Here is a 57,326-nt window from a genome sequence, read left to right on the forward strand (position 1 = left end):
TGCGCGTTCCACAGCCACACGCGTTGTCCGATCCTGGAGCGATCGACGCCAGGGCCGGCGTCGACGATCTCGCCGGCACCATCCGTGTGGGGGATGACGAGGGAGTGGCCCATCGTGAGGCCACGCCAGCCGGCACGCCGCTTTACATCGGCCGGGTTGATGCCGGAGGCGCGCACGCGCACGAGCACCTCGCCTGCGGCGGGCTGGGGCGTTGGCTGCTCGCCGACCTCCAGAACATCCCTTGCCGGCCCGGTACATGAATAGAAAGCGGCGCGCATCGGTGGGTTCCTGGTCCTGTCAGCGGGGGACTTCAAAAGAGGTGGCAGGCGACTTTGCGCGTGCCGGCCTGGCGCAACTGAGGCACCTCGACGGCACAGCGGTCGAACGCATAAGGGCAGCGGTCGCGGAAAACGCAGCCCGAGGGCGGATTGCGCGGGTCCGGCGCGCCACGGCCGATGGGCAACGGATCGTGGCTCTGGTCCGGATGCGGAACCGGCACGGCAGCGACCAACGCTCTCGTATAGGGATGCAACGGCTCATGGACGATGTCCTCGGTCGGACCATCCTCCATGATGCGACCGAGATACATGACGATCGTGCGCTCGCAGACATAGCGAACGAGCGTAAGATCATGGCTGATGTAGATGGCGGTGAGCCCCAGCCGATCACGCACGTCGCGAAACACGTTCAGCACGCCGGCACGCACAGAAACGTCCAGCATGGAGACCGGCTCGTCCGCCACGACGAATTCCGGCTGGAGAATGAGCGCACGCGCCATGACGACGCGCTGCAGCTGCCCGCCCGAGAGCTGGTGCGGATTGCGGTCGAGAAATTGCCGCGGCTGCGGGAGGCGCACGAGTTCGAGGGCATCGATGATCCGCCCCTCACGTTCCTGCACGGGAACCCTTGCGTTCTCCAGCGGCTCCGACAGCGTGGCGCGTATCGTGAAGCGTGGGTTGACCGCATCGAAGGGATTCTGGAAGATAAGCTGCGCCTTCGCACGGTAATGCCGCAGCGCAGCACCCCTGAGGCCGGCAATCGGCTGGCCCGCAAAGTCGATCTCACCCCCCGTCGCCTCCTCGAGCTTGAGCAGAAGACGCCCCATGGAGGTCTTGCCGCAGCCCGACTCGCCGAGCAGGCCGACGCTTTCGCCACGCTTGATTTCGAAGGACACCCCGTCGACGGCCTTCACGACGGACGAGCGCCCACGCAAGGCCTGGAGCGCGCCGCCGACGCCGTAGTGAAGCTGCGCATTCCTCACCGAGACAAGTGGTTCGTTTGCGTTCACCGTATCCGCCCTCATGCGTGCGCCAGCCACGTTTCGGTATTTGCCGCCAGCTCGCGCAGAACCGATGCCTCGTCCGCGCGATGGCAGGCAACGCGATGTTCGGGCTCGATTTCACGCAGCGGCGGCGATGCCTTGGTGCAGATGTCCAGGGCGAAGGGGCAGCGCGGCGCGAACCGGCAGCCGGGAGGAGGCGCGAGCAGGTTGGGCGGCGCACCCTCGATCGGTGTGAGTGTCCCACTCGCCGCTCCCGCCAGGTCCGGAAAGGCATTCCGCAGACCCATGGTATAAGGATGGCTCGGCCGGGTGAGAACCACATCCATCGGACCGGCCTCGGCGATGCGGCCGGCATACATCACCACAGTCCTGTCGCAGATGTAGGCAACGACCGAAATGTCATGGGTGACCAAAATCACCGAGATGCCGAGAATGGTCTGGAGTTCGCGCAACTGGTCTAGAATCTGACGCTGGACGATCACGTCGAGCGCGGTCACCGGTTCGTCTGCGATCACAAGCTTGGGGTTAAGCGCAAGGGCAAGGGCAATGGCCACGCGCTGGCGCATGCCGCCGGAAAACTGGTGCGGATAGTCGCGCAGGCGGCTCTTCTCGATGCCCACCATGTCGAACAGTTCTACCGCGCGCAAGCGGGCCTGCCGCGCGTTCATGCCGCCTCGCCGGCGCAGCACCTCGTTGAGCTGATATTCCACGGTGTAGACCGGATCGAGTGAGTTCATCGCGCTCTGCGGAATAAACGCGATGTCACGCCAACGCAGCGCGTTCATCTGCCGTTCGGGAATGGCTGCGATGTCCGTGCCCTCAAGAAGAATTTGGCCGTCGGTGATGCGGGCGTTGTCGGCCATCACACGAGTCAGTGCCCGCGCCACAGTGGTCTTACCGCAGCCGGACTCGCCCACGAGGCCGACGATCGAGCCGCGTGGCACATCGAACGTTGCTCCGTCGACGGCATCGATAATGGCGCCGCCGACGCTGTAGCTGACCTTGAGATCGCGGACGGAGAGAAGGGTCTCGGTCATCGGCCCAACTTTGGAAACAGAATGTTTTCATAGCCCCGCGTGATGAAGAATCCGGCGGAGACCACCAGGATGATGCAGATGCCCGGCGGAACGAACCAGTAGTACGCCTGCTTCGCGAGCGCCTGGCTCGCGAATGCATCCTGTAGCATGTAGCCCCAGCTGATCGATTCCGGATCGCCAAATCCGAGGAACGAGATCGATGCTTCGGTGAGGATTGCCCAGCCGATCGCGATCGATCCGTACAGGAACGAGAGCGGCAGGATGTTGGGAGCAATGTGGCGCAGGATGATCTTCAAGTCTGAGGAACCGGCCACACGGGCCGCATCCACATAACCGCGCGATCGCAGGGTCAATACCTGACTGCGGATGACGCGCGCGGTGTCACGCCACAAGACCAGAGCCATGGCGATCACGACGTTCCAGATGGACGGCTTGAGAAAGGCTGCCAGCACGATCACGAAGGGCAGAAACGGTATCCCGAAGGCAATGTCGGCAAGCCGCATCAGGAGAGCATCGATCCAGCCTCCAAAATAGCCGGAGACGAGCCCGACGATGGAGCCGATCAGAGCCACCATGAAGGCGGCGGTGAGACCGATCAACAACGCCGAGCGGGTCCCGTACACAATCTGGGAGAAGACGTCTCTGCCAAGGCTCGTCGTCCCCAGGATGAATCCGTCCTGGCCCGGGCGCAGATCCGCCGCAAGATCGTAGCTCGGCGTATAGAGGATTTCCGTTGGGTCGTAAGGCGCCAGATAATTGGCGAAGATCGCCGTCAGCACGAAAATGATGTAGACGGCGAGGCCGAAGAGCGCAAAAGGCTCATTGAGCGGAAGCTGGAGACTGCGAAGCAGCCGTGCAATAGGGTTCGAATTTCGAAACGCAACGTCAAGCATGGCTGACCCTTGGATCGAGAAGGCCATAGAGAAGATCAGCGATCAGGTTCATCAGGATCACGACGATCGCGATCAGCAGGAATGCGCCCTGAACCAGCGGATAGTCGGATGCAGAAACCGCGTTGACGAGCTCGCGTCCAAGCCCCGGCCATGAGAACACCGATTCCACGACCACATTGCCTTGAAGCTGATAGCCCACGGCGATGGCGAAGGACGTCATGACGGGGAGCAGGGCGTTGCGCGCTGCGTGGCGAACGACCACCGTCCAGGTGGAAAGACCCTTGATGCGCGCCATGGTCACGAAGTCCTCCTTCATGACATCGAGCATGTTCGAGCGCATCAGCAGGAGCGGCAGGCCCTGGCTGTAGATTGCCAGCGTCAAGGCGGGCAACGTCAGGTATCTCAGGAACTCACCGGAGGTGTAGAGCGCCCAAAGGCTGTCATAGCTGGCGCCGGCCGACCTCGTGCCGCCGGCCGGAAACCATCCGAGCCAGAAGGAGAAGATGGCGAGCAGCACCATGCCCAGCCAGAACTCCGGCATGGCGCGCGTCGTCAGCACCAAGGGTATGGCGACGTTCTCGACGGCGCTCCCCCGGCGCCACGCGAGGTAGGCGCCGGCCAGAATGCCGAAGGCGTAGGCGACGATGAGCGATGAAAAGGTGAGGATCAGCGTGTTGGGCAGGAGCGCCATGATCCGCTCTGCAACCGGCTCCCGATACCGGAAGCTCTGCCCCAGCTCTCCCTGGAGAAGATTGCCAAGGTAGATGATGTATTGCTTCCACAAAGGCTTATCGAGGCCGAACTGCGCCATCAACGCCTGCTGCTGTTCGACCGTGAAAGTGGGATCGATATAGGCGGCCATCGGATTGCCGGGCATCAGGCGGAACATCAGGAACAGGATCGTTACGACCGCCCACAGGACCAGGGCAAACTGAAGCGCCCGGTTGGCCACCGCCTTCAGATGGGACATAGAACAAAAGTCCTTCTCTCGACGCGAAGGGGGGTCACATCAATTCCTTGAGCATCAGACGAGAACAGTGGAGGCTACTTTTCCGCCCGATGCGCCAGTCAAAACCAGACCAGAACCGGGGCAAGGGCGGTGCGTCCTGCAAGGATGCACCGCCACCCAGACTACTTGGCGAGCGTCTCCTTCTGGTCGCCCGGATAGTGCAGGCGTCCGCCCTCGAGCGTGTAGCCGGCGTCCTCCAGCAACTTGGCTGCGATTTTGTTGCCGGCCTTGAAGTTCTTCACGACGGCCTCGTTGTGCCAGAAGCCGAGCGCCGGGGAGACGATCGAGTTCGACGGCTCCGCGAAGCCGCGGAACGCCGCCTTCACGATGAGCTGGCGGTCGACCGCCGCGGAGAGCGCGCGGCGGAAAGCCGGATCGTTGAACGGCGGGCGGCGGTTGTTGAACGCCACATAGCGGAAGCCCATTTCCACCGAGGAAACGACCTCGAGATCCCCGTCCTGCTCTGCTGCCTTGAGAAGCACCTGTGGATCGCCCGCAAAGTCGGCCAGGAAGTTGATCTCACCGGAGCGCAGCATGCCTACGGCAGCTTCCACGTTCGGCACGATGCGGAGGATCCAGCGGTCGGCCTTCGGCGCATTGAAATGCTCCTTGTTGGCCGTCAACACGATCTCCTCGTTGGTGAGCCAGCGCTCGAACTTGAATGGACCTGAGCCGATCGGATTCTTCTCCTGATGACTCTCGGCGTTCTGCTCCTTGGTCTTCAGATCATTGATAGTGGGTTCCCAGACATGTTTGGGAATGAGGTTGATCTTGCCAAGGGTTGACGTAACGAAGGCGGCCGAGGGCTGCTTCAGGGTGAAGGTCAGGGTCGAGCCGTCGCCGATATCGATCTTCTCGATGTTGCTAGCGAATGGTGCGTACATGGGCGCTTCGCCACTGACCGCGGCCTCGAACGAGAACTTGACATCTTCCGGCGTCACCGGTCGGCCATCATGCCACTTCATTCCCTGGCGCAGCTTCACGACGATCGTCTTGTCGCCCTTCCACTCGTAGCTTTCCGCCGCCCAGGCTTTCGGCAGGCCGTCAGGGCCGACGCGAACCAGGCGGTCGTAGACGAGCTCGAACACCCAGCTGTCGACGCCGCCGGAGATGTAGAGCGGATTGATCGCAATCACATTGTCGCCGGAGTTGAGGACAATGTCCTTCTTCTCGCCCAGCGGCTTGAGCGACATGAAGGTCCAGGTGTTGCGAATACCGATGCCGCTCTGGTTGACCACCGAAGCCGGATCCCAGACCTTCTTGTCGAAGGCGAAGGTCTGCTTCGGATGCACCAGCATCATGTTCGGCTGGTCTTGCGCCAGGATTTCCTGCGCCTTGTAGGCTAGCTCCTTGCGCTTGGCCTGGTCGATCTCATTGCGTTGCGCCTGGGCGACCGCATCGTATTCCGGGTTGATGTACCCGATGAAGTTGTAACCCTTCTCAGCCGTCGAGGAATGGAAGAGATTGTAGATGATCTCGTCCGGGTCGGAGCGCTCCGGGCGGCCGACCATCTGCCAGGCCGTCGCGTCCCAATTTTTACGCTGGTACCAGACCACATCCGACATCTGCTCCCACGGCAGGACGCGAACGTTCACGTTAAGGCCGAGCTTGCGCCATTCCTGGGCGATGAGTTGGACCGATTGAAACTCCTGCGGCTGGGAGGCCTGCGGTCGGGTGAAGACTTCGATCGGGCGGATCGCGTCGCCCGCGAGCACTGGCGATGCAGCGAGTATTCCCAGGGATGCGGCCGACAGGACCGCTTTGTACATGAACCTCATATAGCTTCTCCTCTGAAAGACGGTCTGCGCATCATTCTTGTTGGCGGGCGGCTCAGGCCACGCGCAGTGCCTCGAAAGGCTGTCCTGCCTGCATCTTCATCGGCATAGGGAAGGCTGTCTTGGAGTGGGAAAGTCCCATGGAAACCAGTGTTTCGGCGTGCTTCAGCGCTGCCTTGCCGGCGTTCACGGCGGGAGCCCCGACAGCCGCGGATATCTCCTCAGCAAGATCGAGGAAGGACATGGTCATGCACCCGAACAGGAAGGCGTCCGCCCGATCCTGCTTCACGCACAGTGCCGCGGTCTCGACGAGCCGCGCCTTGGTCTGTTCGGGACGTTTCATTAGGTCGAGCACCGGAATGCCTGTCGCGCGCACGGAGGCGAGCTTGTCCCGAACGCCCGCTTTGTAGGCAAGGAATTCCTGACCGGCGACCATGCTGTCAAAGATCGTCAGGATCGAGAATTTATGGCCAAGGCCGGCCGCTAAGAGGAGCGAGCTTTCGCAGGGACCGACCACCGGCATCGTCGTAAGCTCCCGCGCCGCTTCCAGGCCAGGATCGCCGAAGCAGCCGATGATAGCAGCATCGAAGCCGTCGCGCTCGCATTTCATGATGAGATTGATGGTTGCGGGAACGCAGAGGGCTTCCTCATAAGCCGACTCGATCGATGCGGGCCCGTCCGGCACGTCGACGACCGTCACTTCGGTTCCGGGAAAAGCCCAGGAATTCAAAAGCGTCTCACGCCGCCGCATCTCGGCAAGACCCATTGGCCCCTTCGACATCGGGCCCGGGACGACATAGGCAATCCGCATCACTGTATTCCCTCTTTGTTTCATTAGGTAAAACAGCGTTTCTTATTTATTGAGTAGATCACAATTTACCAATATTGCAACTGCCTATGAGACAACAATATTTCCTTCAGAGGAGCGTAGCCGATGAGCAAGACCGACCCGAAGGACTATACGATCGCTGCCGTTCACAGGGCTCTGCTCGTGCTGGAGGCGCTGGCCGAGAAACCTGGGCAGGGAGTGACCACGCTTTCCAAGTCTCTTGGGCTGACGAAGTCGATCGTCTTCCGGCTGTTGCAGACGCTGGAGGATCGCGGCTTCGTCTATCGCGATCCTGAACTGGCTGTTTATTCCCTCGGCTATCGCGTTGGCGTGCTGGGCGAACGGATCGGGCGAGACGGGAGCCTCCTCTTCGCCGCGCCCCCGGTCATGGACGCCTTGCGGGATCGGACCTCAGAGAATGTCAACTTGATCGTCCGCGAAGGCCTTCGGTCGCTGGTGCTGGCGACCCGCTCTGGCCGGCATTCGATCCGGCTGTTCGCTCAGGCTGGGCGCTACGGGCCCTTGCATGCCGGCGGTGGATCCCTCTGCCTGCTTGCCTACTCGGACGATAGTGTCGTGGATGCGGTGCTCGCGAGCCCCTTGGAAGCCTTTACACCTTATACGATCACGGATCAGGAAAAACTCAGCCAGACCCTGGCACGCATCCGCATCAATGGGTATAACATTGCACTTAACGATCTCGATGAGGGCGCGTTCTCCGTATCGGCTCCGATCCTGGGTCCGAATGGAGATGTCATCGCGGCGATATCGGTGGCGGGCGCGATGGTCCGCTTCGACGAAGAAAGGCGCCAGACCTACATTCAGGCGGCACTTGAAGCCGCCGGCGAGATATCGTCCAAACTGTCCGTTCGTCGAACCGAGGCGGGAGATGCACGGGCAGCCGCGAAATTCATCGCCTGAACTCCCTCTGCCAAGTGCCCTCTGCCCTGAAAGTCTGTGCGAAGGGTGAGAGGTTTCTCCGGCGGATAGCCCACCGCCCCCTCACCCGCGCTGCGTTCGGCCTCTCCGCACCGGAGAGTAGGAAGGGCGCGAAACAGGAGCGGCGGACGGGTCTACGTTCACGTTCGTTGCATTTCTTTAAGCAGCGGGTTGTCCTTTACGAAACGAATGTGTGCTGTGGACCCAGCTCTCTGGGACGGGTGCTTGCGCGCCCCTGTTGCCTCTGTTAGCGTTTATACGGTTGGTGAAACGCCGTTTTAATCACTGAAACACAGGGAGAGCGCACCAATGGAAAAGCTGGAAAACGACATTCTTGAAGCAGTCTCGCTCGACGAACCGTGGGCTCTGATCGAGAGCTTCTCCACCTTCAAGCGTGAGCATCCCACTGACGTGAACCGGGGCATGGACGAGGTGGTTTCCCGTCTGCGCAAGCACGGCGTCGAAGTGACCGTCCATGAGCCGAGCCTGTACCTAAGCCTACCGGGCCTCGCGCGCGTCGAAGCGGACGGAAAGACTTTTCGTGCAAAGCCGCCGGCCTATAGCACCGATGCGCAGGGCGGCCTCGAGGGACAACTTGTTTATATCGGCGCGCGACACAATGCGATGATCACTGACATGTTCGAGCAGAAGGTTGAGGCCACTAAGGAGTTGGCCGATCGCGTTCGCGGCAAGATCGTCATCTCTGAAGGCTTCGCGAGTCCAGGCCTCGTCTCTCAGTTCGAGGAGATAGGCGCGATCGGCGTGATCGGGATCAATCCCGGCGTGGACATCCACTGGGGCATCTGCACGACCATCTGGGGTACGCCGGATCTTGACGACCTGCCGCGCAAGCCGAAGATTCCAGCTGTTGCCGTCAACAAGACGGACGGTGAAGAACTTGCAGCAATTGCCGACCGGGGCGGCCGCGTCACCATCTTCACGGAGATGGAGGAAGGCTGGTTCACATCCAAGCTGCCGGAAGTCTTCATCAGAGGGAGCCAGGAGCCAGGAAAATATGTTTTCCTGCACGGGCACCTAGACAGCTGGGATGTCGGCGTCGGAGACAACGCCACCGGTGATGCGACGCTGCTGGAGATCGCCCGCGTTCTTTGGCAGCACAGGGATAAGCTGAAGCGATCCGTGCGAATCTGCTGGTGGCCAGGTCATTCGACCGGCCGCTATGCCGGTTCGACTTGGTTCTCGGACAACTTCGCGCTCGACCTTGAGGAAAATGCCGTGGCGCAGGTGAACTGTGACAGCCCTGGCTGCCGCTGGGCGACCGAGTTCATCAACCTGTCCCGCATGAGCGAAACCGAGGCGTTCATCGCCAGCGTCATTCAAGAGGTTGCGGGCAAACCGATCGAGGGCGAGCGTCCGCACCGCGCGGGTGACTACTCCTTCAACAACATCGGCATCTCAAGCTATTTCATGCTGTCGTCAACCATGCCGGACGTCCTGCGCGAGGAGAAGGGTTACTACACGGTCGGCGGCTGCGGCGGCAACATCGCATGGCATACGGAGAACGACACTCTCGAAATCGCAGATAGAGACATCCTCCTGCGCGATATCAAAGTGTACCTGCTCGCCGTTCTGCGCAACGCCAATGCTGAAGTCCTCCCCTTCGATTGGCGCGCCACCGCACGCGAATTCGCCGAGACGGTTGCAGATTACCAGGAAAAAGCCGGCAACCGATGTGACCTCACGCCGTCTGAGGAGGCTGTTGCAGAGCTTTCAACCGCTTTGGACACATTCTACTCGCGTGTCGAGAGCGGCAGCATCAACCCGAAGGTGGCCAACAGGATCATACAAGACCTTGCGCGCATCCTCGTGCCGATCAACTTCACCCGCGTGAACCGCTTCCGCCACGACCCAGCGCTGACCATCCCGCCACTGCCCTCGATCGCGGTAGCAGCTGAACTCGGCCACCACGGAGAGGCGACGCTCGGCTTTGCCAAGACACAACTCGTTCGCGGACAGAATCGGCTGATCTCGGCATTGCGACAGGCCCGCCGCCATATCGAGCTTGTAATGGGCTGATCTTTACGTTCCGACTCCATCAGGTGGAACGGTGGCTCCGCTCCCCACCTTTCGCCTCTAGCGCGTCATGCGGAAAAGTGAACCCGGTTGTCCGCGTGACGCGTCAGCTGAGGAGCTAAGCATCGATTGGATCCCAAAAGCCGGCTCCACTTTTGGGTCCGATCCTTCAGAATGGTGGGCTTTCCGCGGGAGGCTTCGAGCAGCGCTTTAAGTTCAGCAATTTTCTTCTGACGTCTCATGGGGGATCTGTTGCAAACCGTTCAGTAACTTGGTTCGGCTTACGCCTCCGACACATTCCGGAGGTGCACAATGTTCAAAGGCCGTCATTTTGATCGCTCGGTGATCCTGCTGTGTGTCCGGTGGTATCTGGCATACAGCCTGAGCCTGCGCGATCTCAAGGAGATGATGGCGGAACACTGTGTCTCCGTTGATCACACGACCATTTATCGCTGGACAGTTCACTATGCTCCGCTCCTGCTCGAGCAATTCAATCGGCGGAAGCGCGCGGTCACTGGCAGATGGCATGTGGATGGTGTGTCACGAACACATTTCTGAGGGAGGAGATGTGGAGCTGTACAAGAGATGAGGGTTGGCCCCTCGAGGTCCGCAGTCAGGTGCCGGCCTCAAACGGCTCCGTTGCATTAACCTCGGCCGTATAACGAGGAGCGGTTCATCAAGGATCCGCTTCTGTGTCTCTGTTCAAACGCCGTCGCTTTCCGGTTGAGATCATCCTGCTGTGTGTCCGCTGGTACTGCAAGTACGGGATCAGCTACCGAGATCTCGCCGAGATGATGCAAGAACGTGGCGTCGAGGTCGATCCATCCACGATCTTCCGGTGGGTCCAGCGTTACGCGCCCGAGATCGAGAAACGGGTGCGCCACTACCAGGGTTCCCGTTCCGGATCCTGGCGCGTGGACGAGACCTATGTGCGGGTCGGCGGAAGATGGAAGTACCTATTCCGTGCCATCGACAAGCACGGGCAACTGATCGACTTCATGCTGGCAGACCGGCGAAACACTAGAGCAGCCTACCGCTTCTTGCGTAAGGCCATCAAGGCGATGAGTCACTATCCACCATCCTCCATCACGACGGATAAGCTGGCGTCGTATCCCAAGGCAATCCTGCGCCTGCAGAACGAAGGGCTGCTGTCGAAGGATGTCAAACACTGCACCTCGAAATATCTGAATAACATCCTTGAAGCGGATCCCGGCGCGCTCAAGCGCATGATCCGGCTGACACGCGGCTTCCAGACGATGAAAACCGTCGCCGCGACCCTGACGGGGTTTTGAAATCATGCGCATGATCCGCCGCGGTCATTGCATCGGGCGGGAGCGTCGAGCGACAGGCGAAATCCGTCTTGTCAATCAGCTCCTCGGTCTTGCTGCCTGAGTGGCCCGTTAAACTAGGTCCGTTATGCCGTTTTCAAGTTACTGCAACAGTGCCCAGGCCGCCCCGTCAGATCAGCTGCCCAGGGTTATTGAGATATTTCGACTTCATGGCTTCCAAGGACCGGTAACTCAGCGCCGCGACCGTGTTGGTCGGGTTGTAGCCCGCGTTCTGCGGGAAGGCTGACGCTCCATGAATGAAGACGTTCGGCACATCCCAGCTCTGAAGGTAAGTGTTGGCAGCCGAGGCCGCACGATCGGTGCCGATGATGGCCCCGCCCGTTGTGTGCGTCGTCTGATAAGGCACGATGCTGAACGGCACTGGCGGCAGCGAGATCTTCACGTGCATCGGGTTGGTGGCACGTGCTATTTCCGTTATTCTGTCGGTCAGGAATTGCCGCATCTTCAGGTCGTTCTGGGGGAAATCGAAAGTCACGCGCAGAAGCGGCATGCCATAGGCATCGCGATAAGTAGGATCGAGATCGATATAGTTCGTCCGCCGTGCCGTGCTGCCGCCATGCGCCTGGATGGTGTAGGAACGATCGTACCAATCATGCAGGGCCCTTTTCCAGCCTGAGCCCCAGGATGGCGTCCCGTCGGGCAGCACTGTCTGCTGGATCGGGCGCGCGCCCGTGGTCTGTCCCAAGATGTATCCACCGCCGATGAAACCATGTGGGCCATGGTCGAAATTGTCAGCGTTAAACTCGTCGATCGTCATCCCCATCGCGCCGGCGCCCGCATAGGCGTTCATGCGTTTGTCCGCGTAGAACGGGTAGATGAAGGACATGGTCTGATAGGCAAAATTCTTGCCAACTACACCCTGTCCCGTTGCCGGATCGTAGGGCTGCCCGATGCCCGAGGTGAGCATCAGGCGCACGTTGTGCATCTGGAAGGCGCAGAGCAGCACAAGGTCTGCGGGCTGGAAGGTCTCGCGGCCTGCGATGTCGAAATAGGTGACCCCGCGCGCGGCCTTGCTGTCAGGCGTGAGTTCAATACGCGTCACATGGCTGTCGCAGCGCAATTCGAAATTCGGGCTCTTGAGAGCGACCGGCAGGACAGTGTTGAATGGAGTTGCTTTCGACCAGTTGTAGCAGCCATAGCGCTCGCAGAAGCCACAATAGGTGCAGGGGCCCATCTGAACGCCATCGGGGGTCGTATAGGAGTCCTGGCTCATGTTCGAGGCGGGTTGCGGAAACGGCTTGTAGCCAAGCCGCCTGGCTCCCTCGGCGAAGAGACGCGGACCGAGGCCCTGCTTCAGAGGGGGCGTCGGGTACTCGCGTGAGCGAGGAGCCTCGAAAGGATTGCCTCCCTCCTGGACGGCTCCCTTCAGGTTCCCGGCCTTGCCCGATGTCCCGCAGACATATTCGAATTTGTCGTAATAGGGCTCCAGCTCATCATATGTCACGCCCCAGTCCTGGATGGTCAGCTCAGGATCGATGAAGTTCTTGCCGTAGCGCTGTTCGTTATGGCTCCTCATCTGGAAATCCGCAGGCTGGAAGCGCCAATGTTGGCCGTTCCAATGCAGCCCGGCGCCGCCCAATCCCTCACCGAGCAGGAAGGCTCCGAGCCGACGCATGGGAAGAGCAGCCTCGTCCGGCTTGTTGCGGAAGGTCAGCGTCTCGCGTGCAAGGTTTTGAAAGATCTCGCCGCGGGAGTTCCACTTGATCTCGTCCAGCGCCTGCGGCGCGGCAAAGTCCGGAATCGTGTCGCGATAGCCGCCGCGCTCGAAGCCCACGATCCGCAGTCCGGTGTCGGCGAGCTCGCGGGCGGCAATGCTGCCCGTCCAGCCCATTCCGATGATGACGACATCTACATGGGGCATCTCGCGTGGCATGCAGACCTCCCGATTCAAGGGCCGATAGCGATCGGCTCGATCTCGTAGAGTTCACCATTGAGGTCGACTGCTGGCGTCAGGACCGGATTAGCGCCAGGGAAGTTGATCATGCGCCAAGCACCCATGTCACGGTTTCCGCCGTAGAGCGGATCACCGAGATAGCCTTCGACAGTGTTCTGCCAGAGAATCTGAAAGAAGGTTGCCGACGAGACGCCATCGAGTTCGATCTTGCCGCTTTCCAACAGTGTCAGAACCTCGTCTTGATCAGCTGGGGCGAGTTCGACGAAGCGCTTGCTCTTGCTCCCAAGGCACCATCGGTCGAGTGCCAGAAATCCGGTGCGATAGATCTGGGCTGGGGTCAGAGCGAGTTGCCAGCCCTGGGAACGGGTGCCTTCGGCCCATGGCCCCGCCATGTACCAGCGCGTGGCCGCGCCGAATTGACCGCCAAGCTCTCGGTCGACGAAGGTCACGACTCCGGCCTCCACGCCTCCTGGGCCGAAATCGTCTGCAGGGATGAGCCGGTCGACCATGGCGGTCAACGTCTCCACCTCGGCGCTCGTCAGGAAGCGATAGCCCTGAGGACCGGGGGCGGGAATCTGGCCGGGGCGTGGTAGCTGGTTTTGAGGAGCGACCGGTGCAGGCTGCGGCGTTCCGGCCGGTGCAGGCGCCTGGGCCCTGACTGCATCGGCTACGAGCGCTGTTGCGGCTGCCCCTACTACGAGGAAGTGACGCCGCGACGGGTTTATTACAGGCCGCTCATCGGATGAGTTGGTCATGGTAGCGCTCGCTATTTGAGGCTCTCGAGATAGGCGACCACATTCTGACGGTCCTGATCGGATTTGATCCCTGGGAAGGTCATGTAGGTTCCTGGGGCGTAGCCGCGCGGGTTCCTGAGAAAGGCATCGAGATTGGCCTGGTTCCAATTTCCCTGATGGGCCTTCAATGCATTTGAATACCGGTAGTCGGATATACCAGCGATCGGCCGTGCCGTGGTTCCGAACAGGTTGGGACCAACCCGTGTGGCTCCACCCTTCTCAAATGTATGACAGGCTGCGCAGGCACGCTGAGCCACAGCTTTTCCATGCACCGGATCGGGACCGCCGGCTCCGGCGGGAGGTGGTATCGCGGCGGCGGTTAGGGTCGCTGCCGAATCGCCTGATGCGGCTGTGGGGCCGGTCGCGCCCTCCCCAGGAGCAGCCTTCGGATCTGAGGACCATCCTGTCGGGTTGGATGGAGCGGTGGGAGGACTTGAGGTCGACGGCCTCGGACCAGGCGGTTCTGCACTGGCCTGAAGGTTTGCATTCCCGCCCGCGTTGGGAGAATTCTCGGCCATTTCCGTTCCAAAATACTGGGCAATCGCGCGACGCCAATCTGGGTCCTGCAAGAGTGTATTGATATCTTGGTCGCGGATCTGTGGTGCGTTCTCGACCTTGCTCGCCGGGACCCGGAGCGAAGGACGGTCCCATTCTCCGCTGAACGTTAGGATGCTGTAGGGGATGATCACCCGGTCTCGATCCCAGCCGAGGAAGCCTCCTGATTCAAGCATCACGTATTGTGTCTGTCCCGTGACTTTGTCGATGATCAGATTGGCAACCCGGCCCAAGGTGCGGCCCGTATTGTCAGGATCCACCACCTCAGAGCCGATCAGATCGCGCGAGGAAAGGAAGAAAGGCATGTTTGGCGCACCTATAGTCGCAGATTGCCGTGTCTGCGGAACCGATGCGGCCTGAGGCTGGGCGCTAGCCTGAGCCTGCCCGGCACGCGTTTGAGGCTGGTTGGACACTGTGGACTGAGCGGGATTCTGAGGCGTCGCTGGGGCCTGAGATTGAGATTGCGCCTCGGCAGCTTGACCTGCGGTATCGGGCGGACTGCCCTGACGACCTGCTTGGCCGGGTTCTGCACTTTGCCGAGCCGCCTCAACCGCTCCGGGAGATGTAGCTCCCGGAGACACAGCTCCGGAAGGCGGCGACGGAGCTGCGTTCGCATTGGCGTTCGCTCCGGACCTCGGATCGGTCGATGCTCTCTGTGCGGGTGCGGCAGGCTCGGACGGCTTATTGGCGCGAGCAGGCTCCTGAAGGCCGGCCATTGGGGTTGATAGCTGTATGGGCGGGAGGACAGGCAATTGCAGGAATTGGAGAGCTTGTGACGTTGCCGCTTCGCATCCCGCTGCATCCCGCGCCTTGAGCCTCGCTTCTGCCTCGGTCACGAGCGGTGCTGCGCGAGTTTGCACATCCGGCGCGGCTCTTGGAAGGGCGGTCTGAATGCGGGTCAAATTCTCGGCACAGCTCGCCCAGACAACCGTGGGGCCAAGGGCGGAAAGTGCTGCACACGAGAGCAGGCGTGTGAGTCGACGACGCATGTTTAAGCGTCCTCTCTCTGGTCTGGCCGGGCAGCGACGCCACTGTTCACGATCGACCTGGACCAATATCGAGCACCCTCATAGGCACGTTTTGGCCAACAGGCACACGCAACTTGAAGTCCTGCTTCTGATCGTCATGATGATACTCCTGAGAAACCTACCCTGCAATGAGAGAACCGCCCAAGCGAGACCGGCCGCGAGATGGGGGCAGACCAGACACTGTCTGACTGATGTTTATCCTTCGTCCAAGTTGCCGAGGTTTACTGAGCAAACCTGGCGTGCTCCCTTCGACGGTTGGTTTCAGAGCGGGAGTTCTACTCCACCTTCCCTCTTACAGGCGACACTCGCTTCCTCCAGGTCGAGCTCACGTTCGATGCGTCGGCGCCCTTCATCAGTGATCCGTCCCTCCTGCAACAGCCGGTAAATGAATTCTCGCTCGGCAGTAATCAGCTCCATCCTGAGTTCCGCCGCTACAAAGTCGGTATCGGGCCGGTCGGCCATATTGCCCGGCAACCGCCCAACACGATATTCGTGACGGGCCCGCAGCGTTGCCAGCGCCTCAGGTGGAATCTGGCCATCGGCCGCCCGCTGATCGAGCCGGCATTGTACCAGGGCCAGCGCTTCTGCCCGTGCGGCCAGCTCGGCTTCGTGCTCACGCTGGCGCTCGTCGATAGTGTCGTTCGACAAACCCAGCCAGCGGACGACGCTCGGCAACAATAGTCCCTGTCCAACGAGAGTGATGATGATAACGCCGAAGGTAATGGAGAGAATGAGATCGCGGAGGGGAAACGGGGTGCCGGTTGCGGTGGTCAGTGGAATGGCCAGTGCCGCCGCGAGCGAGACGACGCCACGTATACCCACAAACGCAAGGACGAAGGCATACTGCCAATGCGGAGACGGGTCTCGGCGCGCCAGCGATGAGCTTAGCCAGCGCGGCAAATAGACCGCCGGGAACACCCATAGGAATCGCGCAATGATCACCACCGCAGTGGTGATCAGCACTGCCAGCACAAGGTCGCGCAGCAGGAACGTGTCCCCTTGCTCGAGGAGCGTTCGGGCCTGCAGGCCGGTCACCAAAAAGACAAAGCCTTCGAGCCAATAGACAATCAAATCCCAGAAAAAGATCCCTTGCAGCCGCGTCGCCGCCGGAATGAGCAGCGGCCCGTTCCAGCTCACAAACAGCCCGGCGGCCACTGTCGCCAACACGCCCGATCCGCCCAAATGCTCAGGAGCCCAGAACGCGACATAGGGCGTCATCAACGACAGCGTAATTTCGACGCGAGCGTCCCGTGCCCAGCGCCGCAAGCGGAGGCTCAGCCAACCAACGGCAATGCCGTAGCCGATCTCGCCAACCACGATCACGGCGAACGTCCCGGCGGCCTGGCCGAGGGAGAAGAGACCAGTGCTCACCGCGGCAATCGCGAAGCGGTACAGGATCAGAGCCGTGGCATCATTGGCGAGGCCCTCACCTTCGAGCACGACCAAGAGCCGGCGCGGCAGGCCCAACCGCTTAGCGATGGCCAGGGGTGCGACCACATCGGGTGGCGCCACAATGGCGCCGAGCACGAAGGCGACCGCGAGCGGGATGCCGAGCAGCCAATGGACGGTGACCGCCACCGCACAGGTGGTGAAGATGACGCAGCCGAACGCCAGGAGCGTGATCGGGCGCAGGTTGAACCGGAATTCACGCCAGCTCATGGCGACGCCAGCCGAATAGATCAGCGGTGGCAGGATGCCGAGCAGGACCAGTTCAGGCGCTAGCTCGATCTGGGGCAGGCCTGGCACGAGAGCAAATCCGATGCCGGCGATGACGAGAAGGATCGACGGAGCGGTGTTGAGCCGCCGGGCGAGGATGGCGACGACGACCAGCACCACGAGAAGCAGCAACAGCGTTTGGATCGTTGCCGTCATGCCTCACATCATGTTTAATATCATCGACCGAAGCAATATCGCGCCGCTCATGATCGAACCTATGGTGGGGGTACCTGACGGGTCGATAATTTCGTCCAAGACACCGTCATCATTCAAGTTCATAATGCGACTTCAAAGTGAGGTGCTCGCAGGTGGCGCGAGTGAACCGCCTAGCTAGACTGCCAATGGGCGTTGCCCCCTGATATGGGCCATCATGCGGACCCCTTCGCCTACAAAAGGACAGCCTCATGCCGAGCCATCCTGCCGCCGCTCAATCGACAAACGTTGATTGGAGCCAACTGACCGAACTCGCAAGGTGTTTGCCGACGCAACTCGCGGCTGCTTACGCTCATGAGCACAAACAGGTTCACACCCTGCATGCTGGTCAACAGGAAGAAGCTGTCGACCGGCTGATCGGCGTTCTTGTGACCATGTGGACGAGTTTAGCAAGATATTACCCAGCTGGCCATTTTAAGGAAAAGGACTTGGAGGCCTTCTTCCGAGGTTATCTCGCCAACAGGCAAGCTTGGCGGTCTCTGCTGGTGCATGGGGAATCTCCCAATCCGATTAAAGCACTCGAGGTCAAGCGGGCGGTCCTGGCGGATGCGGAGGATGCCGTGGCTGACACAGTTGCAGCAATTTTTCGTGGAAATGATCGCGTGATGCTGAACCTGTGGACCGACTGGTGGAGTGAAGCAAAAGCGGTGCGTGACAGACCACCTCAATGAGAGTGCGTCGCAAGTTTAAGGCGATGGCGGAAAATGACTGAGGCTTGGCATTGTTACTGGAACCTGAGCGGCGCCTGATCCGAGCAGCTGACTTTCCTGGTTAAGCCGCTGCTGGCGTCGCAAGCTGTCGTTGGCTCTCCACCTTGGTCAGCCGAAAAGAACGTAATTCGTACGGGAGCCCTTAAGGCTGTATTCACGATGAAAGCAGGAGAAGACACATGGCAGCTATTCCCACAATCAGAGAGCACATGGAGGTGATCGGTGCTGACGGTGTTCACATCGGCACCGTCGACCGGCTGGAGGGAAACCGCATCAAGCTGACGAAGAAGGACAGTGGCCAAGGCTCTCACGAGGGCCACCATCACTACATTGCGACGGCTCTTGTCGCGGAAGTCGACGGGGACAAGGTGCGTCTGTCCGCGAACGCCGATGTGGCCATCACCTTCGAGGAGGAGGCGGACGGGAGTGCCTAGGCACTATCGGCCTTAGAGGGGAGGAACGGCCTTAGGCTTCCTCCCCTTCGAAGGCTGGCATCAAGCTGGAAGGCCTAGGTTGGCGGCGGAGGCCAGTCGGAGACATTGAAGGAGGCAAAGCATGGCGACATCAACCGAACGTGCAGTCCTTGCCGGGGGCTGCTTTTGGGGCATGCAGGATTTGATCCGCCGCTATCCGGGCGTGGTCTCAACGCGTGTCGGCTATACGGGTGGCAACGTTCCTAATGCCACCTACCGCAACCATGGAACCCACGCGGAATCCATCGAGATCATCTTTGATCCCGCTACGATCAGTTACCGGAAGATTCTCGAATTCTTCTTTCAGATCCACGATCCGACCACACAGAACCGCCAAGGCAACGATGTTGGGGAGAGCTATCGTTCAGCAATCTTTTACACGAGCGATGAGCAGAAACGGGTTGCAGAAGACACGATCGCCGATGTCAATGCGTCGGGGCTCTGGCCGGGCAAGGTAGTCACAAAAGTCGCTCCAGCCGGCGATTTCTGGCAGGCCGAGCCCGAACATCAGGACTACCTTGAACGGCTTCCGAATGGCTACACCTGTCATTTCGTCCGACCCGGCTGGAAGCTCCCGGCCCGAGAAAGCACTGCTCCGGAGCAAGTAAATGTGGCGTTGGTGCCTAGAGACCTTGCAGTGCCAATCAAGGCCTCATGACATTGGGAGAAAGCAGGTCGTTAGCAACAACCAATTCAGTGGGGACGGGCCAACTTCACTCAAAATGAGGGCTGATGTATTGGGCAACACCTCAATCGTGCTCTAGAGAGGCTGTCGGGGGACGACCCACCGAGTCCGGAGCAATTGGTAGTCTCCAAGCATCCGCTGGTCACTGCGCCGACGTCACCTGCCAAACCGTGCCGCCGGTATCGTCGGCAATCGGCAGGGCGCCGGACCTGTCAATGGCGACGCCGACAGGCCGTCCCCGCGCCTCCTGATCGTTCAGGAAGCCGGTCACCATCTCCTGCGCCTTGTCACCCGGTCAGGGTAGCAAGCGAAGTCCGCGACGGAAGGGCTGCCAGTTCATTGGTCTCTCCTACGTCGTGCAAAGCAGCAATCTCAGGATGGGCTCTGGTCCTGATATGCGTGCCCACGGGCCAGCACCGCCCAGGCACAGTCAGACCATCCCATTAGCCGACCAATGCCAAACGCGCGCGAACATTACAGTCAGCTTGGTGAACTAGGTTGAGGCTCCCAAGGCTGATGGCGCATCGCTGAAGGATGTCGCTCCCTCCTCCCAAAGCCTTGCAGCAAGACCTACAGCCTATCCTGTGCCCGATCTAAGTCCCTGGCAATGGTGCCCGGACCATCCAAATGCCGACGGTGAGGATCACGCCCACCGCGACAATGAAGCCGATAAAGCCCACCGAAACGCCGTCCCACCTGTGATGAGCCGCATCGGGTTTCCAGTTGCCTCCAGTCCAGCGCTCCACGGTCTCATAATAGCGGGCCACCGCGACACTGAAGGGAGTTGGTGGCGTGCCGGCAGCCTCATCATCGGTGCCGAGAGGGGCTCCACTGGGATCTAACATCGGATTCTTGTCCCCAGTCCGACCACTATCAATGTCGCCCTGGAGCATCGCCACAGTCGGGCGGTCGGAGGACGGGGGTGGATCCATCGGCGTGATGGTGTGGGTTGGGGAGATATCAGAATGATCCGTCAAGCGACCCTCCTGGATCATGGGCCAGTCGCGCTGGATAATACGGCACTCACTCAGACTCAGACACGAACATGCCGCATCGTGCCACCTGCTCAACTGCCTTTCCTGACCGGGCTGTGCAGAACCGCTGAAGGAGACCATGGTAGGCCCTCAGGCTTGAGACCCGAACACCTTTGTCCAATCATGCTTCATGGCGACGGCGAGACATCTGTTTTCGCAGCCAGGATGGAAATGGACACGCGCAAGCTGTCTTACCTTGGTGAATTTGTTACGATGCTCCCGTCGTCGCGACCGGGCCCGAATCGTTCGACGGACGCGTATCTTGCCCGCCATCGCCCAATCACGAGACAGCGGCGCCGGTCCTGCCGGGCGGCTACGTGGCAAGGGATCGCATCCCCATGACTTACATCACCACCAAAGACGGCACCCAGATCTTCTACAAGGACTGGGGCTCCAGAGACGCTCAGCCGATCGTGTTCCACCATGGCTGGCCATTGAGTTCCGATGACTGGAACAACCAGATGATGTTTTTCCTGGCGGAAGGATATCGCGTGATCGCCCACGACCGCAGGGGCCACGGGCGGTCGGACCAAACCGACGGCGGCAACGAGATGGATACCTATGCAGCCGATGTCGCCGAGTTGGTCACGACGCTCGACCTCAAGAACGCGATCCATATCGGCCACTCGACCGGTGGCGGCGAGGTCACACGTTATGTGGCGCGCGCGGAACCGGGACGCGTGGCCAAGGCCGTGTTGATCGACGCGGTCCCTCCGGTGATGGTCAAGAAGGATTCCAATCCGGGCGGGACGCCGATCGAGGTGTTCGACGGATATCGTGCCGCACTTGCCGCCAATCGCGCCCAACTTTACCTCGATATTCCGAGTGGCCCCTTCTACGGCTTCAACCGGCCAGGCGCGAACGTGTCAGAGGCTCTGATCCGCAACTGGTGGCGGCAGGGCATGATGGGGAGCGTCAAGGCTGGATATGAGTGCATCAAGGCTTTCTCCGAGACCGACTTCACCGAGGCCTTGAAGGCGATCGACGTGCCAGTGCTGGTGATCCACAGCGAGGACGACCAGATCGTGCCTTATGCCGATTCAGCGCCACTGACGGTCAAGCTCCTGAAGCATGGCATGCTCAAGACCTACAAGGACCTGCCACACGGCCTGTGTCAGACCCATCCGGAGATCGTGAATCCGGAGATCCTGGCCTTCGTTCGCGGGGAGGAAGTGAAGGCAGACCAGCAAGCGGCCGCTGCCGCGTCTGTCATGGCGTGAACTTAGGTTGCAGGCCCGGCCACGCGGCCGGGCCTGCACGAAGTGTCCATACGTGGCGTCAGCGCAAGATCAGTTCCTGATCTGGGTCGCGCCGTTCTCGTAAACATGCCCATGATCCTCGTCTCTTGTTCGGGTGGAACAAGTTAGCAGGCTGCTGGACACCGGCATGCTCCCACACAGCGCTTGTCACAGCAGGTGTTCGATGCGGATCGGCAGGTCGCGGAGGCGTCGCCCTGTGGCGTGAAACACCGCATTGGCGATCGCTGCCGCGACCCCAACCATGGAAACCTCACCGAGGCCCTTGGCGCCGGCGCTGTTGAATGTGGTGTCAGGTTCGTCGATAAACTCCACCTCGATCGAGCCAATATCAGCGTTCACCGGCACCACGTACTCTGCGAGGTCGGCATTTAGGAAGCCGCCATACCGCGGATCGACCTCACTCGCCTCACGCAGGGCAGCACCTATCCCCCACACAACACCACCACGAACTTGACTGGTAGCTGTGCGTGGGCTCATGACCCGACCGCAATCGGCTACGCTCACCACGCGCGGCACCCTAATACGCCGTGTGTTAGGCTCGATCCGCACCTCCACGAAATGAGCGATATAGCTGCAGGTGACGTAGCTCCCGAAGACCGGGCCTCCTATGGAGGGCAACCCCGCGCGGAGCCGCCCGAAGATGGCATCCGGCTGGCCAGGGGCCTTTCGCTGGACCTCCAGCTCCAGCGATTGGCGGCCCGCAGCTTTCAGGATTTCCGCGGGCGTGCGACCGGCTAGGGGACCGTGCGACACCTCGACAAGGGCTGTCAGCATCGCATCGCCTGCGTCCTCGGCGGCCGGGATGGCGGAGGCCGTGCCCCAGGAGCCGGCGGTGAGGTGCTGTGGAGCGGCACGGGTATCCCCAATCACGACACTCACTTTTGCGGCAGGAACACCGAGCTTACGGCTGATGGCGTTGGCGAGCGCAGTACGGATCCCCTGTCCCATTTCATGGCCACCCACGCTAATGACGGCATCGCCCTCGTCGGTGACCCTCAGATGCGCGACAGCGGGCACGATGAGGCCAGGGTAGGCTCCGATCGCTACTCCCCAGCCGATTTCAGTGCGGTCCGAAGACCGCATGGAACGGGGCGCCATGGAGCGGTTCGTCCACCCGAAGCGCTCTGCGCCGCGGCGCAGGCACTCGGCGACGTGGCGTGATGAGAAGGGTAGCCCAGTGGCCGTATCAATAGTCGTGTCATTTGCCAGCCTCAGCTCCACCGGATCCCGGCCCAATGCATAGGCCAGCTCATCCACGCAGGTTTCCATGGCGAAGCAGGCTGGATGCTCAAAGGGCGCACGCATGTAGCCTGGCGTCTGGACGTCGGTGCGGATAAGCCTCTCTACGCCGCGAAAGTTCGAGAACCCATAAAGGCGGGCGCTGGTCGCGGTGTATTCTCCGGGGAACAGGTCATGGCGCGACGTCTGAGCGTCAACCTCGTGAATGGCTGCGATCATCTTGCCGGACTTATCGGCCCCGAGTCGGATATGGTGTCGGCTTGCCGGGCGGAAGCTCGCGTCATGGAAGACGCCTGCACGTGGAACGACAAGCTTCACCGGCTGTCCCGTCTCACGCGAGGCAACAGCGGCGAGGATAGTCTGCATCTGCAGGGAGTTTTTCTGGCCAAACCCCCCTCCGGCAAAGGGCGAGATCACCGCGACGTTCTCCGGACTGATCCCTAGCCCCAACGCAACACCGTGGCGTATGGCTTCGGCGTTCTGGGTTCCTTCGTGGATGGTGAGCTTGTCGCCGTTCCATTCGGCGACCGTGGCGATCAGCTCAATCGGGTTCTGGTGCTGTGGTGGACAATTGTATGTCGCGTCGATCCTGACTGGCGCTTGCGCGAAGACCTTGTCGGCATCGCCCGCGATGATCTCGGGGATGAAATTCTTCAGCGGCGTATCCGCCTGATTGATGATCTCCGTGCCCTTCGCGCCGAGCGTGACGCTAAAGGGCTCTTCGATGTACTCGGCTGTGACGAGGTGCGCCGCCTCCACCGCCGCTTCGAGTGTATCGGCTGCGACGAGCGCGATCGGCTGGCCGCGGTAAGCGATGGCCCGCGACAACATGGGTTGGAAGCTCTGGAAGCCGTAGCCGCCGCCCATGATGAAGCCGCTCGACTTTACAGCGCCCATGGTCTCGTGGGTGAGCACCAGCCGGACGCCTGGTACGCCACTCGCCGCCTTTGAATCCAGAGCGACAATGTGCCCCTTGGGAATGGTTGAGACGGCCAAGGCCGCGTGCAGTAGTCCGGGCCGGACGTCGTCGGCCCCAAAGAGCGGTTTGCCGCAGACCTTGTCATAGGCATCAACGCGCGGAGTGTCAGGGAAGGACAGGTCACTCATGGCTCATGCTCTTTGCTTGGCGATCATCAGGGCGTCAGCAATAGTGCGTGCCCCGAGCTCAATGCGGAACGCGTTCTCGTGCCCCGGTTTTGCACCCTGCAGCGCAGCCTCGCCAGCTTCACGGGCGGCCTGCGGTGTGAGCACCCTTCCGAGGAGTGCCTGCTCGGCGGCGCGAGCACGCCAGGGCCGTGTAGCGAGGCCCCCTATTGCGATGCGTGCAGCACGCACGGTGTCACCCTCCATATCCAGTGCGACAGCCGCCGATGCGAGCGCAAAGGCATAAGATTCCCGGTCACGGATTTTGTGATACGTGGAGGCGCGGCCGGCTGCGGTTTTGGGTACACGAATACGCAAGATCAGCTCGCCGGGCCCGAGTGTGGTCTCAATGTCGGGCGAAATTCCCGGCTCGCGGTGGAGTTCCTCTACCCGGATTGTGCGTTGCCCCTCCGGCCCGAGTACATCGATCCTGGCGTCGAAGGCAACAAGAGCGATCCCCAGATCGCCCGGATAAACAGCGATGCAGGCATCGCTGCCCCCGAGCAGCGCATGGCCGCGGTCAATTCCTTGTTGAGCCGCGCAACCGCTACCGGGCTTACGTTTGTTGCAGGGGAACGGCTCGCCGCCGCGAAAGTAGGCACAGCGTGTGCGCTGCAGGAGGTTGCCGCCGAGCGTCGCCATGTTGCGGATCTGCTGTGAGGCTGCTCGCCAGAGCGACTCAGAGATCGCCGGATACTCAGCCACGATCTGCGAATGGGCCGCCACATCGCTCATTCGCGCGAGAGCGCCGAAGACCAGCTCAGCTCCGTCGGTATCGATGCCGTTCAGGTCCTCAAGGCGAGTCACATCGACGAGGTGTGTAGGCCTCTCAATATTTAGTTTCATAAGATCGTAGATGGTGGTCCCGCCGGCCAGAAATTGCGCGCGAGGTCCGCTGGCAATCACGCCACTCACGGCCTCGGCCGCTGTCGCTGCTCTGATATAGGTGAAGGGGTGCATGGTTATGTCCTCTTCATCTTCGGCGCAGCATCCTCGATAGCCGCGACGATGCCGACATATGCGCCGCAGCGGCAGATATTTCCGCTCATGTATTCGCGGATCTGTTCCGGCGAGTGAGCGTGCCCTTCGAGCACACAGGCAACCGCAGCCATGATCTGACCCGGTGTACAGTAGCCGCACTGCAATGCATCATGATCGATGAAGGCTTGCTGCATTGGATGGAGACCACCGTCACTTAAAGCCAAACCCTCAATTGTCGTGACCTCCCGACCGTCAACCTGGACAGCGGGCGTCAGGCACGAGACGACGCGGCGCCCGTCCAGGTGAATCGTGCAGGCACCGCATTGTCCATGATCACATCCCTTCTTCGCGCCGGTGTATGCAAGATGCTCGCGAAGAAGATCGAGCAGCGAGGTGCGTGGATCTATGGAGAGGGAGTGCGATTGTCCATTCACGCGCACGTGTATCGCAAGGGCGCGGTTCCCCTCGCCTGCCGCAGAAGTTCGGGCGCCTACAGCGTCGGCCAAGGCCTCTCCGAGCGCAGGGACGACGGTGCCGTTAGCGATGGTTGCGAAGCTGGCAGGAACGGCGCGTGGATCCATCTCATTTGAACGATTACGCTGACCCCGATTATCTGAGCCTTGCATCGCCTATCCTCCTAAATCTGACTTAGAGCTACTCAGCCGACGAGATCCGTTCGTTTCAATCGCTGTCTCGGATGGCCGACTTACGGGTAGGAAGTGCTGAACCACGGGATCGCCCTCGTGGCTGGGCTTTCAGCATCGTTTGTCTTGAAGGTCCCGACCTTCCTGCTTGCCGCTTTGCCCGACAGCAGAAAGAACGCAGGTAAGCAGGAGGCCGGCGTCAGCTTTGTGCCACCAACCAAGGTTGCTGTAAAAGCTCTTAGCGCGATCGACGTCCGAAACAGGGATGACGACGACCTTGAGCTTCATGTCGACCGTCCGGGCTCTAGGGGACTCAATGGCAGTTTCGCTGTGCACGTGGGCACTGCTCATGTCCGGCTCCTTGCGTTTGAGGTGCCTCCGGAGTGGCAGCACACGTCTAGGCGCGTGAATCACCGCAGAGGCACGCAGTCGAACCGATTACTATTGGGTTACGCAATCACTCGGTGCAGGAGCGACGTCGACAAAGTGGCGATCGAAAGCGGCTCGTCGGGAGCCTAGGACCAACGCAGGACTTTGACTTCTGTGAATAGGATACGCCTTCCTTGTCCGGCAGGGAAGCGATGCTGTGTCAGCCGCTGCCAGTACCGAGAGGAACTCCCGTTCAGGGGTCAAACACGGCCTTTAAGCGTGGCCGTGTAGAGGTCGGCTTACAGCCCCAACACGGAACTCCCGACAAGGTCCGCCTCATGCCAATGAACGAACCCGCTCGCGCGGGAGGGTGCTGCGCATGGGCCTGTGCCATGGCTTGGGGGCGGTAGCCCGCCGAAGGGCTCACGATGACAAGGCCGGGTCCTGTCTTGAGAATCGAGGGGTTCGCGACCTCCACCTCACGACAGGAGCCCTCGATGACCGAGACAGCCATCAGCCCTCTGCGCCGGCGCATGATCGAAGACATGGCGGTACGCCATTTCGTCGAGAAGACCCGCACCGACTACATCCGTCACGTCAGGAGCTTCGCGGCCTTCCTCGGCCGCTCGCCGGAGACGGCCTCGCCCGAGGATGTGCGGCATTTCCAGTTGCACCTGACCGAGAGCGGCGTGACCCCGCCGAGCTGCACGCGGCGGTTGCGGCCCTGCGCTTCTTCTTCACCGTCACCCTCGATCGGGCGGATCTGGCTCGGCGTCTCACCTTGGTCCATGAGCCGCGCAAAGTACCCCTCGTCCCGAGCCCGGCGGAAGTGGGGGAGCGCGCAAGGTTTGTGCAATAAACCTCGGCACCTTGGACGAAGGGAGAACATCAGTCTGGCAGTGTCTGGTTTGACGCTATTTCACGGCCAATCTTGCTTGGGATTGCCCCTCAATGCTGTTCATAGTCGGCCTTCAGAATGACGTCCACCACCCGACAACACGGATGGCTGACTGAATGACGGGCAAGGTGGTTACGGCTTTGAGATCGCTTGCGGTTTCGGTTGCCTCAGGCTTTGCCATTACGAATAAGTCAGCAGCGCTTGACCGATATCGTTCCCGCTATGTCCGGTTTGGCGCGGTTTATTGCACAAACCTTGCGCGCTCCCCATCCTCTTCAGGGCTTTCTGCGTTTAGGATCTCGAGCCGGATCTCGAAATCAGGGTCACAAATGAGAATGGCCGGATCCTGTTCGTCACCGTCTCCCGAGCTGTCCAGGAACCAGCCTTCAGCCGGATTGGGGTCTTCTACATCGAGCCTCGCATTGAGGCTCTCGACAAGATACCTGGCGAGACGATCGTTGATCCGCGTGCCATCGTCTTCGCCAAAGATGATCCGGGGCTCGCCTCGGGGATCTCGAATGACGTGCTGCCGATCCCGTCCAGGGCGGGCGATGAAGAGGGTCCAGTGTGACGATGAGCTCATGGGCTACTCTTCTCGCGAACTTCGTTGAAGACCTCAGCAAAGCTATGTTTCTGCGTCAAGGATCGCCCCTACACAGTTGCTTTAGTCACTGATCGAATCCCGCTCACATGCCCTTCGTTGGGTACGGCAGCGCAGCAGTGCCGTTCTCACACGACCAAGCTCCAGAACGAGCTTTTGCGGCCATGTTGGGTTTTGAGGCGTCTCACGTAGACATTATGGGCCTCGAACCTGTCGAAATCCTCGATCTGGTCAGCAAGGTTCTCGCATTCCTCGAGGTGGCGGGCGGCATGCTGATACCGTTGGGTCCGATTCCGCTCCAGAGCAAAGTCGATCAAAGCCCGGCGAAGAACGGTGGCCGCAAGGGGGTATTTTGCCTCCAGCGCAGCCGCGGCTGGTGCCAGGATCTCGTAGAAATCACCATTGAGTTCGTCGACACGGGTGAGTGCCAAGTGCGCGGCTTGATCCAGCGCCGGCCAGGTCATCAGGAAACTCAATGCCTGGTGCACGCTCGGATGGCTCCGCGCGTGGGCGATGGCCCGTTCCTCAGCCTCGAGATCGTCAAAATCGGGCAGGCGCTTGAGATAGGAGCGCAGGTGTTCCGGGTTGAGCGAGCGCTCGAAGCAGGCCCAGCGAAACGCCTGCACCTCATCCGCTCGCCCGAGGGCCTCGAGAACCTTAATCCGGGTCTGCTCCCATTCGACGGGGATCCAGCCAGGCCGGTCCTGATCGACTGCATTGATGGCAGACCAAGCTTCCTCCGTGCGGCCTGCAGCAAGGAGCCGTTGTGCGATCTCCACGGCAACACTTGGAACGCGTCTTGGCTTCTCACCTTGCTGTGCAATGAAGGCGTCCACATCCCCCTGCGCATCCGCAATCGCCTCCAGCGCCATTCGAACCATGCTGCTGCGATGGCGCTCAGCCAGCTCATCGGCGTACAAGGGACCAACCATCCCCCAGCCGACGACCTTCCGCTCTTCAGCACGAGGCTTCTGCCGCGACTCCTGTGACAACTTGAGGATGAGTTGCTTGAGGTGGTCAAGGCCTGTCGGGCCGAGGGCCGGAGCCAGAACCTCGATCAAGCCGTCATACTGACCATATTCGTTCTCGATCAGAGCACGGTACGCCTGCTCGGCCAGCACGTTGGGGGCGGCATTGGCTAAGTTGGCAGTGTCACCAAGATCACGGCAGGCGGCCTGAAAGACGGCAATCACGTTTCCACTGCTGTCGTCGCATCGACCGAAGATCGGATGAGCAAGCGCCCTAAAGCGCCAGAGGGGATCAAGAGCCTCGGCGGCGTCGACTGTTGCCACCTGGGCAATGGCCTGTTTCTGGGTCTCGAGATCCACAACAAGAGCCTTGCGCTGCTGCCAATTGACGAAGGAGCGGGATCGGGCAAAGGCTGTCAGGCGCTTACGGATCTCCTGCACCATGTCGGCAGGGCTAGCGGCGCCGGCCAGCTCCAGCCGCAGTCGGCGCTGGGCCACCGCGTTGCCCCGGCTGATCTCGATCAACAGCTCAGCCAAGCGTTCGGCCCCAAGCGCCTCAAGGTTTTTCGCGTTCAGAGTCTTCTTTGAGGCCATGTCGCATCCCGAGTGCATCTAGGACTCATTTATGAAACAGACGGATTACGATCAATCCGTGCTGGTTTGACCGCGGGAGGGGGTCCTGAATGGGGTTAATTAACCTATTATAACATTCTGCATAATAAGAATTTTGACAAGAAGTCGGTAACCGGTGCCGTGGCAGGATCCTCTCGCGGGAGGATCTCATGCGCGCGAACCGACGGCTGGCCCAGCTCTGGCTCGATGCTATGAGAACAGAGTTCAGGGCCCCGGCTGATACGATTAATACTCTACCGACAACGTGAACTGCGATCTTGTCTGGCTGGATGAGACCAAACGCAGCCCGGACGGTGTCAGCTTGGAGCACATCTGAGATTACACTTCCAAACTGGACCATGTTGGCAAGGGAGACTAGGGCTCAGAAATTCCAAACACCCTGAGCATCGATTCACCCGCTGACAGCCGCCTATCCCATTCCTGCTCAAGTGCTACCTTCTCACGAGCCTTGGCCAGCCATTGCTCTGCCTCGTCGCGCGGAATGACGATCAGGCCGTCATCATCCCCGAGCACAAGATCACGCGGCCTGACCGAAACCCCGCTACAGACGATACTGTCGTTGACGGTGCCCCGTTCAAACGAAACCGGACCTCGGGCAGTATGCCCGAGGGCAAAGACCGGAAAATCCGACCAGGCTGCCAGGGCCGCGATATCCCGAACTGCGCCATTTGCAATGAGACCGGCAACCCCTCTGCGGCGCGCAGCCCCGCACAGGTGCTCGCCAACAACAGCTGTCTGGACATTTGCACCGGCGTCGATGACGACAATCTCTCCCGCTTTGGCGGTTTCGATGGCATGGATAGCGGCACCAATATCGCCAGGCTCGCACCAGGCGGTCACGGCCGGGCCTAGCAACCGAGCACTGCCGAGGGGCCGCAGCGGCCGGATCTGAGCATCCATCAGGAGACGACCGCCCGAGACGTCGGAGGCGATCGTCGTCGGGATTTCGGCCCAGCCGCTTAGCACTTCGTCCGGTAGCGGCAGTGCTCCAACGGGCTGGAACGTGCGTGTGGGCATTGTTTGATCCTCTCCATCAAATGATTCTCGCTGTAGAATATGCTCAGGACGGCTCGGGTAGTTCATCCAAGGGCCTGCTCCAAATCGGCGATAATGTCGTCCGGATCCTCGAGTCCGACGGAAAAACGGAACACCCCATCGACCGCCCACTCTCGGTAGGAGCGGGCCCCCTCCCCGTCCAGGTGGAAGGAGGATCGCAGGATGTCCTCTGTTGGAATGTAGAACAGCAGGCTCTTGGTCTTGCCGAGCGAGACCGCATACGAGACCACCCGCAGCCGCTCGGCGAGCTGGCGCGCCAATGCTCCGCCCTCCTCCTTGGCCGTGAAAGCCAGCAGGCCGGAGAAGTTGCGCATCTGGCGCTGAGCGAGCTCATGCTGCGGATGCCGGGGAGAGCCCGGCCAGAACACCGACCGGACCTTCGGATGATTGGCCAGGAAGGCCTCGACCCGGCGGGCGTTGGCCTCATGCATCATCATGCGGGGCGCCAGGGTTTCCATGCCGCGTAGGATGAGCCAGGCGGCGAAGGGCGAGAGCGAGCCGCCCAGATGGATGAGGCTGCCCTTGCGCAAGGCGGCAATCCGCTCCTGGCGGCCGATCACGGCTCCGCCCAATGCGTCGCCATGGCCGCCGATGTACTTGGTCAACGAATGCACCACGTAGTCGGCGCCGAGCGACAACGGCTTGGTGCCGAGTGGGGTGGAAATGGTTGCATCGACCGAGAGCTCAGCTGCTCCAGCATGGGCGATCTCGCCGATCGCGGCTATCTCCGACAGACGAAGGATTGGATTGGCTGGTGTCTCGATGTGAACGAGCTTGGTGTTCGGCCGCATTGCTGCAGCCACAGCCTCAAGGTCCGACGTGTCGACGGCGTCTACAGCGATGCCGTGCCTGGGCAGGATATCGTGGGCAAGCTCTGCGACGCCCGCATAGCAGACATTGGACAGAACCAGGTGATCGCCGCTCCCCAAGCGATCCAGGAACAGCGCGCTGACCGCCGCCATGCCGGTGGCGAAGCTCAGCGCAGCTTCACCGCCTTCGAGTGCCGCGAGGCGGATTTCCAGCAGCTCGAGGGTCGGGTTGCTCCAGCGCGAGTAGAAGTGCGGCGCGGCATCTTTCAGGTCATTGGCTGAGAAGCCGATGGCGTCCGGATGGGTGAAGAAGCTGGTCGCCATCACCGGAGGGGAGGATACCGGCAACCCGACCTCCCGGGGTGCTGCCCCAGCGTGAAGGGTCAGGGTTGCGTCACGGCTCTTGGGCTGCTGATCGCGCATTTGGCGGCTCCTCGGCGATGTCCTCAACTGGCAGGTCTCCAATCATGCCTGTTCAGTGGCAAACGGCGGCGGAGTACAGACGCCGTCTTGAACCACCGACACAGGCGAGAGCTTAGGTTGCAAATCCTGGACTTCGGTTTAGGCTCCGGCCAGTCCACCATCCTCACCGAGATTGGCTCCTTACCGGATGCTAGGTTACGCAGGAGCTTAGCAGCCTGAATCACCCATCGTCGCATGTTGAGATGCACGCCCGATGACCAGCCTTGTGGTCTGAACGAGCCCTATGCCTGCATGACGGGCAACGAAGGTCAAACATTCTGGTAGTCCCGTCCCGCGAGTTTGATAAACCAACGATGGCTGACCCCTCCGGCTGCCACTCCCGGCGGCTCGTTAGGAATTGAGGTCGCCGACGTGAGGAGCTGATGATGTTACGTCAACTTGGAGCCGGTCTCTTAGGCCTTATTGCGGGTAGCCTTCCGCTGGCACTCTCCGCACAGGAAGCCTCGCAACGCATCAGTCCCAAGGTCATGGTAATCACCATGTTTGCTGGTGAAGCCAAGCCCTGGCTGGATCATGAGCGGTTCACTCAGAAAGTAGGAGCTATGGCGGAAACTGGGTGATGACGGTGTGAGAAGGGCGGCGTATCGAGGCGGGTGTCGAGCCTGCCAGAACCTCTTCGAGAGAGCGATACGCCATGAACAGTACTACCAATGTTTTGCACCTGCGTCAGCCCGATACGATTGACGATCCCCTGACCGATATTCTGCGAGCCGGCGCCCGCAAGCTTCTGGCCCAGGCCATCGAGATCGAGGCTGAGGCTTATCTTGCCAGCATGCGCGAGCTGAAGCTGCCGGACGGGCGCGAGCGCCTGATCCAGACCGGCATCGGTCCCGTCGAAGTCAGCCGGGTCAAGATCCGCGACCGCGGCGCCACCGGCGAGGATCGGATCCGCTTTACCTCGGCGATCCTGCCGAAATGGGCCCGGCGGACGAAGAGCTTGGATGCGCTGCTGCCGATCCTGTACCTGCGCGGGCTCTCGACCGGCGCCTTCCAGGAGGTGCTCTCAGCCCTGCTCGGCAGGGATGCGCCCAACCTCTCGCCGTCCGCCATCACCCGGCTCACCGGCGAATGGCAGGCCGAGTACGAGCGCTGGCAGGCGCGCGATCTCTCAGCGCGTCACTACGTCTACGTTTGGGCCGACGGGGTCTACCTGCAGGCCCGGATGGAGGACCAGGCTGAATGCATGCTGGTGCTGATCGGCGCCACGCCGGAAGGCAAGAAGGAGCTGGTCGGCTTCCAGGCCGGCGTGCGCGAGAGCGCCCAGAGCTGGCGCGAGCTGCTCGTCGAGATCAAGCGGCGGGGCCTGTCCATCCCGCCTCGCATTGCGGTGGGAGACGGGGCGCTCGGCTTCTGGAAGGCACTCGACGAGCTCTTCCCCGGCACGCATCATCAGCGCTGCTGGCTGCACAAGACCGCCAACGTGCTCAACAAGGTGCCGAAATCCGTGCAGCCCGGCATGAAGGTGGCCCTGCGGGAGATCTATCTCGCGCCGACCCGAGCCCAGGCCGAGGTCGCCATCGATCTGTTCGCCGAAGCCTATCAGGCGCGCTATCCGAAAGCCGTGGAGTGCGTGCGCAAGGACCAGCGGGCGCTGCTGGCCTTCTATGATTGGCCAGCCGAGCATTGGATCCATCTGCGGACGACGAACCCGATCGAGAGTGTATTCGCGACAGTGCGGCACCGGACCGTGCGCACCAAGGGCGCGCTGTCGCCGACAACGGCGCGACTGATGGTGTTCAAGCTCGTGATGGCAGCCGCGAAAAGCTGGCGGCGGCTGATGGGCGAAAACCAGTTGCCGAAGGTGATCGCCGGTGTCAGGTTTAAGGACGGCAGCGAGGTCATTCCGATGCCGACAAACAGCGCCGCCTGATCGGCCCCGTCACCTAAATTCCGTCATAGCTCAGAAAGTAGCCGTTCCGGGCCTGTCCAAGACCTTCCCGGATGTCTCGTGCACGGATGCGGGTCTCTGCCTGATGACCACCAGTATGGGCTATGCTAACGCGGCCAGCTCCGTCTCAGTCCTTATCTACAGCAACCGCTTTGACCTCTCACGGACCTACTTTCTCATTGCCAGAATTGCTGGTGTCGATCCTGTGGATGGGACATTGGGATCGGCTCACTGGGCCCGCTTTGCCGTCGACGGTGGCTTGCAGAATGTGATCGATGCCCGCGAAATTCCCAGTGACTGGAGCACCGGCTATGTCGCCATCGGCGCGGGCCGGCCGGGGGAGAAGGCCGAGCTCAGGTACGGAAGCGAAGTTTACCGGTTGAACGAGGAGCTTCTACAAAAGGCTTACAGCCTGACCAAGGACGTGGAACTGGCCGACGGTGATGCCGCCAAGGCTTATCGGAGCCGGTACACGGCCGCACCGGCGAATGCGGCACCGCGTGTGAGCATCTGTGATACAATCTCCATGGATACGTGGTGGCACGGCACAAAGCTGGGCACAGCAATGGAGGCATGGGCGAGACTGATCACCAACGGCGAGGCCAACTACTGCACGACGCAACAGGAAGACAACGCAACGCTGACGGCCCTTCGGCGCGGTGCCGATGCCAACCTTCTTAACTTCGACAGGGTCGCCATCCTTAGGACTGCATCAAACTTCGATCGCGAAGGATCGGGTCAGACCCCGGTTGAGTCCCTGACGGCAAAATCGGGCGGCTATATTCCCTCCGTCACGAACGCACACCGGGTCGGTGGCAAGTTCGCTCATACGATTGTAGCAGATTGGCAGAACTGGAGTGCTGGAGTTCCGAAGTAAGAAGGCTGGCAGCGTCGCCAATCCGGCCCCTTACAGGTCTGGGTGGGCGGTCACAATCATGCAGGGATCGCTGCACTGAAACTTTGGCGTGACATTTGCTGAAAGCAGAGGCCAGAGGTGCTCGTGAGTGCAAATGGATGAAGAAGCAGGTTATTATCGACACTGATCCTGGCCCAGATGATGGGGTCGCCATCTTAACGGCTCTCGGTTCTCCCCTGATCGAAGTTCTTGGTGTCTGTGCTGTCGCCGGCAACGTCCCGCTTCATCATACCGTCCGAAATGTTCGCACGATCTTAGAACTGGCCGAGCGTCAGGACGTCAAGGCATTCGCCGGAGCCGAGGCTCCTCTGGCCCGTCCTCTGTTCACGGCTGAGTACGTGCACGGCAAGACCGGATTCGACGGATACGACATGCCGGAACCAACGATGCCTATTCAGCCTCAGCATGCGGCTGACTTTATTATTCAAGAGGTCATGAGCCGGCCACCGAAGACAATAACGATCTGTGCTCTTGGCCCCTTGACGAATATAGCAATTGCCCTGGGACGGGAAGAACGCATAGCTGAGCGGATCGAACAGGTCGTCTGGATGGGCGGTGCTTTGTCGGAAGGTGGCAATGTGACCCCGGCAGCCGAGTTCAACTGCTACGTGGATCCAGAGGCGGCTGTGCGAGTGTTGAGTTCGGGTGCCGAAGTCGTGATGATGCCATTGGATGTCACCCACAAGGCTCACGTGACGGCTGATCGGATCGAATGCTTTCGCACAATGGGGAACAAGGTCGGCCCGATCTTCGCGGAACTCCTCACCTACGCCAAGCAGTTTGATTGGCAGAAGTATGGAGCCGACCGCGCTCCGATGCACGATCCGATGACAGTTGTCTGGCTGCTACGGCCAGAGTTGTTCTCGGGTCTCCTTGTGAATGTCGAGATCGAGACGACCTCTCCTCTGACAGCGGGGATGACTGTGATTGATTGGTGGGGTGTCACCAATCGGCGAAAGAACGCTTACATCGTCCGTGATGTTGATGTCGACGGATTTTACGATGTGATTTTCGAGAGCTTCCGCCGTCTGCCCTGATGATGCAGAAGCAGGACATTCTAACTTTGCGGCTACATCAGAATTTCGTCGAGCATTTTTATGGAACCTATTGCCACCAAGTAGTGCGGGTCGAAGTTTGTAATCGGTGCTAGGGCAGCCGAAGCCGCAGCGGCCTCACGCTGGGCGCATGAAGCAGGATTTATGTTACGATCCAACAGTAACCAAGGGCTTGACCTCTCGGCCCGACACGGCAGGATGGCCTGGCGGAAGCACACCTGACGGGATTTGAGGAATATTGAATGGCGACTGGTTCTGTGAAGTGGTATAACGAGACGAAGGGCTATGGCTTCATTCAGCCGGATAGTGGCGGCAAGGATGTCTTTGTCCATGCCTCAGCGCTCGAGCGGGCTGGCATGCGTGGCCTCGTTGAGGGCCAGAAGATCTCCTATGAGGTGGAAGCTGACCGCCGTACCGGCAAAGAGTCTGCAACCAAGCTGCAAAAGGCTTGATTGAACTTGTCAAAGCGTCAGGTCAATGCTGGCTCTTCAAGCCGCTCCTGACGGAGCGGCTTACAGTGTTGGGTTGACCGTGCGATTAGGTGCTGGTCTTGGAATTTTCCTTCAAAAAAGTCCCAATGCCACCCAAGAAGGCATTTACTTGGGATCTGCCTCATGTACATGAGCCGGCACATGGGCGCATTCTTATCACCTTGTTCCGCTGAACCTTGATACCTATAGGCGGGCGAAACCGCTCATTCGCCTATAACTCGACCGCCGTGCACGGGCCGCGATATTCAATTGGCAAATTGCCGACCGAGAGGATTCTGGCTTTCGCTTACTGACTTTTGCGAGTCTTCTTAGCAGCCTTAACCAGAGCGGCGTCGATTATCTCGCCGGGGCTGATGGCCGCCTGATCGCAAAGATAGAACCCACCAAGGATTTCCAGTCGTGCCAATTCAATAAAGTCGGTATTAGCTTTGTTCCAGTTGCTTGGTACCGCTTGGAGCAGTGGCCAGTTTCCGTAGTATGTCCCCGCAGCCGGAATTGGCACTTTCGCGCGTCAGGTGCCTGTCTCGCTCATGTCTTCGTTCCGTGTGAGTTAAAGCCCCTCCTTCAGCGACTGCGGTCAGGACTTTGTGAGTCTCATCATCCGTCAAATCCGTCGCTGAATCTTCCATCGCTGCATCTGCGGCAACACTTCACCGATGAAAACGCTCAGGCTCGGACGCAAACGGGCGGGGAAACGGGTTAGGATCCAGATCTTGAACCGAAGCCGCTCCACACCCACATGTCAGCTATCGGGGGTCCGGGCCCCTCTGGCAGTTTTATACAGGCTGCGATGTCGGACTCTCTCACCTGAGGAGCGCCATGATGTGCGCTCTGCATCTGGGAGACCACTGTGACGCCCTACGCTTACGCATCCTCTCTCCACGGCGTTTCATCTCGTGCCGGCGACACGCGTTCGCGGCTCGATGCCCTGTCGCGGTTGCTAGACAGCGCGGTCCGCGTGCCAGGAACGAACATCCGCTTCGGTGCCGATGCGCTCCTGAACCTCATTCCCGGCGTCGGATTGCCGACGTCGAAAGGCCTGTCGGCCTATCTGATCTGGGAAGCGCGACGCCTCGGCGTGCCAACCGGGACCCTTATGCGCATGGTTGGCAACGTCGGTGTCGACTTCGCGATCAGCGCCGTTCCGCTCGTGGGCTGGGTTGGTGACGTGTTCTTCCGATCGAACCTGCGCAACATGGCGCTGCTGCGCGATCACCTCGACCGTGTCCATCCGGGGCAGAACACCTTCCAGAGATGACACTGCTCAGCAAGAGGGCCGGGTCTTGCTGCTGCCCTTGTATCCCAGCCAGAACTCTGCCGTTCAGAAAGCATAGCAATGAACAACCCCAACGCCGCAGCTAACTTTCGCAACTTTGCGATAGCCGCTGCGGTCATGTCCTTGCTGTCGATGTTCTACTTCCAAAACACGACGCGACCGCAACCTGATCAGCTCCCTTACTCGGCGTTCATCACGGCCGTCGAGCAAGGAGAGATCCGCTCTGCCACCATCCAAGGGCAGGAGGTGATCGCCGAGCGTTCAGCCGGCGGCGTCGTCACGACCTACGTTCCGCAAGGTGCTGGCCTCATCGCCCAACTGCAGCAGAAGGGCGTTGTGATCAAAGCAGAGCCACCGCCGCAGCCGAGCCTGCTTGGTAGTCTGCTGCTGTCGCTCCTGCCGTTCGCGCTGATGATCGGCATTGTCATTTGGCTGTCCCGCAGGGCAATGGGCCAGCAAGGCGGTGGCGGTCTGATGTCCATCGGCAAGTCCAAGGCGAAGCTCCTCACCGAAGCGCATGGCCGCGTCACCTTCGACGACGTCGCCGGCATCGACGAGGCCAAGGAGGACCTGCAGGAGGTCGTGGAGTTCCTGCGCGATCCGCAGAAATTCCAGCGCCTCGGCGGCCGCATTCCGCGCGGCGTGCTGCTCGTCGGCCCTCCCGGCACCGGCAAGACCCTGACGGCGCGAGCCGTCGCAGGCGAGGCCAACGTGCCCTTCTTCACCATCTCCGGCTCGGACTTCGTCGAGATGTTCGTCGGCGTCGGCGCCTCCCGCGTGCGCGACATGTTCGAGCAGGCGAAGAAGAACGCCCCCTGCATCATCTTCATCGACGAGATCGATGCGGTCGGCCGCCATCGCGGCGCCGGCCTCGGCGGCGGCAACGACGAGCGCGAGCAGACCCTCAACCAGCTCCTGGTCGAGATGGACGGCTTCGAGGCCAACGAGGGCGTGATCATCATCGCCGCCACCAACCGTCCCGACGTGCTCGATCCGGCGCTGCTGCGCCCGGGCCGCTTCGACCGCCAGATCGTCGTTCCGAACCCGGACGTTGTCGGCCGCGAGAAGATCCTGCGCGTCCATGTGCGCAAGGTGCCCTTGGCTCCCGACGTGGACCTGAAGATCATCGCTCGCGGCACTCCCGGCTTCTCGGGCGCGGACCTGATGAACCTCGTCAACGAGGCGGCTTTGCTCGCCGCCCGGCGCGGCAAGCGCATCGTCACGATGAAGGAGTTCGAGGACGCCAAGGACAAGGTGATGATGGGCGCCGAGCGCCGCACTCTCGTCATGACCGACGACGAGAAGCGCCTGACCGCCTATCACGAGGCCGGCCATGCGGTCGTGGCGCTCAACGTCCCGGCGACCGATCCGGTCCACAAGGCGACGATCATTCCGCGCGGCCGCGCGCTCGGCATGGTCATGCAGCTCCCTGAGCGCGACAAGCTGTCCATGTCCTACGAGCAGATGACCTCGCGGCTTGCCATCATGATGGGCGGCCGCATCGCCGAGGAAATGATCTTCGGCCACGACAAGGTGACCTCCGGCGCCCAGTCGGACATCGAGCAGGCGACGCGTCTTGCCCGCATGATGGTGACCCGCTGGGGCTTCTCGCCCGAGCTCGGCACGGTGGCCTATGGCGAGAACCAGGAAGAGGTCTTCCTCGGCATGTCCATGGGGCGCCAGCAGAATGTGTCCGAGGCGACGGCCCAGAAGATCGACTCGGAAGTCCGCCGCCTGGTCGAGGACGGGCTCAACGATGCCCGCCGCATTCTGACCGAGAAGCAGCACGAGCTCGAGGCCCTGGCCCGCGGCCTCCTGGAATACGAGACCCTGTCGGGCGAGGAGATCCGCAACCTCCTCGACGGCCAGCCCCCCGTGCGCGATACCGGCGACACGGTGACTCCGAGCCGCGGCTCCGCTGTTCCGACCACCCGCCCCGGCCGCCCGCGGGAGAGCGACGGTGGCATGGAGCCGCAGCCACAAAGCTAGACCAAAGGTGAGAAGGCAGGTGCTTCGACTGCATTCGCCTTGCTGCGGCAGCGCGTTCTCGAAGCAGTATGAAGAGCAGGGACAGCACGCGAAGTGCGGGAGAGCCATCAATGCGAGGGAGGATCAGGACATTCTAACTTTGCGGATGCGCACGAATTTCGTTAACATTTTTTGACAAGAAGTCTCTAACCAGTGCCGTGACAGGGTCCTCCTACAGGAGGATCTCATGCGTTCCAATCAACGGCTGGCCGAACTCTGGCTCGATGCCCTGGCGACGGAGCTCGGAGCCTCGGCTGGCACCATTGCGACCTATACCGACGATCTCAACTGCTACTTGGTTTGGCTCGATGAGAACAGCCTCGGCTTGGACGAGGTCGGCTTGGAGCACATCCGAGATTACGTCGCCGCTCTCGATCGGCGGGACTATGCCGGATCGACCATTGCCCGACGCATCACAGTGGCACGGGGCCTGCACAAGTTCCTCATCGCGGAGGAACTCGGCTCCCGCGATCCTACGTCCAATCTAACTGCAATGCGCCGCTCCAGGAAGCTGCCCTTCGTCCTGTCGATCGCCGAAACGGAGACGCTCCTGGAGACCGCCCACAGGCTTGCGGCCGATCCTTCGGTCGGCCTCTACCGGCAGGCCGGCTATGCCCGAAGGGCTGCCCTGTTCGAGACCCTCTATGCCTCAGGCATGCGCATCAGCGAAGCCCTGTCGTTGCCCTCCGATGCCGCACCCCACGGCACCCGCATGCTCTTGGTGCGGGGCAAGGGCGACAAGCAGCGGCTGGTGCCGCTGCATGAGCGAGCGATTGCCGCCCTTGCCCACTGGCAGAGACTGGCCGCCGGGTACTCCGGTGGCAAGCCGAGCCAGTGGCTGTTCCACTCGGTGCGCAACGGCACGAAGGCGCTGACGCGCCAAGCCGCCCTGCTTGAGATCAAAGAAGCTGCAGTTGCGGCGGGACTGGCGAGCCCGGAGCGGGTTTCTCCTCACGTGCTGCGCCATGCATTCGCTACCCATATGCATTCAGGGGGCACGGATCTGCGCGTACTGCAGGAGCTGCTCGGCCATGCCGGCATCGAGACCACGCAAATCTACACCCATCTCGATACGTCCCGCCTTAACCAGATGGTTCGCGACCTTCACCCGCTCAATGATGAGCACACAGTAGATGCCCAAGCCGCAGGGGCGTGACGACGGCACTTCATGTGGCAGCGACAGACTATCACACGAACGATACTGACGCTCCCGTGCATTGCGATCGTGCGGCTTCCAGACGCTTGCGATCGCGTGCGGTTCACAGGGTGTCCCCAAAGGGTCAAAGTTCGGGCCGTCTCTAATGATTGGCCTAGCACCTGGGGGCGGTCATCCTCTCGTGCGCATCCATCTCGGTCGACGGTAGATCCTTCGAGAGGCAGGAAATTTCAAACGAGCGTCGACCATGGTGAATGGTGAGATCAAAGGTCCGTATAGCCCTTTTGCCGCTGGGCTGTGGCCCGCGTCTCCAATGCCTGAGCTGCCTCGGCCTCATCGGAGAAGATCTCCACCTGCTCTCGGCCCTTGGAGCCAACAAAGCCCCAGTTGCGAACCAGCCGGATTGTGCCGAACAGGTCGCGTTCGATCATCTGGCTGAAGAAGCGCGCTCTACCCTGCTCCGGATCACGCCGGTAGAGCACCAGGTGATACCGTATGGGCGAGCGGGCGTCGGGCATCGGGCTGGCTATCCCTTACTCGGGCTTGCCCTTCTGGAGTGTCTTCTCCATCTCGCGCATCATGGCCTGCTCGATCTCATCGAGGTTGACTTTGACGGTGCCGCCGCTGGCCTGGGCCTTGGCTCGGGTCACCGGTACCTGTTTGGTCTTGGGCCGGTTGACGGCCACCTGCGCCTGAGCGGGAAAGCGGCCTTCCAGCGTATCGATCAGGCTGTTGAGCGCCTCATCGGACAGCGGGATCTCCGGAGCCTCGTCGAGGCCTCTCAGAGCGATGGCTTGGTTGGTATAGCGGGGATCCGCCGTCACCTCAGGCCCGAACCACTCCAACGGGCGAAAGCCCCTCGCCTTCCCGTCAGAGGCGAATTCAACAGTGACGAGGTGCAGGACACGGGGCCGGGTGATCTCGTCGACCAGGGCGTGACCCTCACCGATCGGCAGGGCTGTCCGGGAGTAGTCGACCTTGGCGGCGCAGACATCAAGTAGCGCGTGAGCATGGCCCAGCGGGATCTCCGCCTGATCCTCAACCTCGCCGTGAGCGCCGACCGTTTTGAGGAACAGCAAGCTCCTCTCCTCTTCCAGACGAACCCAGGAAGAGCGATTTTCCTGCTCAGGGAAGAAGCCCTCGACGAGGCGCAGCCCGCCCCTCTCACGCCGGATTAGGCGGGCGAAGGACGGGGTGAGGAGAAAACGGCGGTGAACGGTCATGAAACCCAAAGCCGGTAAGGGATCGAGAAGCCTTTTATTCGTATATGGCAGAGGAAGAGGCAAGCAACCCTGAACCCCGCACTATGGTTTCCGATCGGCCGCCAGCCTTGAGCCTGCCACCTTCGGTTCTCGCTGATCTGCTGGGATCAGGTAAGTTCGATTTCGGAGAAACAGTTGATCAGCGCAGGTTCGCCGAGCTCTACAATCTTCTACGCCGAACCACGCAGTGAGATGTCATCGACCAGCTATAGCCTGAGAGGGAGATACGCAGGCGTTGGTCGTCCAACAGGGAGACTATGCCCTGAGGATAGGCTCTTCACCAACGAGCGAAGATCCTTCACACATGAAAACGACCTGACAGAGTTAGCCGTGCGGATCTCACTGTCAGGGCGTTTGTGTGATGCCGGTTGCAACACCACGCCGCCACAATGCCTCAGGAACGCTAATCGTGCAACTGAACGCTGTGTACAAGTGCAAACGCCCTAGCGAACGGATGAGCATCAGACCCTCGCGAGAGGGCGCGATGTGTTCCGGCATCGCCCGATCCATGTAAGATGCGCCCTTGATAAACCGATGTGTAGCTACGCACGCCATTTGGTACCGGCGTCGTGAGAATAGATCATTCTTGTGGCAACGCGCACGTCGGTGAAAAGGGATTGCCAATGGATACACGATTAGACTTCAGCCGGAATCGCAACTTTTTTGCTTGTCGGTTTCTGCGGTGCCGCTGAGAGTATGAGCTTGGTGAGGACCTCATAGACGGATTGTGCTCCGCACTCATTCCTTCGAATAGCGCAGTGCTCGAAGAAGCTGACATACTCGTCGCACTGCGCCGAGCGCTGCTGCTTCGGAGCCTCAGCGCACCGCGTATATGCCTGTCGCACGATCGGTGGCGGATCAAACGATTCAAAGACCCCCTGCGCAGGTGTACGAGTGATCTTCTCATGGGCAAGAATGAGAGTGGCCGAGCCTAAGAGGATGGCGATAGCTAGCTATGAAGCCGGGGTGGATTTTCCGCATCAGCATAGCTCGGACCTTTATGGTTAAGACGACGTTAAGCGATACCGCCCGAAATAGATGCACGAAACAGCCTATCGCAATTCGCGATGCTGATCTGAAGGACGTACAGCGATGGCAAAGCGCTCCGAGCAAGAGGACGAACAACCTGAAACTAATGCAAGAGCCAGCACCCCCGAACTGGATCGCCTGGAGAAACTGGCCAACGCGGCTGCCACCGCTGCGCAGGCGAGGCAGTGGCGGGCTCGCAAGAATGGCATTGATCAACAAGAGGAGCCGTCGGAAGTCCGCAACCTCAGCAGCGATGCAGAAGCCAGAGCTCGGGCAGAGGAAGCGATGCGGCAGATGATGTCAAAGCCCCAAAGCAAACGGCGCGGACGATAAAGACCCGGTGCTTTCATTTGTGACAATCATTCCCACATACGCACCGTCAGAGCGGGATTAAGGAAGTGTTCAGCTCTTGCTCGCCATGGTCCCGCCCCTTTGCCCCTGCCGATGGCAGCGAGGCGTAGTTTAGGAGTATGACAATGACTGAAGCCAAAGCCGCCAAGAAGCCGAATCCTGCTCTAGCGAAGCCGCTGCAACCTTCGAACGAACTGGCGGCCGTTGTCGGATCGACCCCGCTGCCGCGGACTGCGGTGGTGAGCAAGGTCTGGGAGTACATCAAGGCCAACAACCTCCAGAACCCCGAGAACAAGCGATAGATTCTGTCTGGATAAAAGTGATTATCCGCGGATTTAAAGCGATTAGGCAGGTCGCTGAAAGCAAATACCGCGGGATTGCATCTGAAACGAGACTGCCCAGGAGCAAGACGATCATATCGGGGCCATTGTCCGATACAATATAAGTTCGGCTTAAACCCTGTTTTGGAACAAAATAGCGCTTCGCATTGCTATTTAATCCACCATTGGTGATCTGCTGCCCGACCGAGACGGCGAGTTAAACGCGAACAGGGAATTGCCTCCATGCACTTCCCTGTTTTTGGCCGAGATTGATCTTAGCATCATACGGAAAAGCGGAACTGGCTTTCCTCACGTCTCCAAAAGTGCGTTCGCCTTTGGGTCCGATGCTCTAAATGAATGCTTTTGCCCTTGCTGATTTGCCTGACGCTGCGCCTGGACGGACTCCAACCACAATCCCAGTGTCCGATAAATAAAATCGTGCACCGGCTGTCTCGAGGGCACGCCTAATCTGATTGCGCTTTTCCTGACCGGGAACACGAATATCATTCTCAAAATCGTTTAGAAGTTTCCGAGCACAACCTGCGGCTTCACATAGCTCATTTTGCGACAGACCGAGCATAGACCTCGCGCCACGACACGCGACTCCATCAATCATTTCGACAGGAGGCAGGTCGTAAATCACTGTACCGCTTATTTAGCCGAGCGAATTCGCAGACGAGAGCAACAAACGTAAATTTATCTCTCTCCGGCCGCAATCTCTAGAATTTTTGATTCCGTTGCACTCGCATTAATTTTTGCCCGGCGACTTTCGGCGAACGGATTCACGTCCGCCTCAGGAAAGGCCCTGCTTCTTCGGTCTCTCCCGCAAAGGGCAACCCATTGATCTATGGAATTAGAGCACTCCCTTGGTAAGGGAGAGGTCGAGAGTTCGATCCTCTCTGGCAGCACCAGCCAATCTCTTGAGAAACCAAGAGCTTGTTGTAGAACAAGACTTTGAGACCGCCTCACTTGTACACACAGGCGGTACACATGGTTCTCAAGATGGCTTCCCCCTGGAAAGACCCAAAGTCAGGCGTTTTCTACCTTCGCGTTCGTGTTCCGACCGATCTTAGAGCGAAGGTGAAGGGTCAAACCATCGGCCTCCCCATTGGCGATAAGATCGTTCAAGCCAAAGCTGGCGAAACCGTCAAAGCCTCCCTTCGAACCCGCGACCCTCGCGAAGCCAAGGTAAGGTTCTCCACGGCCCTCACAGCCCTGAATGACTATTGGGAGGCTGTCCGGAAAGGATCGCAAAGGCTCTCTTAGAAAGATTCGGTTGCCCTAGCCGGTGAGATTTATCGGGCCTTCGTACAAACCTTTGAGGAAAATCCAGGCTCATACGAACGGTGGGCCAACGTCCTTGAGATGAACGATCAGGCTAAGGCCGGAAGTTACGGCAGGGCCGCTTTGATGATCGATCATCGTTCCAAGGTTCATAGGTCGATGGAAGATCGCTTTGGCGCTCTGACTGACGCCCTGCTAAGAGGGAAAGGCTTAGTCCTCGAAAGGGAGAGCCGAGAGCGCGTCCTACAGGAGGTTAGCAAGAGCCTCGATCAAGCAGCCTCACAGCTCAAGAAGAACGCTGATGGGGACTTCTCCCCCGATCCCAGGGCAAACCGCTTCCCTGTCTACGAGAAGCCATTTGAGAAGCAGTCCAATTCTCTCGCCATTACCGCCCTGTTTAAGGCTTGGGAAAAGGAAGCTCTTCAACTCAAGAGAGCATCGGCTACTCCTAACCGGTATCGGTCAGTCTTTGCCAATCTCAGGGCATTCGTTGGTCACGATGATGCAAGAGCAGTTACAACAGAGGATATCATTCGTTTCAAGGATGCGAGGCTTGCCGAAGGTATCTCAGGCAAGACCCTTAAAGACGCTGACCTAGCTGCTTTGAAGTCTATCTTTGGGTGGGCTGTTGAGAACAGGCTCCTTCGCTCCAATCCCGCTGCTGATGTTACGATCCGAGTGTCTAAGCAGAAGGTTGAGCGAGAGCGCGGGTTTAATGATGAGGAATCGCTGACCATACTCAAGACTGCCCTCACCTATTCTAAGGCTGGCAAGGAAAGCGCCGCCCTCGCTTGTGCAAAGAAGTGGGTTCCTTGGCTGTGCGCTTTTACCGGCGCACGGGTGACAGAGATTACGAGCCTCCAGCGGGAAAGCTTTAAGACGATCAGCGGCGTTCCTCTCGTAAGGATCATGGGCACGAAGACAGGCGAGTATCGAGATGTGCCGCTCCATCCTCAGTTAGTGGAGATTGGCTTGCTTCAGTTCGTTGAAGCCTCTCACACTGGACCGCTCTTCTACAATGAGAAAGACCAAAGAGGCCGAGGCGCTCAGTCTCAATCAGAGAAGCTTGCCAAGTGGGTACGCAAGCTTGGAATCGTTGACCCAAGGATTCAGCCAAATCATGGCTGGCGGCATCGCTTCACAACGCTCGCAAGAGCAGTCCGTATGGACCACGAGAAACGTGAGTATATCTTAGGCCATACGCTTCCCGGCCTCGGCAGCACATACGGGGATATGCGGGGTTTGGTTGAGGAGATTAACAAGCTCCCGACCTACAATATGCCTAGCAGTCATTGAGTTTTGTATGAGGCAATCAAAGTGAATGATGACCGGCAGGAACTTGATTGGGATAAGATAAGGCGTTTCAAATGGTCCAACGCAAAGCCACCCTCTGACTGGGATCAGTCTCTACGACCTATTTCCATAAATGGGGTCAGCTTATTTGCCCTTGATGAAAAGGGGAATCTCTATTGGGATGGACAACCAGTAGAGACAAGGAAGCGGCTCAGTCTTACTTGGCCTCAAGCCATTGGAGCTTTCCTCGTTGGGCTATCAGCAATAGCCGGAGGAATTGGAGGCGCTGTACAGGGCTGGATCGCTTACAACGATTGGACCTGCAATACTAGTATGGCTAGCTGGTTTCAAGCCTGCCCAACCGTCTCTAAGACTAAGACGCCAGACTAAGCCCTGCGTGGACTGCCCTTTGCCTTTTCCTTACCCATATGCTTCCCAAGCATGAACACCACGACAGCCGCTACGCCAATCATCAAGGCAATATCCCAACGCTCACCGTTCGTACCAGCAAGAGGAGCAATGGCGAGCAGGAAAAAGAAGAGCAGTTGAAAGCCTGTACCTAACTTGCTGAAGGCCACTCCGATTAAGCGAAGTAAGGGAGGCTTCTCAGTTGGAGGCGGGTTCAACGCGCGTTTAGCCTCGTAGACCTCCTGCGGTTCTATCTCTCTGACTAAGCGTACAACCCGTTGCTCTCTTGGGTCTACGCCGAGCCAAATGATTTCAACACGAAGGTTTCGCTGGCAGTAAGAGGCAGCCTTTGCCTCAGCCTCAGCTTGAGTGTCAAACCAGCCAGCTATGCTGAAGTATTCCCAAACGTCACCCTGTAGATGCCTCCGTTCTAAACGTGGCTCAACCATTAGCTCCCGTTTGTCGAGTGACGTAACCCTGACCCGAAACATGCCCTACCCTCACGTTGTTGAGCAGGAGCTTACAATGTTGCGGTTAAGGTCGCCATTGGTCAAGCTGAGTTACTGACAGATTGTTGCTTAGCCATCAGAGGTTTGACTGTCCGCGAATATCCTTAACCCGAGCTCAACTCCTCATGTCTCATCGTCGCCTTGCTTTCGTTGAACCTGGCCATCCCAACGTGAAGGGAAAAGGGGAGCACAATGGATCACAGCGACTTCGTTGAGTTGGTGGCTCGCGACCTGACCCTGAGCGTCTCACAGATGCTCGTTGAAATGGGCTCAGAGGATGGCCAGAGGTTCGCCAAAAAAGCCCTCGTCAAATTCGCCACACAAGCCCTGAGCGGTGCTCCGCAAGTCGGCGGCATGAATATCTCGACGTTCACAGACGGTGAGAGACACGCTCTGGCCCGAGCCTCTGCTCTGGTCTTGGCCACTCTTCAAGCGGATACCTCTAGGCCGCAGTAGGACACTAGGTGGACAGTGCCCATGGATAAGCATTGGTACTGAGGCATCAGTGTCACCTCCCCATAAAGAAGGAACCCCAAGCGCGGAACTTGGAGTTCTCTCAGGGGATCGTAAAGATCACGTCGCTGCCTTAGGCCGTGCGGGGAAGAAAGCCTAGGCACAGAGACAAACTTACATCCCTGCCTTGGGCCTTCTCGGTTTGACTGCATTTTGACTACGGCCTGTTAGCGCTTGAGCCAGTCGATTGCTGCGGCGAGGCAGAGCACGCCCATGAAGGATCGTGCGGTCTTCTCGTAGCGGGTTGCAACGGCTCGCCACTCTTTGAGCCTGGCCCAGAGCCGCTCGACGACATTGCGGTTGTTATAGATCCAGTCCGGACAGGCCACCGGCGCCTCATTGGACTTAGCCGGGATCGCCGGCTTCGCACCGATGCTCCAGATGTGCTCGCGGAAGCTGTGGCTTGAATAACCGCGATCGGCCACCACCCAGCTGGGCACACTCGGCAAACTGTGAAGCAGCGGAATGGCGTCAGGCAGCTCGTGCGCCTGACCGGGTGAGAACGGCGGTGCAAAATTTGACCACGGTAGCGGCGGGATAGACCCGCTGCGGGCGGCGTAAAAGTCGTCCACCTATTCCCTTTCTGCCGGTTGCAGGGAGGGCTGGGGGATTTTCACCGTGGAACTTTACCGGAAGGTTCGGCTGGCGTGCTCTGAAGGCATGAGCCAGCGCGAGGCGGCGAAGCATTTCAACATATCGCGCGACAGCGTTCGCAAGATGATGGCCTATGCGGAGCCGCCCGGCTATCGGCGTCATGCTCCTGTCCGGCGCCCGAAGCTGGAAACGTTCGTCCCGATCATCGATGCCTGGCTGGAGGGCGATCGGTCGGTTCACCGCAAGCAACGCCATACGGCGAAGCGGGTGTTTGACCGGCTCCGGGAGGAGCATGGGTTCACCGGCGGCTATACGACGATCAAAGACTACATCCGCGAGCGCGAGCGGCGATGCCAGGAGATGTTTGTGCCGCTGTCGCACCCACCCGGCCATGCGCAGGCCGACTTCGGGGAGGCGGTGGTCGTGATCGGCGGGGTGGAGCAGAAAGCGCATTTCTTCGTGCTTGATCTTCCGCACAGCGATGCGTGTTTCGTCCGGGCCTATCCCGCGGCTGTGTCTGAGGCCTGGGTGGACGGCCACATCCAGGCCTTTGCCTTCTTCGGTGCGGTGCCGCAGTCGGTGCTCTATGACAATGACCGCTGCCTGGTGGCAAAGATCCTGCCGGACGGGACGCGCAAGCGGGCGGCGTTGTTCAGTGGTTTCCTGTCGCACTACGTGATCCGGGATCGCTACGGTCGTCCGGGCAAGGGGAACGACAAAGGGAATGTGGAGGGCCTCGTCGGTTATTCCCGTCGCAACTTCATGGTGCCAATCCCGAACTTCCCGAGCTGGGAGACCTTCAACACCTGGCTGGAGGGGCAATGTCGCAAGCGGCAGGATGACAAGCTGCGGGGGCCGGCCGAGACGATCGGCCAGCGCCTGCAGCGGGATACCGCGGCCATGCGTCCCCTGCCGGCCTCGCCATTTGAGGCCTGCGATCAGGCCAGCGGGCGCGTCTCATCGCAGTCGCTCGTGCGCTACAAGACCAACGACTACTCGGTGCCCGTGGCCTGGGGCCATCAGGATGTCTGGATCCGGGGCTATGTCGACGAGGTGGTGATCGGCTGCCGCAGCGAGGTCATTGCGCGCCATCCCCGCAGCTACGAGCGGGAAGAGGTGATCTTTAATCCGCTACATTACCTCCCGTTGATCGAGAACAAGATCAACGCACTCGATCAGGCCGCTCCTTTGCAGGGATGGGACCTGCCCGAGGAGTTCGCGACCTTGCGCGGCTTGATGGAAGTCCGCATGAACAAGCAGGGCCGGCGCGAATATGTGCAGGTGCTGCGGCTGCTGGAACTCTTCAATCTCCCGGATCTCCATGCTGCGGTGAAGCAGGCCCTGCAGATGGGGGCGATCGGCTTCGATGCGGTCAAGCATCTGGTCCTGTGCCGGGTGGAGCGCAGACCGCCGCGGCTGGACCTCGATGTTTACCCCTATCTGCCGAAAGCCAGGGTCGAGAAGACATCGGCGGCGGCCTATATGTGCCTGATCTCGGAGGATGCCGCATGAGCGCTGAAGCTCCCGAGATTTTGCTCGCCCACCACCTCAAGGCGCTCAAACTGCCCACATTCCTGCGCGAGCACCAGAAGCTGGCCCGCCAATGCGCCACCGAGGGGCTTGACCATGTCCGCTTCTTGGCCCGGCTCGTGGAGATGGAGCTGATCGACCGCGAGCGGCGGATGGTCGAGCGGCGCATCAAGACCGCGAAGTTCCCGGCCGTCAAAAGCCTCGACAGCTTCGACTTCGCCGCCATCCCGAGACTGAACAAGATGCAGGTCCTAGAGCTGGCGCGTGGCGAGTGGATCGAGCGGCGCGAGAATGTCATTGCCCTCGGCCCCTCCGGCACCGGCAAGACCCATATCGCCCTGGGGCTCGGGCTGGCCGCCTGCCAAAGGGGACTGTCCGTCGGCTTCACCACAGCCTCTGCCCTGGTCAGCGAGATGATGGAGGCCCGTGACGAGCGCCGCCTGCTTCGTCTCCAGAGGCAGATGGCCGGATACAAGCTGCTGATCATCGACGAACTGGGCTTCGTGCCCCTCTCGAAGACCGGGGCGGAGCTGCTGTTCGAGCTGATCTCGCGACGCTACGAACGCGGCGCCACCCTCATAACCAGCAATCTGCCCTTTGACGAATGGACCGAGACCCTTGGCTCAGAACGCCTTACGGGCGCACTTCTCGACCGACTGACCCACCATGTCAGCATCCTCGAGATGAACGGCGAGAGCTACCGTCTTGCTCATAGCCGATCGCGCAAACGGCAAACATCGTCCTGAAATCAACCCGATGACAATTGGCCCAGGGGGCCAATGCGCCATGGCACGCGCCAGCTATGTGGTCAGCGCGCCCGCCACTGGCCCAGTTTTGCGCCGCCCCGTGGTCGACTTTTGAACCGCCGTTGACAACCGGGTGCAAGGCGAAACGCGATGGCGCGTCCGAGCCCGTCGGCGATCACGCAAGCCTTGGTGCCATAGCCGCCACGAGACCGACCAAGCGCTTCACGATGGTCTCGTTGAGCTTGAGAGCCCCTTTTCGACGAGCCCCGGCGGCCTTCTGATGCGCGCGCACGCTGGTGCCGTCGAGGAAGGTCATCCCGAGCTGGATGCCGCACTTCTGTACCAGGTTGAGCAGGCGCTCCCAGACACCCAGACGGGCCCAGCGGATGAAGGTCTGAGCGGCGCGCCACCACGGCCCCAATTCAGCCGGCACGGCGCGCCACTTGGCGCCGTTCTCATGGCGCCAGAGAATGGCCTCGAACGTCCGACGCAGATCCTGTGGCGGTGTCTTGCCCTTGGGACGGCATTGCTCCACCAGTGGCTCCAGCATGGCCCATTGTGCTTCCGTTAGCATGGCTCCTCCTCAGACAGGACGAGCAAAACGCCTCCAGGTGCAAAGGGTTCAAGTCATAACAGGCCGTAAGGCAATCACAACGGATTTAGAAGATATCCCAGTGGGGCGACGTTCCAGTCACAAGCTCGTAAACACCTCTAACAACGTCAACATGTGCTTCGAGGCGCTCTTCACGGGTCGTGGCCTGCTGGAGAGTATAATCATGATTATAAAATAGTTGATCGAAGGCATCGACCGGCGGTGGATCAGCGGAAGTCCCCGTGACCTTTCCGTCCTCAACCCCTGCTGAATAATCGAGGCCACCGTAGAGGCCGTAATAGATCCCGTTATCACCGATGTGGAAGTATTTCGGATCGGGAAGCATGGCCGTCCCTCCTTCAGTTTCCCTTTAAGAGACCTCATGCTTGCCCCGATTTGTGTCGAATAAGGGGCTATAGGCAACCTAGCCATAAGGGAATGGATGGTCGCTCAGCGCCCTCTTTGGCGGCATAGGGAGTTCCTTAAACGTCTCGCCCATGACGGCGCTCTTGATGGCCCCTCGGGTCACGCCATAGTCGCGAGCAAACCTGCTGAACTCCCGCTCACCTGTCGCATACCGCCAACGAGCCTCAAGAACCTGCTCAGTAGTGAGTTTGCGTTGGGACGACGACACGACGAATCTCCATGAGAACGAATAGGGAACATGTCATAGGTTAGGAAGGTTCGTCGATGGGGTGTTGGGAAGCCTGTGAAGAGCGGGGATGAAGGGCTTCAGAAAAATGCTGAAAAACCGTGCTCCCCTATACGTCTATGGCTGCGAGGCGTTGTCCCCCCTGACCCATGCCCTGCTCTCCTATTGGCATAGTCGCAGAACACCAGCAGCACCCAACGCAGCTCAAAAGAAAAGAACCTGAAGAGGGTCAATCCCCAGGCTCTTCCCTGTCAGCATCTTGGAGGTCAAGGAATGGGAGGGCACCCACCCTCAAACCTAGGATGTTCCCTATCTTAACTACCGTCCAATCACGGTCTCGCTACTACCCTGTGTGTCTACGATGGGTGCACCCACGGTAAACGTCTACTGCCACGCTCAAAAGTGTTCACTATGGATTGACAAATGGATTTAATGAACAAACAAGCCATAAGTCTAGAACCAAAGTGAACAGAACGAGAGACGCAATGAGCAGCATCGGTTACGCCAGAGTTTCCACCGCAGGACAGGACACTGCTTCCCAAGTCGCGCGACTCAAGGCTGCTGGCTGCGATATCGTCAGAGAAGAGAAGGCGTCAGGTAAGAGCAGGGACGGACGCTCTGAACTTGAGACAATCCTCTCCTTTGTTCGTCCAGGTGACACGCTCGTTGTGGTGAAACTGGATAGGCTTGGAAGGTCCACGCGGGACGTTCTCAACCTTGTTCATGAACTGGATCAGAAGGGTGCTGCCCTGAGGGTCTTGGAGCCTGAGATTTCCACGGCTGGACCCATGGGCAAGGTGATGTTGACCGTGCTTGGCATGGTTGCTGAGATGGAGCTTGGATTCATCAAGGAACGTCAGAAGGCCGGAATTGAGAAGGCGAAGGCTGAGGGGGTCTACAAGGGAAGACCTATCACGCTGGATCACTCCAAGGTCAAAGCTCTTCATGCCGAGGGCATTGGAGCTACAGCCATTGCGAAGCAGATGGGTTGTTCAAGGGGCGCTGTCTACAAGGTGCTGAACCAGTGAGGAGCAGTCATCCTAAATCAAGGATGTTGGGCAGCAACACACACCTGGGGCCGGAAAAGGGGCTGAGAAGATGGCGAGGGTGATCACCTAAGGTGATGAAGAGGAAGGTTTGGGAGGAAAGTTGAAACCACCTCTCAAACCTTATTCAGCCGTGATGGTCGCCCTTCGCTGCGTCAGAGCAGCAGGTCAATGACCGGGGTGATTTGCCCATGACCGCTCAACGTTTCAGTTATTACCCCACCACTGTCCGTCCATGTGAAGCGCCCTGATACAAGAACGAAGCCAGCCTCCGGATCCAATAAGAGACTCCGACCTGTTGAAACCCATTCGGTCACTTCATCCTCATTTTCAGTGGTGTGGAATGAACCTGTGATGTTGACCGTGACTGTTTCACCCGTGTCTAAGTTGGTGAAGGTCGCTTCTCCACCAGGAGACGTGATAATTTGCCGATCTCCTGGTAGGTCGATCGTTTTCGACTTTCCCGAGACTGAAAGCGTGTAGTTAAAGTCTAGCTCAGGATAGTCCTCTCCATAGAGATCCTCGAGCAGACCTGAAATATTTAAAGGATTTTGCGGATTATCCGGACTAGGTTCCACCGTTACCGGCGGGTTTCCGTTAGGCTCATGTGGTTCTTTGGGCATAGCTTCTCGCTCCGCTGTTAAGCAGGTGGACAAACCTCGGAACACTTTAAAGGGGGCTCTTAACAGGTACTTGACCAGTTACTGACAGAAGCTAGTGAAATCTAAGCAACCCAGCTTTCAAAGTACTACACTAGGTTCTACGTGTCGATGTGTTCCGCACTTCGTCGTACCTAGGTTGCTCTGATCAGTGGGCATCGTGATCCAAGGATGCTGAGCCGGTACACTCACCTGAGACCGGAAAAGGTTGCTGAGAAATCGGCGAAGGCAACCCTTGGCTAATCCCAAAACAAGAGAGCCTGATGGGAGATCCGCCAGGCTCTTGAGTTTATCAGAGGGAACCTATGAAGTTCATGAGGCCAACGGCCAAGCCTCCTGCAAGTTCCTTCTTGGTTCACAGATCGGCAAGATACTTTGCTACCAGCAGCGCCAGCACAATGAGAGCCAAGGCTCCAATTGCAGGAAGTCCCTCGGCATGAGCGTCCAGTAGCTTCCGGATACGTACTGAGAGGCGAGGCAACCTCATTCTTGTTCAACCGTTAAGAACGAGCGGTATGAGAACCAATGCAGAACTTACTTATAGCTCGATGCTGCCTGTGAATTGGCCCTTAAGCTACTGATTTAGGCATCAGAAAGCCGTCGCTTCAGGCTAGACTTGCAAAGTCCGGTGGGGGTCTAAGACCATGCCTGATTTTGAAATGACCATCCAAGTCGCTCAAGACAGGAAGGTAACGGCAATAGAGATTGCGCCTCTCGGGCAATCACCACAGCGGCTCATCCTGGCGCTTGATGAACTTGATAAGCTGATTGGCGAACTTGGCAATGCAAGAAGCGCGATGGTGCAGGGGCAATCACCCCCTGACTTCGAGAGCGAGGAAGTTTCCATCAGCACCGTCGCCAACACCAAGTGGCATCTCCGGGCGTTTCCTCCCGCAGGTGCCTTGCTTGCGTTCGATCATCCGAAGTTTGGGCCGGTTGGGTTTACCCTGCCAAGAGACCAGATCGCTCAGATCGTTAGCTTCCTGACAGACCGGTTTATCCTTCAGCCAACACAGTCGACAGAGAAACATTAGGCTTAGATGATCCAAAGCCAGCACATTTGCCGGAGGCTAGCATAGGTAGCTCAGGCGAAGGCGACCACTTGAAGACTCTAGTGCGGTAACGCATGCCTCTGTAATTGTCTTGGCAACCATTCAGGCAGACGCTTCCCGGCCTCAGTGAGAGGTTCAGAGGCAACCCCCTTTACAGTATCGCCCCGCGTCCGCTCAGGGTTCGATCCGTTACCAGTTAGGGCAGTTGCGCACAGATAGTCAGCGCGACACTTGCTGCTGTGAAGGCTGTCGCTGCAAGTCCATGCTCAATCGAGAAATGACGCGCAACAGCGAAATGAAAAAGCTGCTTGACCACGGATCTGCCCCGGCAATCGAGTTTATAATAGTATAATTGACCAAGAGCTAACCCAGCGGCTCCCGAAGTCAACGGACGTAACGAGGGTTTCGAGCAGGACTGCCTTGCGCAGCCCGTTATCCTATCTGGGTGTGTCTTTCTTGCCGCTCCCCTTCGTCAGACCCATGGCATTACAGCCTGGACCGTACCCGCACCCCATCCGATCCCTCTAGCCGTCTGTGAGCACCACCCTGTACAAACCAAAGAGCCCTAGGAAGTCGCGACCTGAGGCTCCCACTCGGTCAGGAGTTGCTGCCTAGCTATGCCAAAGGGAGTTAAGACCGCCAAGCACAGAAATTAACGCTATTCTTGTGCTTCCGGTTCGCTAAATCCCTAAGAACTTGAAGATTAATCAAGGGGCGGCTCCCGCAGGACGCTAGATCGGACCTCTTGGATCGTCGCGCCAATAGTCCCTCAACTCCTTTTCGCGCTTGCGGTCAGGCCAGACCAGATCGTCACCTTCGTACCCATAGAACGATGGTGCGTCTCGGACCTGCTCCTCGGTAATCTCTGTACGATAGCCCTCAAGCGCCTTGTCATAAGAGAGCTTGCCCCAAGGGACCGTGCGGTGGTGAACCCCGATGCCAAGAAAGCCGCCAAACGTCACGTCAACATAGAGGACTCGACCACTCACCTTCTCGATTAGCAGCCGCTTGATGGTCCCAATCTGCCGACCCTGCTGATTGAACACCGCCGTGCCTTCCACCCGATCACTCTCAATGACTGGATGAAATATGGCTATGTTATCGCTTGCCTCCCATACAAGGAAGCCATTCTCTAATATCCCGGCTGCAACGAAGGCTCGACCAACTCCAAATGTCCACCGCTCGGTTGGGCCAACCTCTTTTACGAATTTCCAAGGTCCACTGTCGGCTGGAAGCTTTTCGTCTGTAGCACCGTCAGTGAAGCCGTAGAGGTTGGGGTTCGCGTCAGACTGGAAGACGTAGCAGGTTCTCATAGGTGCCTCTTAAGTTGATAAGACGCACACCCATTGTCTCAGTCATTCATGACCAAAATAGAAACAGAAGAATAGGAAGCTTTGGCCTAATGATGGGATATTGCCCTAGATCAAAGCCAAAAATTACCTAAGAGCACCAATAAATAGCTCGCTCTACTGCCATACTAGTACACTAACCATTCCCGCAGTACTTATCTTAGCCTGACTTTCAGCACTCATATAACACGGCGTCAGCTAAGCCCTAAGCGCCCAAATGATACTCTGGCTCAGTCCAAAGCTGATCTGATGGGCTTTCGATCAACCGCATAACTATGTGTTTGAGTATTAGCCCTATGACTAACCCCTGAATTATCCGCTATTATTTCATATTAGTTATGACTTCATCCAGAATGCAAGGGCTCAGCAATTTCCTCACGGATAATTAGCACTTCTGAAGTAATTCCGATCCTTAGGCACAAGCTTAATCTTCATAACAGCTATATTTTCTATATTGACCTCAGCCCACTTGCTGTGATTATTGGCTTTCCTGTCTGTTCGGGTATGGACACAGGAAATAGAAAATGAATTACACTTGCATTGCGTCGGGATATTCTTCTCCGGCATCAACGAAGTTCGGCCGATATTGCCGACCGCACGTTGCCCAACTCAGACGACATGGAGCTATCGGTCAAACCGGGATCACCAAGGCCGAACTAAAGGCCTACGGCCGCATCGTCAGCGCACGTCTGGAAAAGAATAGGGACAAGCCTCTTCTGACCCAACTTGAAGCCCGTTGGGGAGTAGTCCAAACCTATGCCGCGACTGTCCGTGACGAGGCACGGTCCAAGCCTATAGTTCGCTACAGGCGTGAGGCCGCCGTTGAGACGCTGAGGATCGGTAAGAACGTCAACGCAAGGGATGTGATTGAGACAGTCCTGGCGATGTACGTCATGCAGGATCAAGAGCCGCGACGGTTCAAGAGTGATCAGGCTTTCAAGACACAGTTGGTTCGTAGAGTCCGAGGACTAACCAGGCTCAACGCTGACGCATGGACTGACGCCAAGACCGGGAAAAGGAAGCTTGTTTATCGTGACCTGAGTCAACGCACCGTGATTATCATGGGCGGATGGATCGCTGAGGCTCTTGGTCCCGCAGGGATCATGTTCGCTCGACTTGAGCGCAAGGATCATGAGAAGGAACAGCAGGCGTTGCTCGCGTTCCGTCAGACCTTGGATGACATTGAATGACCCTCCTCGCCATCGAACCAGATGTACCGCAGGAGGGCGAGAGCGATAGGTTCTTCGATCCGTGGCGTGTCCCACGCTCAGAAGGAGCAAAGACCCTTATCAGCAAGATCATCGGCAACGTCAAAGTTTATGAGGAGTGGCAGTCTTGATGGCCAGGCTCTCGCCCTGCTTAAGTCCATACGCCGTAGTGCTGCCCGCGCTGCTCACCTCAGCCCCCGCTATCCAGAGAATTGTGGTTAACCAAACGTTAACCCCTCCCGGCTGTAGTCACTTAATTCCTAGCCTCCGGCTACTACTCTTTGGGGGTAGATGCCTGCCGGCCACCACAATTCCCAAGCTGTGGTTTCTGAGACATGGGCTCCACGGTTTGGTCAGCATCCGTGACGTGAAGGCTGCCGTGGAGATCCGGGGATACCAGAAACTTGAGGAAGCCCGCAGCCGCTACGGCTAAGATCCGAGCCCTGGAATCAGGACGGAGCTCCTCGCGTGTGCAATCTCTACAGCGTCCACACTACCCAGGCGATGATCCGGCGAGCCTTCAACATCGCCCGGGACAATGCCGGCAATCTGCCTCCCTTGCCCGGGATCTTCCCTGACCAGATGGCGCCCGTGGTGAGGATCCACGATGGCGAGCGTGAACTGCTGCAGATGCGGTGGGGCTTCCCACCGCCGCCGAACGTCGGCAACCATCCGGTCACCAACGTCCGCAACGTCGCCTCCCCGTTCTGGCGGGCCTGGCTCAAGCCGCAATACCGCTGCCTCGTGCCCCTGACGTCCTTCAGCGAGTACAAGGACACCAAGCCGC

General features: G+C 59.4%; 50 protein-coding genes and 7 pseudogenes (2 of these 57 cut by a window edge). 28 read left to right on the forward strand and 29 right to left on the reverse strand.

All coding sequences use genetic code 11. The annotated features are described in order from the left end of the window. The 7 genes from BB934_RS32900 to BB934_RS32930 all read right to left on the reverse strand — a co-directional run. Nucleotides 1-278, reverse strand: partial view of an NADPH:quinone reductase gene (locus BB934_RS32900; RefSeq protein ID WP_099514030.1) — the start only. 730 nt of this gene lie to the left of the window's left edge; only the first 278 of its 1,008 coding nucleotides appear in the window; its start codon is at nt 276-278; the stop codon falls past the left edge of the window. A 32-nt stretch (nt 279-310) separates the two neighbouring features. After that, the gene (locus tag BB934_RS32905) at nt 311-1,288 is read right to left on the reverse strand and encodes an ABC transporter ATP-binding protein (protein ID WP_237050419.1); all 978 of its coding nucleotides are present in this window, start codon (nt 1,286-1,288) and stop codon (nt 311-313) included. Nucleotides 1,289-1,299: 11 nt separating this feature from the next. Continuing rightward, nucleotides 1,300-2,319: an ABC transporter ATP-binding protein gene (locus BB934_RS32910; protein ID WP_099514032.1), complete on the reverse strand. Its 1,020-nt coding sequence runs from the start codon at nt 2,317-2,319 to the stop codon at nt 1,300-1,302. Then, nucleotides 2,316-3,212, reverse strand: a complete 897-nt coding sequence (locus BB934_RS32915) for an ABC transporter permease (protein WP_237050420.1) — start codon at nt 3,210-3,212, stop codon at nt 2,316-2,318. Before BB934_RS32915 ends, BB934_RS32910 begins: the two co-directional genes overlap by 4 nt. Beyond that, nucleotides 3,205-4,182: an ABC transporter permease gene (locus BB934_RS32920; RefSeq protein ID WP_099514034.1), complete on the reverse strand. Its 978-nt coding sequence runs from the start codon at nt 4,180-4,182 to the stop codon at nt 3,205-3,207. The genes BB934_RS32915 and BB934_RS32920 overlap by 8 nt, the downstream gene beginning before the upstream one ends. 161 nt (nt 4,183-4,343) lie before the next feature. Next, on the reverse strand, nt 4,344-5,999 hold the full coding sequence (locus BB934_RS32925) for an ABC transporter substrate-binding protein (RefSeq protein WP_237050421.1): 1,656 nt from the start codon (nt 5,997-5,999) through the stop codon (nt 4,344-4,346). Nucleotides 6,000-6,051: 52 nt separating this feature from the next. Next, nucleotides 6,052-6,807 carry an aspartate/glutamate racemase family protein gene (locus tag BB934_RS32930; protein WP_099514035.1) on the reverse strand — a complete coding sequence of 252 codons (756 nt, stop codon included), beginning with the start codon at nt 6,805-6,807 and terminating at the stop codon, nt 6,052-6,054. Between the two features lie 123 nt (nt 6,808-6,930). On the opposite strand from BB934_RS32930, the gene BB934_RS32935 reads away from it, so the two are divergent. The 4 genes and pseudogenes from BB934_RS32935 to BB934_RS32950 all read left to right on the forward strand — a co-directional run bounded on the left by BB934_RS32935 (nt 6,931) and on the right by BB934_RS32950 (nt 11,190). Then, nucleotides 6,931-7,746, forward strand: a complete 816-nt coding sequence (locus BB934_RS32935) for an IclR family transcriptional regulator (RefSeq protein ID WP_099514036.1) — start codon at nt 6,931-6,933, stop codon at nt 7,744-7,746. A gap of 327 nt (nt 7,747-8,073) precedes the next feature. Next, nucleotides 8,074-9,801 carry a M28 family peptidase gene (locus tag BB934_RS32940; protein WP_099514037.1) on the forward strand — a complete coding sequence of 576 codons (1,728 nt, stop codon included), beginning with the start codon at nt 8,074-8,076 and terminating at the stop codon, nt 9,799-9,801. A 309-nt stretch (nt 9,802-10,110) separates the two neighbouring features. Beyond that, a pseudogene (locus BB934_RS32945) lies at nt 10,111-10,332 on the forward strand (IS6 family transposase); the annotation flags it as partial. 158 nt (nt 10,333-10,490) lie between these two features. After that, nucleotides 10,491-11,190: pseudogene (locus BB934_RS32950) on the forward strand (IS6 family transposase). Nucleotides 11,191-11,256: 66 nt separating this feature from the next. Here BB934_RS32950 and BB934_RS32955 read toward each other — a convergent pair. The 4 genes from BB934_RS32955 to BB934_RS32970 form a co-directional block, all read right to left on the reverse strand. Continuing rightward, nucleotides 11,257-13,020, reverse strand: a complete 1,764-nt coding sequence (locus BB934_RS32955; protein WP_099514038.1) for a GMC family oxidoreductase — start codon at nt 13,018-13,020, stop codon at nt 11,257-11,259. Nucleotides 13,021-13,034: 14 nt separating this feature from the next. After that, a complete protein-coding gene (locus BB934_RS32960; protein WP_099514039.1) occupies nt 13,035-13,796 on the reverse strand; it encodes a gluconate 2-dehydrogenase subunit 3 family protein in 762 nt (253 codons plus the stop codon). An 11-nt stretch (nt 13,797-13,807) separates the two neighbouring features. Beyond that, nucleotides 13,808-14,695, reverse strand: coding sequence for a c-type cytochrome (locus tag BB934_RS48450; RefSeq protein WP_162299249.1), 888 nt, complete (start codon nt 14,693-14,695; stop codon nt 13,808-13,810). Nucleotides 14,696-15,679: 984 nt separating this feature from the next. Further along, complete coding sequence (locus tag BB934_RS32970; protein ID WP_099514041.1) at nt 15,680-17,290, reverse strand: Na+/H+ antiporter; 1,611 nt, start codon at nt 17,288-17,290, stop codon at nt 15,680-15,682. A gap of 248 nt (nt 17,291-17,538) precedes the next feature. Between BB934_RS32970 and BB934_RS32975 the strand changes: the two genes are divergently transcribed. The 3 genes from BB934_RS32975 (at nt 17,539) to msrA (ending at nt 19,188) form a co-directional block, all read left to right on the forward strand. Then, entirely contained in the window at nt 17,539-18,018 is a 480-nt protein-coding gene (locus BB934_RS32975; protein ID WP_157934465.1) for a hypothetical protein, read from the forward strand. Nucleotides 18,019-18,236: 218 nt separating this feature from the next. Next, nucleotides 18,237-18,491, forward strand: coding sequence for a DUF2171 domain-containing protein (locus BB934_RS32980; protein ID WP_099514043.1), 255 nt, complete (start codon nt 18,237-18,239; stop codon nt 18,489-18,491). A 121-nt stretch (nt 18,492-18,612) separates the two neighbouring features. Continuing rightward, nucleotides 18,613-19,188: a peptide-methionine (S)-S-oxide reductase MsrA gene (gene msrA, locus BB934_RS32985; RefSeq protein WP_099514044.1), complete on the forward strand. Its 576-nt coding sequence runs from the start codon at nt 18,613-18,615 to the stop codon at nt 19,186-19,188. 169 nt (nt 19,189-19,357) lie between these two features. On the opposite strand, the pseudogene BB934_RS32990 reads toward msrA, so the two are convergent. Together BB934_RS32990 and BB934_RS32995 are read right to left on the reverse strand one after the other, a co-directional pair. Next, nucleotides 19,358-19,510 (reverse strand): annotated as a pseudogene (locus BB934_RS32990) (PQQ-dependent sugar dehydrogenase); the annotation flags it as partial. Between the two features lie 298 nt (nt 19,511-19,808). Beyond that, nucleotides 19,809-20,192, reverse strand: a complete 384-nt coding sequence (locus BB934_RS32995) for a hypothetical protein (protein ID WP_237050423.1) — start codon at nt 20,190-20,192, stop codon at nt 19,809-19,811. Nucleotides 20,193-20,587: 395 nt separating this feature from the next. Between BB934_RS32995 and BB934_RS33000 the strand changes: the two genes are divergently transcribed. Beyond that, nucleotides 20,588-21,469, forward strand: a complete 882-nt coding sequence (locus BB934_RS33000; protein ID WP_099514045.1) for an alpha/beta fold hydrolase — start codon at nt 20,588-20,590, stop codon at nt 21,467-21,469. A 186-nt stretch (nt 21,470-21,655) separates the two neighbouring features. On the opposite strand, the gene BB934_RS33005 is transcribed toward BB934_RS33000, so the two are convergent. From BB934_RS33005 to BB934_RS33020, 4 genes and pseudogenes are all read right to left on the reverse strand, one after another. Beyond that, nucleotides 21,656-23,854: a xanthine dehydrogenase family protein molybdopterin-binding subunit gene (locus BB934_RS33005; protein ID WP_099514046.1), complete on the reverse strand. Its 2,199-nt coding sequence runs from the start codon at nt 23,852-23,854 to the stop codon at nt 21,656-21,658. 3 nt (nt 23,855-23,857) lie between these two features. Beyond that, nucleotides 23,858-24,850, reverse strand: a complete 993-nt coding sequence (locus BB934_RS33010; protein ID WP_099514047.1) for an FAD binding domain-containing protein — start codon at nt 24,848-24,850, stop codon at nt 23,858-23,860. A 2-nt stretch (nt 24,851-24,852) separates the two neighbouring features. Next, on the reverse strand, nt 24,853-25,497 hold the full coding sequence (locus BB934_RS33015; RefSeq protein WP_237050424.1) for a (2Fe-2S)-binding protein: 645 nt from the start codon (nt 25,495-25,497) through the stop codon (nt 24,853-24,855). Between the two features lie 216 nt (nt 25,498-25,713). Continuing rightward, nucleotides 25,714-25,866: pseudogene (locus tag BB934_RS33020) on the reverse strand (VOC family protein); the annotation flags it as partial. A gap of 563 nt (nt 25,867-26,429) precedes the next feature. On the opposite strand from BB934_RS33020, the gene BB934_RS33025 reads away from it, so the two are divergent. Continuing rightward, nucleotides 26,430-26,864 (forward strand): phage integrase N-terminal SAM-like domain-containing protein, encoded by a 435-nt coding sequence (locus tag BB934_RS33025; protein WP_237050533.1) that lies wholly within the window; start codon nt 26,430-26,432, stop codon nt 26,862-26,864. A 159-nt stretch (nt 26,865-27,023) separates the two neighbouring features. Here the strand turns inward: BB934_RS33025 and BB934_RS33030 are convergent, their stop codons facing one another. From BB934_RS33030 to BB934_RS33045, 4 genes are all read right to left on the reverse strand, one after another. Next, the gene (locus tag BB934_RS33030; protein WP_099514049.1) at nt 27,024-27,365 is read right to left on the reverse strand and encodes a hypothetical protein; all 342 of its coding nucleotides are present in this window, start codon (nt 27,363-27,365) and stop codon (nt 27,024-27,026) included. A gap of 146 nt (nt 27,366-27,511) precedes the next feature. After that, nucleotides 27,512-28,945: a DUF6880 family protein gene (locus BB934_RS33035; protein WP_099514050.1), complete on the reverse strand. Its 1,434-nt coding sequence runs from the start codon at nt 28,943-28,945 to the stop codon at nt 27,512-27,514. Between the two features lie 393 nt (nt 28,946-29,338). Further along, the gene (locus BB934_RS33040) at nt 29,339-30,067 is read right to left on the reverse strand and encodes an RraA family protein (protein WP_099514051.1); all 729 of its coding nucleotides are present in this window, start codon (nt 30,065-30,067) and stop codon (nt 29,339-29,341) included. Then, entirely contained in the window at nt 30,064-31,272 is a 1,209-nt protein-coding gene (locus tag BB934_RS33045) for a trans-sulfuration enzyme family protein (protein ID WP_099514052.1), read from the reverse strand. Before BB934_RS33045 ends, BB934_RS33040 begins: the two co-directional genes overlap by 4 nt. 694 nt (nt 31,273-31,966) lie before the next feature. On the opposite strand from BB934_RS33045, the gene BB934_RS33055 reads away from it, so the two are divergent. The 7 genes from BB934_RS33055 (at nt 31,967) to BB934_RS33085 (ending at nt 40,142) form a co-directional block, all read left to right on the forward strand. Further along, a complete protein-coding gene (locus BB934_RS33055) occupies nt 31,967-33,202 on the forward strand; it encodes an IS256 family transposase (protein WP_099514053.1) in 1,236 nt (411 codons plus the stop codon). After that, nucleotides 33,144-34,097, forward strand: a complete 954-nt coding sequence (locus BB934_RS33060; protein WP_237050425.1) for a purine-nucleoside phosphorylase — start codon at nt 33,144-33,146, stop codon at nt 34,095-34,097. Before BB934_RS33055 ends, BB934_RS33060 begins: the two co-directional genes overlap by 59 nt. A gap of 137 nt (nt 34,098-34,234) precedes the next feature. After that, on the forward strand, nt 34,235-35,173 hold the full coding sequence (locus BB934_RS33065; RefSeq protein WP_099514054.1) for a nucleoside hydrolase: 939 nt from the start codon (nt 34,235-34,237) through the stop codon (nt 35,171-35,173). Nucleotides 35,174-35,433: 260 nt separating this feature from the next. Beyond that, entirely contained in the window at nt 35,434-35,643 is a 210-nt protein-coding gene (locus BB934_RS33070) for a cold-shock protein (protein ID WP_099514055.1), read from the forward strand. Between the two features lie 889 nt (nt 35,644-36,532). After that, complete coding sequence (locus tag BB934_RS33075) at nt 36,533-36,940, forward strand: DUF4112 domain-containing protein (protein WP_099514056.1); 408 nt, start codon at nt 36,533-36,535, stop codon at nt 36,938-36,940. Nucleotides 36,941-37,018: 78 nt separating this feature from the next. Then, nucleotides 37,019-38,947 (forward strand): ATP-dependent zinc metalloprotease FtsH, encoded by a 1,929-nt coding sequence (gene ftsH, locus BB934_RS33080; RefSeq protein WP_157934466.1) that lies wholly within the window; start codon nt 37,019-37,021, stop codon nt 38,945-38,947. 226 nt (nt 38,948-39,173) lie between these two features. Then, nucleotides 39,174-40,142 (forward strand): tyrosine recombinase, encoded by a 969-nt coding sequence (locus tag BB934_RS33085; RefSeq protein WP_099514057.1) that lies wholly within the window; start codon nt 39,174-39,176, stop codon nt 40,140-40,142. A gap of 263 nt (nt 40,143-40,405) precedes the next feature. Here BB934_RS33085 and BB934_RS33090 read toward each other — a convergent pair whose 3' ends face one another. Both BB934_RS33090 and BB934_RS33095 read right to left on the reverse strand, forming a co-directional pair. Beyond that, the gene (locus tag BB934_RS33090) at nt 40,406-40,660 is read right to left on the reverse strand and encodes a WGR domain-containing protein (protein ID WP_099514058.1); all 255 of its coding nucleotides are present in this window, start codon (nt 40,658-40,660) and stop codon (nt 40,406-40,408) included. Between the two features lie 15 nt (nt 40,661-40,675). Then, nucleotides 40,676-41,365, reverse strand: coding sequence for a CYTH domain-containing protein (locus BB934_RS33095; protein ID WP_099514059.1), 690 nt, complete (start codon nt 41,363-41,365; stop codon nt 40,676-40,678). A 1,131-nt stretch (nt 41,366-42,496) separates the two neighbouring features. Between BB934_RS33095 and BB934_RS33100 the strand changes: the two genes are divergently transcribed. The 4 genes and pseudogenes from BB934_RS33100 (at nt 42,497) to BB934_RS33120 (ending at nt 45,684) form a co-directional block, all read left to right on the forward strand. Next, a complete protein-coding gene (locus BB934_RS33100) occupies nt 42,497-42,766 on the forward strand; it encodes a hypothetical protein (RefSeq protein WP_099514060.1) in 270 nt (89 codons plus the stop codon). Nucleotides 42,767-42,909: 143 nt separating this feature from the next. Further along, nucleotides 42,910-43,083: pseudogene (locus tag BB934_RS33105) on the forward strand (SWIB/MDM2 domain-containing protein); the annotation flags it as partial. A 1,023-nt stretch (nt 43,084-44,106) separates the two neighbouring features. Then, the gene (locus BB934_RS51160; RefSeq protein ID WP_418294799.1) at nt 44,107-44,370 is read left to right on the forward strand and encodes a DUF6538 domain-containing protein; all 264 of its coding nucleotides are present in this window, start codon (nt 44,107-44,109) and stop codon (nt 44,368-44,370) included. A gap of 99 nt (nt 44,371-44,469) precedes the next feature. After that, nucleotides 44,470-45,684, forward strand: coding sequence for a site-specific integrase (locus BB934_RS33120; protein WP_099514062.1), 1,215 nt, complete (start codon nt 44,470-44,472; stop codon nt 45,682-45,684). Nucleotides 45,685-46,067: 383 nt separating this feature from the next. Here BB934_RS33120 and BB934_RS33125 read toward each other — a convergent pair whose 3' ends face one another. Next, nucleotides 46,068-46,580: a hypothetical protein gene (locus BB934_RS33125; RefSeq protein ID WP_099514063.1), complete on the reverse strand. Its 513-nt coding sequence runs from the start codon at nt 46,578-46,580 to the stop codon at nt 46,068-46,070. Nucleotides 46,581-46,790: 210 nt separating this feature from the next. Between BB934_RS33125 and BB934_RS33130 the strand changes: the two genes are divergently transcribed. Continuing rightward, nucleotides 46,791-47,054: a hypothetical protein gene (locus BB934_RS33130; RefSeq protein WP_099514064.1), complete on the forward strand. Its 264-nt coding sequence runs from the start codon at nt 46,791-46,793 to the stop codon at nt 47,052-47,054. A 224-nt stretch (nt 47,055-47,278) separates the two neighbouring features. Here BB934_RS33130 and BB934_RS33135 read toward each other — a convergent pair. Further along, nucleotides 47,279-47,611 (reverse strand): annotated as a pseudogene (locus BB934_RS33135) (transposase); the annotation flags it as partial. 118 nt (nt 47,612-47,729) lie between these two features. Here BB934_RS33135 and istA point away from each other — a divergent pair. Both istA and istB read left to right on the forward strand, forming a co-directional pair. After that, nucleotides 47,730-49,217 carry an IS21 family transposase gene (gene istA, locus BB934_RS33140; RefSeq protein WP_157933989.1) on the forward strand — a complete coding sequence of 496 codons (1,488 nt, stop codon included), beginning with the start codon at nt 47,730-47,732 and terminating at the stop codon, nt 49,215-49,217. After that, nucleotides 49,214-49,981: an IS21-like element helper ATPase IstB gene (gene istB, locus BB934_RS33145; protein ID WP_099508287.1), complete on the forward strand. Its 768-nt coding sequence runs from the start codon at nt 49,214-49,216 to the stop codon at nt 49,979-49,981. The genes istA and istB overlap by 4 nt, the downstream gene beginning before the upstream one ends. Nucleotides 49,982-50,109: 128 nt before the next feature. Here istB and BB934_RS33150 read toward each other — a convergent pair. Both BB934_RS33150 and BB934_RS33155 read right to left on the reverse strand, forming a co-directional pair. Then, nucleotides 50,110-50,555, reverse strand: a pseudogene (locus BB934_RS33150) (IS5 family transposase); the annotation flags it as partial. 85 nt (nt 50,556-50,640) lie between these two features. After that, a complete protein-coding gene (locus tag BB934_RS33155) occupies nt 50,641-50,919 on the reverse strand; it encodes a hypothetical protein (RefSeq protein WP_099514065.1) in 279 nt (92 codons plus the stop codon). A gap of 791 nt (nt 50,920-51,710) precedes the next feature. Here BB934_RS33155 and BB934_RS33165 point away from each other — a divergent pair. Beyond that, on the forward strand, nt 51,711-52,253 hold the full coding sequence (locus BB934_RS33165; protein WP_099514067.1) for a recombinase family protein: 543 nt from the start codon (nt 51,711-51,713) through the stop codon (nt 52,251-52,253). A 173-nt stretch (nt 52,254-52,426) separates the two neighbouring features. Here BB934_RS33165 and BB934_RS47675 read toward each other — a convergent pair whose 3' ends face one another. Next, nucleotides 52,427-52,894, reverse strand: a complete 468-nt coding sequence (locus tag BB934_RS47675; protein ID WP_157934467.1) for a hypothetical protein — start codon at nt 52,892-52,894, stop codon at nt 52,427-52,429. A 680-nt stretch (nt 52,895-53,574) separates the two neighbouring features. On the opposite strand from BB934_RS47675, the gene BB934_RS33170 reads away from it, so the two are divergent. Continuing rightward, nucleotides 53,575-53,964 (forward strand): hypothetical protein, encoded by a 390-nt coding sequence (locus BB934_RS33170; protein WP_099514068.1) that lies wholly within the window; start codon nt 53,575-53,577, stop codon nt 53,962-53,964. 749 nt (nt 53,965-54,713) lie between these two features. Here BB934_RS33170 and BB934_RS33175 read toward each other — a convergent pair. Next, on the reverse strand, nt 54,714-55,295 hold the full coding sequence (locus tag BB934_RS33175) for a PRC-barrel domain-containing protein (protein WP_099514069.1): 582 nt from the start codon (nt 55,293-55,295) through the stop codon (nt 54,714-54,716). A gap of 560 nt (nt 55,296-55,855) precedes the next feature. Here BB934_RS33175 and BB934_RS33180 point away from each other — a divergent pair. The 3 genes from BB934_RS33180 to BB934_RS33190 form a co-directional block, all read left to right on the forward strand. Further along, complete coding sequence (locus BB934_RS33180) at nt 55,856-56,521, forward strand: hypothetical protein (RefSeq protein ID WP_099514070.1); 666 nt, start codon at nt 55,856-55,858, stop codon at nt 56,519-56,521. Then, nucleotides 56,518-56,670, forward strand: coding sequence for a hypothetical protein (locus BB934_RS47680; RefSeq protein ID WP_157934468.1), 153 nt, complete (start codon nt 56,518-56,520; stop codon nt 56,668-56,670). The genes BB934_RS33180 and BB934_RS47680 overlap by 4 nt, the downstream gene beginning before the upstream one ends. 337 nt (nt 56,671-57,007) lie before the next feature. Further along, a protein-coding gene (locus BB934_RS33190) for an SOS response-associated peptidase (RefSeq protein WP_099514072.1) crosses the window boundary here: on the forward strand, nt 57,008-57,326 show its 5' end (the start). The gene runs 332 nt beyond the window's last position; the window shows 319 of its 651 coding nt (coding positions 1-319); the start codon lies at nt 57,008-57,010; its stop codon lies off the right edge, out of view.

Source organism: Microvirga ossetica (assembly GCF_002741015.1).
Lineage (GTDB): Bacteria > Pseudomonadota > Alphaproteobacteria > Rhizobiales > Beijerinckiaceae > Microvirga > Microvirga ossetica.

Bases quoted from the DNA above. Each gene is read 5' to 3' on its own strand.
- BB934_RS33015 (WP_237050424.1), bottom strand. From the start codon at position 25,497: ATGCAAGGCTCAGATAATCGGGGTCAGCGTAATCGTTCAAATGAGATG.
- BB934_RS33045 (WP_099514052.1), bottom strand. From the start codon at position 31,272: ATGCGCGATCAGCAGCCCAAGAGCCGTGACGCAACCCTGACCCTTCAC.
- BB934_RS33175 (WP_099514069.1), bottom strand. From the start codon at position 55,295: ATGAGAACCTGCTACGTCTTCCAGTCTGACGCGAACCCCAACCTCTAC.
- BB934_RS33005 (WP_099514046.1), bottom strand. From the start codon at position 23,854: ATGAGTGACCTGTCCTTCCCTGACACTCCGCGCGTTGATGCCTATGAC.
- BB934_RS32930 (WP_099514035.1), bottom strand. From the start codon at position 6,807: ATGCGGATTGCCTATGTCGTCCCGGGCCCGATGTCGAAGGGGCCAATG.
- BB934_RS33025 (WP_237050533.1), top strand. From the start codon at position 26,430: ATGGCGGTACGCCATTTCGTCGAGAAGACCCGCACCGACTACATCCGT.
- BB934_RS47675 (WP_157934467.1), bottom strand. From the start codon at position 52,894: ATGCCCAAAGAACCACATGAGCCTAACGGAAACCCGCCGGTAACGGTG.
- BB934_RS33030 (WP_099514049.1), bottom strand. From the start codon at position 27,365: ATGAGCTCATCGTCACACTGGACCCTCTTCATCGCCCGCCCTGGACGG.
- BB934_RS33125 (WP_099514063.1), bottom strand. From the start codon at position 46,580: ATGTTTCGGGTCAGGGTTACGTCACTCGACAAACGGGAGCTAATGGTT.
- BB934_RS32935 (WP_099514036.1), top strand. From the start codon at position 6,931: ATGAGCAAGACCGACCCGAAGGACTATACGATCGCTGCCGTTCACAGG.
- BB934_RS33165 (WP_099514067.1), top strand. From the start codon at position 51,711: ATGAGCAGCATCGGTTACGCCAGAGTTTCCACCGCAGGACAGGACACT.
- BB934_RS32925 (WP_237050421.1), bottom strand. From the start codon at position 5,999: ATGAGGTTCATGTACAAAGCGGTCCTGTCGGCCGCATCCCTGGGAATA.
- BB934_RS33055 (WP_099514053.1), top strand. From the start codon at position 31,967: ATGAACAGTACTACCAATGTTTTGCACCTGCGTCAGCCCGATACGATT.
- BB934_RS33070 (WP_099514055.1), top strand. From the start codon at position 35,434: ATGGCGACTGGTTCTGTGAAGTGGTATAACGAGACGAAGGGCTATGGC.
- BB934_RS33090 (WP_099514058.1), bottom strand. From the start codon at position 40,660: ATGCCCGACGCCCGCTCGCCCATACGGTATCACCTGGTGCTCTACCGG.
- BB934_RS33180 (WP_099514070.1), top strand. From the start codon at position 55,856: ATGAATTACACTTGCATTGCGTCGGGATATTCTTCTCCGGCATCAACG.
- BB934_RS33040 (WP_099514051.1), bottom strand. From the start codon at position 30,067: ATGAACTACCCGAGCCGTCCTGAGCATATTCTACAGCGAGAATCATTT.
- msrA (WP_099514044.1), top strand. From the start codon at position 18,613: ATGGCGACATCAACCGAACGTGCAGTCCTTGCCGGGGGCTGCTTTTGG.
- BB934_RS32940 (WP_099514037.1), top strand. From the start codon at position 8,074: ATGGAAAAGCTGGAAAACGACATTCTTGAAGCAGTCTCGCTCGACGAA.
- BB934_RS48450 (WP_162299249.1), bottom strand. From the start codon at position 14,695: ATGCCTTTCTTCCTTTCCTCGCGCGATCTGATCGGCTCTGAGGTGGTG.
- BB934_RS33010 (WP_099514047.1), bottom strand. From the start codon at position 24,850: ATGCACCCCTTCACCTATATCAGAGCAGCGACAGCGGCCGAGGCCGTG.
- BB934_RS32970 (WP_099514041.1), bottom strand. From the start codon at position 17,290: ATGACGGCAACGATCCAAACGCTGTTGCTGCTTCTCGTGGTGCTGGTC.
- BB934_RS32960 (WP_099514039.1), bottom strand. From the start codon at position 13,796: ATGACCAACTCATCCGATGAGCGGCCTGTAATAAACCCGTCGCGGCGT.
- BB934_RS33065 (WP_099514054.1), top strand. From the start codon at position 34,235: ATGAAGAAGCAGGTTATTATCGACACTGATCCTGGCCCAGATGATGGG.
- BB934_RS33120 (WP_099514062.1), top strand. From the start codon at position 44,470: ATGAACGATCAGGCTAAGGCCGGAAGTTACGGCAGGGCCGCTTTGATG.
- BB934_RS32955 (WP_099514038.1), bottom strand. From the start codon at position 13,020: ATGCCACGCGAGATGCCCCATGTAGATGTCGTCATCATCGGAATGGGC.
- BB934_RS32920 (WP_099514034.1), bottom strand. From the start codon at position 4,182: ATGTCCCATCTGAAGGCGGTGGCCAACCGGGCGCTTCAGTTTGCCCTG.
- BB934_RS33035 (WP_099514050.1), bottom strand. From the start codon at position 28,945: ATGGCCTCAAAGAAGACTCTGAACGCGAAAAACCTTGAGGCGCTTGGG.
- BB934_RS32980 (WP_099514043.1), top strand. From the start codon at position 18,237: ATGGCAGCTATTCCCACAATCAGAGAGCACATGGAGGTGATCGGTGCT.
- ftsH (WP_157934466.1), top strand. From the start codon at position 37,019: ATGAACAACCCCAACGCCGCAGCTAACTTTCGCAACTTTGCGATAGCC.
- istB (WP_099508287.1), top strand. From the start codon at position 49,214: ATGAGCGCTGAAGCTCCCGAGATTTTGCTCGCCCACCACCTCAAGGCG.
- BB934_RS51160 (WP_418294799.1), top strand. From the start codon at position 44,107: ATGGCTTCCCCCTGGAAAGACCCAAAGTCAGGCGTTTTCTACCTTCGC.
- BB934_RS33130 (WP_099514064.1), top strand. From the start codon at position 46,791: ATGGATCACAGCGACTTCGTTGAGTTGGTGGCTCGCGACCTGACCCTG.
- BB934_RS47680 (WP_157934468.1), top strand. From the start codon at position 56,518: ATGACCCTCCTCGCCATCGAACCAGATGTACCGCAGGAGGGCGAGAGC.
- BB934_RS33155 (WP_099514065.1), bottom strand. From the start codon at position 50,919: ATGCTTCCCGATCCGAAATACTTCCACATCGGTGATAACGGGATCTAT.
- BB934_RS32910 (WP_099514032.1), bottom strand. From the start codon at position 2,319: ATGACCGAGACCCTTCTCTCCGTCCGCGATCTCAAGGTCAGCTACAGC.
- BB934_RS33000 (WP_099514045.1), top strand. From the start codon at position 20,588: ATGACTTACATCACCACCAAAGACGGCACCCAGATCTTCTACAAGGAC.
- BB934_RS33085 (WP_099514057.1), top strand. From the start codon at position 39,174: ATGCGTTCCAATCAACGGCTGGCCGAACTCTGGCTCGATGCCCTGGCG.
- BB934_RS32915 (WP_237050420.1), bottom strand. From the start codon at position 3,212: ATGCTTGACGTTGCGTTTCGAAATTCGAACCCTATTGCACGGCTGCTT.
- BB934_RS33170 (WP_099514068.1), top strand. From the start codon at position 53,575: ATGCCTGATTTTGAAATGACCATCCAAGTCGCTCAAGACAGGAAGGTA.
- BB934_RS33100 (WP_099514060.1), top strand. From the start codon at position 42,497: ATGGCAAAGCGCTCCGAGCAAGAGGACGAACAACCTGAAACTAATGCA.
- BB934_RS33095 (WP_099514059.1), bottom strand. From the start codon at position 41,365: ATGACCGTTCACCGCCGTTTTCTCCTCACCCCGTCCTTCGCCCGCCTA.
- BB934_RS32975 (WP_157934465.1), top strand. From the start codon at position 17,539: ATGCCGAGCCATCCTGCCGCCGCTCAATCGACAAACGTTGATTGGAGC.